We start from the raw sequence: 56891 nt of genomic DNA, 5'->3' as shown, positions 1-56891 counted from the left end.
GACGCCCGGCTCTCGCGCTACTCCTACCTGGTCTCCCTGCTGCCCGCGAAGATCGTGCGCGACCTGGACCTGCGGTTCGCGGTCCGGCGGCGCACCGTCTCCTCGTACGCCCCGGTCGAACGCGGCGGCCGCCCCGGCGGGCTGCTGGTCGGCGGCGACGAGGCCCGGACCCGGGAATCCTTCGCGCGGCTGACCGGCTCGGACCGCGAGTACGACAGCTGGCGGGCCTTCTACGGGCTGACCGGGCGCGTCGCCGAAAGGGTGTTCCCGACCCTGACCGAGCCGCTGCCCTCGCGGGCCGGGCTGCGCGCCCGGATCGACGACGATGCCGCCTGGCGGATGCTGTTCGAGGAACCCCTCGGGCAGGCGGTCGAGAAGTACTTCGCCGACGACCTGGTGCGGGGCGTGGTGCTCACGGACGGGCTGATCGGCACCTTCGCGGACGCGCACGACCCCTCGCTGGCGCAGAACCGCTGCTTCCTCTACCACGTGATCGGCGGCGGCACCGGCGACTGGAACGTCCCCGTCGGCGGGATGGGCGCCCTCACGGACGCGCTGGCCGCCGCCGCGCGGCAGGCCGGGGCGCGCATCGCCACCGGGCACGAGGTGCTCCGGATCGACACCGACGGCAGGGCGCCGGCCGAGGTGACCTTCCGTACGGCGACCGGCGAGGGACGGGTCGTCGCACGGACCGTGCTGGTCAACGCCTCACCCCGGGCCCTGGCGGAACTCCTCGGGGAGGACGGGCCGGTCCCCGCCGAACGGCCCGAGGGGTCGCAGCTCAAGGTGAACATGCTGCTGCGCAGGCTGCCCCGGCTGCGGGACACCACCGTGGACCCGCGCGAGGCCTTCGGCGGCACCTTCCACATCGCAGAGGGCTACGCCGAGCTGGCGCGGGCCTACGCGGAGGCGGCGGCCGGGGAGCTGCCCTCCGTACCGCCCTCGGAGATCTACTGCCATTCGCTGACGGACCCCTCGATCCTCGGGCCGGAGCTGGTGGAGCAGGGCTACCAGACGCTCACCCTCTTCGGCCTGCACACCCCGGCCCGGCTCTTCGAGAAGGGGCACGGCGGCAACACGGTGGCGCGCGAGGTGCTGCTGACCGCGACCCTCGCCCAGCTCGACGCGCACCTCGCGGAGCCGATCACCGACTGCCTGGCCTTCGACGCCGACGGCCGGCCGTGCATCGAGGCCAAGACCCCGCTGGACCTGGAGCGTGAACTGCGCCTGCCCGGCGGTCACATCTTCCACCGGGACCTGTCCTGGCCGTACGCGGACGAGGAGCCCGGGGCCCGCGGCCGGTGGGGCGTGGAGACCTCGTACGCCAATGTCCTGCTGTGCGGTGCGGGCGCCGTGCGCGGGGGCGGCGTCAGCGGGGTCCCCGGTCACAACGCGGCCATGGCCGTGCTGGGGCACTGACCCCGCGCTGACCCCGCCTGCCGCCGCCGGTCAGGCGGTGAGGGGTTCGATGACGACGAGCGGGATCTCCCGGTCGGTCTGGGCCTGGTACTCGTCGTACGAGGGCCAGTGCCTCAGCATCAGCGGCCAGTACCGGGCGCGTTCCTCGGGCGTGGCCGTACGGGCCGTGCCCTGCATCGTCTTCGGCCCGACCTGGATGCGGACCTCGGGGTGGGCGGTCAGATTGCGGTACCACAGCGGGTGCTCGGGGGCACCGCCCTTGGACGCGACGACGAAGTAACGGCCCTCTTCCTCACCGTAGATGAGCGGCGTGCGCACGGGTTTGCCCGAGACCCGGCCGATGGTCGTCAGCAGCAGGGTCTGGGTGCCCCGCCAGTGATGGCCTTCCGCTCCGTTGGTGCGGGTGTACTGCCGGACGTGGTCCAGCTGCCAGCCGCCCTTGGGGTCGGTCGGGTGGTCCCAGTCGATCTCGGTCATCGGACCTTCCTGCCTTCGTGTCGAGCGGTCAACGCATCACCAACGAGGGCCAACACCACCGGGCACGGCTTTATGCCGCCGCGAGCGGTCCGGTGCGCTCCCGGGTCAGTCCGCCGACATGGTCCAGCCGACCGCCTCGATACGGGCCGCGTCGGCGGGGCGGTCCTCCGCGAAGAGCAGGCACGCCGGCTCCGACACGCGCAGGACGTCCACGTACACGCCGCGCCCCACGTACCGGCCGGTCGCCGTGTGCCGGAAACGGAGCCGGACCTCGCGGCCCGCCCAGGCGGTGAGCGGGGCGTCCAGGCGGTGCCAGATGCGGCCGGACCAGCCGCCCGCGCAGCCCTGGGGCCACTGTTCGGGGGAGCCGCCCGTGGTCCGCTGCGTGCTGAACGGCAGGGGCTGCCAGGTCTGCCCGTCGGCGGAGGCCTCCAGGTGGAAGGCGCCTTCGCCGGGCACGGTGTCCCACCACACGGTGCAGCGCAGCCGGGCGGCGGCCGTGGCCGGGGTGAGCGGCGGCAGGGTGAGGGTGCCGCAGCCGCCGGTCTCCATGCCGGAGAACCAGGCCGGGCCTCCGTGCCTCGTGCGGACCGGGACGGCCCGGGCGAAGCGGTTGCCGACGGCGACGCGCGGGGCGCTGCCGGCCCGCCAGGTGCGCACGGGGTGGACGGAGTTGCCGAGCAGGATGAGGAAGGAGTCGGTGGACGGGTCCAGGACCAGGGAGGTGCCGGTGAATCCGGTGTGGCCGGCGGAGTGCGGGGTGGCCATGGCGCCCATGTACCAGTGCTGGTAGAGCTCGAAGCCCAGGCCGTGGTCGTCCCCGGGGAAGGCGGTGTTGTAGTCGGTGAAGAGCAGCTCGACGGAGGCGGGGCGCAGGATGCGCTTGCCGGCGTAGATGCCTCCGTCGAGGAGGGTGCGGGCCAGGATGGCCAGGTCCCAGGCCGTGCCGAAGATGCCGGCGTGGCCGGCGACGCCGCCGAGGGCGTACGCGTTCTCGTCGTGGACCTCGCCCCAGACCAGCCCGCGGTCCAGGCCGGACCAGGGCGGCCGCTGCACCTCGGTGGCGGCGGTGACCCGGCGCCAGGCGAGCGGCGGGTTGTAGCGAGTGCGGTGCATCCCGAGCGGAGCGGTGATCTCGTCGTGGAGCAGGGCATCCAGAGGGTGACTGGTGATCCTTTCCACGAGCAGTTGGAGCGCGATGAGGTTGAGGTCGGAGTAGCGGTACACGGTCCCGGGCGTGTCCTGCGGGCGCACGGACCACAGAAGCCTCAACCGTCCCTCGCGGGTGGGCTGCTGGTAGAAGGGAGCCCAGGAGCGCAGGCCCGAGGTGTGGGTGAGCAGCTGCCGGACCGTGATCAGCTCCTTCCCGCCGCCGGTGAACTCCGGCAGGTACCGCTCCACCGGGGCCTCCAGTTCCAGCTGCCCGCGCTCCATCAGCTGCACGGCGAGCAGCGAGGTGAACAGTTTGGTGAGGGAGGCCAGGTCGAAGACGGTGTCCTCGGCCATCGCGATCCGCTCGGCCGCCGGGAACTCGCGCACCCGGTCGGTGCGGCCGTCGTAGTCCGCGTACCGTACGGCCTCTCCCACGGCGCGGTGCAGGCACACGGTACGGCCCCGCCCGGCCAGCACCACGGCCCCGGCGTAGTAAGGGTGTTCGGGGGAGGGGCCGAGGAAGCGGCGGGCCTCGTCGACGACGGCGTCCAGGTGCTTCTCCAGCAGCCCGGCCTGCCGGGCGGACCCGTACCGCAGCCGCAGCCCTTGCAGGGCGCGCCGCTCAGCCGGGTTCCCGGCGGCTCCGGCGCCCCCCGGTACGGCGGCCTGCAACAGCAGCACCCCGCCCAGCGCCACCACCCCGGCCCCGAGCCCGCGCCGGCTCACCCCGCCGCTGCTCACCCGGCCGCTGCCGCCCCGACCCGCGCGCCCGCTGCCGCCGAGGCTCCGGCCCCCGCCGCCGCGGCCGCGGCCCATGCGCCCGCTGCCGCCCGGCTCGTCGGCGCCGCCCGCCCCGGGCCGGGGCGCGGCCTCCTGCGCGGCCGGGGCCGGGGCCGGGGTGGAGGGGGGCCTGCGTCGCCCCGGTCGCGCCTTCGGCGCCTGCGCGTCGCCGTCCCCCGTGTGCTCCTCCATCGCCGGCCTCCTGTCCGCCGTATCGGCCTCTCGAAGTATCTGCCCGTCCGGGCGGCGCCCTCCGCACCGACGGGCCCGCAAAGAATCTGACGCTGCATCAGAAAATCTCTTCCCTCGGCCGCCGCCCTGCGGCATGCTGCCGCCCATGGAGACGGAGCTGAGCAAGAAACTCGGAGTCGAGCACGCCATCTTCGGCTTCACGCCCTTCCCGGCGGTCGCGGCGGCCATCACCCGCGCCGGCGGATTCGGCGTGCTCGGTGCGGTCCGCTACACCGCCCCCGACGACCTGCGGCGCGACCTCGACTGGATGCAGGACAACACCGGCGGCAAGCCCTACGGCCTCGATGTGGTCATGCCGGCCAAGAAGGCCGTCGACGGCATCAGCGAAGCCGACATCGAGGCGATGATCCCGGCCGGTCACCGCGCCTTCGTCCGCGACACCCTCGCCAAGCACCACGTCCCCGAGCTCGCCGAGGGCGAGGCCTCCGGCTGGCGGATCACCGGCTGGATGGAGCAGGTCGCCCGCAACCAGCTCGACGTCGCCTTCGACTATCCCGTCAAACTCCTGGCGAACGCACTCGGTTCCCCTCCCGCCGACGTCATCGCCCGCGCCCACGACCACGGCGTCCTCGTCGCCGCCCTCGCCGGCAGCGCCAAGCACGCCCGCCGCCACGCCGAGGCCGGCATCGACATCGTCGTCGCCCAGGGCTACGAGGCCGGAGGCCACACCGGCGACATCGCCACCATGGTCCTGGTGCCCGAGATCGCCGAGGCCGTCGCCCCGCTCCCCGTCCTCGCCGCCGGCGGCATCGGCAGCGGCGAGCAGATCGCCGCCGGGCTCGCCCTCGGCGCCCAGGGCGTCTGGCTCGGCTCCCTCTGGCTCACCACCACCGAGGCCGACCTGCACTCCCGCGCCCTCACCGAGAAGCTGCTCGCGGCCGGCTCGGGCGACACCGTCCGCTCCCGCGCCCTCACCGGCAAGCCCGCGCGCCAGCTGCGCACCGAATGGACCGATGCCTGGGACGACCCGGCCGGTCCCGGCGCCCTCCCCATGCCGCTGCAGGGACTGCTGGTCGCCGAAGCCGTCTCACGGATCCAGAAGTACGAGGTCACGCCGCTGCTGGGCACGCCCGTCGGCCAGATCGTCGGACGGATGAACAGCGAACGCAGCGTCCAGGCCGTCTTCGACGACCTCACCCGCGGTTTCGAGCGCGCCATCGACCGCATCAACCGCATCGCCGGCCGAGCCTGAGGAGCGTGCAGATGAACGGCATGCAGACGAGCGAGCAGACGACGGGCCGCCCCAACGGATTCTGGGCCCAGGCCACCGCCGATCCCGAACGCACCGTCCTCGTCACCCCGGAGGGCGAGGAGTGGAGCGCCGGCCGCCTCCACGCGGCCGTCAACCAGCTCGTCCACGGCCTGCGCGCCGCGGGCCTGGAACGGGGCGACGCCTTCGCCGTGGTCCTGCCCAACGGCGTCGAGTTCTTCACCGCCTACCTGGCCGCCTCCCAGGCCGGCTTCTACCTCGTGCCGGTCAACCACCACCTCGTCGGCCCGGAGATCGCCTGGATCGTCTCCGATTCCGGCGCCAAGGTCCTGATCGCCCACGAGCGCTTCGCCGGGCCGGCCGTCGCGGCCGCCGACGAGGCGGGCCTGCCTGCGAGCCACCGGTACGCGGTCGGGACGGTGGCCGGCTTCCGCCCGTACGCCGAACTGCTCGACGGGCAGCCCTCCACGCCCCCGGAGCACCGGACCCTCGGCTGGGTCATGAACTACACCTCGGGCACCACCGGCCGCCCCCGCGGCATCCGCCGCCCGCTGCCCGGCAAGCTGCCGGAGGAGACGTACCTCGGCGGCTTCCTCGGGATCTTCGGCATCCGCCCCTTCGAGGGGAACGTGCACCTGGTCTGCTCGCCGCTGTACCACACCGCGGTCCTCCAATTCGCGGGCGCCGCCCTGCACATCGGGCACCCGCTCGTCGTGATGGACCGGTGGACCCCGCAGGAGATGCTGAGGCTCATCGACACCCGCGCCTGCACGCACACGCACATGGTCCCCACCCAGTTCCACCGGCTGCTCGCGCTGCCGCAGGAGACGAAGGACGCGTACGACGTCTCCTCCATGCGCCACGCGATCCACGGAGCCGCGCCCTGCCCCGATCACGTCAAGCGGGCGATGATCGACTGGTGGGGCACCTGCGTCGAGGAGTACTACGCGGCCAGCGAGGGCGGCGGCGCGTTCGCCACCGCGGAGGACTGGCTGAAGAAGCCCGGCACGGTCGGCAAGGCGTGGCCGATCAGCGAACTGGCCGTCTTCGACGACGACGGCAACCGGCTGCCGCCCGGCGAACTCGGCACTGTCTACCTCAAGATGAACACCGGCGGCTTCAGCTACTACAAGGACGAGGACAAGACGCGGAAGAACCGCATCGGTGACTTCTTCACCGTGGGGGACCTGGGTCTGCTGGACGAGGAGGGCTACCTCTTCCTCCGTGACCGCAAGATCGACATGATCATCTCGGGCGGGGTGAACATCTACCCCGCCGAGATCGAATCCGCTCTGCTCACCCACCCGGCGGTCGCCGACGCCGCCGCCTTCGGGATCCCGCACGCCGACTGGGGCGAGGAGGTCAAGGCCGTCATCGAACCGGCCGAGGGCTTCGAGGCGGGGGATGCGCTCGCAGCCGAGATCCTGCACCACTGCGAGCGGCAATTGGCGGGGTTCAAACGTCCGAAATCGGTCGACTTCATCGAGACGATGCCCCGGGATCCGAACGGGAAGCTGTACAAGCGGCGGCTGCGCGACCCGTACTGGGAGGGCCGCGAACGCGCGGTATGAGGGCCACGGCAGCGCGTCGGACGCCTCCCTGCGCCGCACCGGGGGGACGAATCTGGCACGTTGGCTGATATGAGTACGGCTACCCGCAGATTCTCCGTGACCGACTGGACCGTGGCGGTCCCCGTGCTGGCGCTGGTCGCCCTCGTCCTCAGCTGGGGACGCGAGCTGCCGGGGCCCGTGGTGGCGCTCGTCGCGCTGTGCCTCGCGGGGGCCGTCCTGGCGGCCGTCCACCATGCGGAGGTCGTCGCCCACCGGGTGGGCGAACCCTTCGGCTCCCTCGTGCTCGCCGTGGCCGTCACCGTCATCGAAGTGGCCCTCATCGTCACCCTGATGGCCGACGGCGGCGACAAGACGGCCTCGCTCGCCCGGGACACCGTCTTCGCCGCCGTCATGATCACCTGCAACGGCATCGTCGGCCTGTCCCTGCTCGTCGGCGCCCTGCGCAACCGGGTCGCCGTCTTCAACGCCGAAGGCTCCGGCGCGGCCCTGGCCACCGTCGCCACGCTGGCCGTCCTCAGCCTGGTGCTGCCGACCTTCACCACCACCAAGCCCGGGCCGGAGTTCTCGCCGGCGCAGCTGACCTTCGCCGCTCTCGCCTCGCTCGCCCTGTACGCCCTGTTCGTCGCCGTCCAGACGGTCCGGCACCGGGACTACTTCCTGCCGGTGGGCGGTGAGGCCTCCGCGGCCTCCGGTGAAGGCGGCCACGCCGATCCGCCCGGCTCCCGCGCCGCCCTGGTCAGCCTCGGCCTGCTGCTGGTCGCCCTGGTCGCCGTGGTCGGCGACGCCAAGGCCGTGTCCCCGACCATCGAGGCGGGCGTCACCCGCGCGGGTCTGCCGAACGCTGTCGTCGGTGTGATCATCGCCCTGCTCGTGCTGGCCCCGGAGACCCTGGCCGCCGTCCGGGCGGCCCGCCGGGACCGGGTGCAGACCAGTCTGAACCTGGCCTACGGCTCCTCCATCGCGAGCATCGGCCTGACCATCCCGGCCATCGCGCTGGCCTCCGTCTGGCTCTCCGGGCCGCTGCTGCTGGGCCTCGGGCCGACCCACATGGTGCTGCTCGCCCTGACCGTCGTCGTCAGCGCGCTCACCATCGTCCCGGGCCGGGCCACCCTCCTCCAGGGCGGCGTCCACATCGTGCTGCTGGCCGCGTACCTGTTCCTCGCCGTGAGCCCGTGAGCCCGTGAGCCCGTGAGCGCGTGGGCCGGTGCGCCCGCCCGCGAGTCGCCGTGGCGGTGCGGCGCCGGCGCGGTCCCGTACGAGGGGGCCGCGCCGGCTCCGGTTCAGCGGCGTTCGCGCGGCCACACCACCTTCAGCTGCGGTGAGGCGAGGATGTCCCGCTCGCAGAACCGCGAGGTCACCCACCGCTCCCCGGACAGCAGCCGGGTCTGGTCGGCGGAGTGGGGCGAGAGGGGGTTCGAGGACTGGCCGTACGTCAGCAAGGTGCGCGCGACCGGGCAGTGGCCGCCGTCCCAGCCGACCGCCTGGATGTGACTGGAGCCGTGCACGACCTCCGGGTAGCCCCCGGCGGCCGCGTCCCACGGCGCCTCGATCTTGTTCCAGACGCCCAGCGCCTCGGTGCCGCCCGACACCGGCAGCCGCTGCCCGCCACGCACCACGAGCTGGTGCTCGCCCAGCGGGGCGTCCAGGGCGATGCCCGCCGCCGTCAGCTCGGCGACCGCGTCGGCGAGGGCCCGTCCGATACCGGGCGCAGCCGGATTGAGCGTACGCGGCGTGCGGACGGGGTCGGCGGCCGAGAACGGCACCAGCCACAGGTCTTTGGCCGCCGTACCCGCCGTGAGCCTGCGCCAGAAGCGGTCGAAGAGGAGCGCGCCCCGGCTGCCGGTGTCGGCTGTGCGGTCCCAGGCGGCCAGCACCGCGCAGGCCGCGGTGACGTCCACCGTCCTGCCGTCGCTCGCCGTCGCCGTGCCGCCGGGCAGCGCGGCGCAGGCCCCGGCGGCGTCGGCCGCCGCCAGGTCACCGGCCGGTACGCGGTTGGCGAACTGCTGCTCCTGCAGGTCGGCGACGGTCAGGCGGCCCCGCGCGGCCATCGCCGCCACGTCCTCGACCGCTCCGCGCGTGCGCAGCGAGCGCGGTGTGCCGAGGGTGCCCCAGATCCGCTCGTAGCCGGTCAGCGGCCGGTCCGCGTTGGCCAGCCAGGCGCTGTCGTTGGAGTTCTCGGCGTACGGGGCGTCGCGCAGGGTCGGTGCCTTCCCGGGGCCGAACACCCCCGGCTGCACCGCGTCGGGGTCCGAGCCGAGCGCGCAGTCGCCGCGTGCTCCGTCGAGGACGGCGAGCCCCGACGCCGGGTACGTGGCCCGGCCGAGCGGGGTGGAGCAGCGGGCGGCGAGCTCGTCGGTGATCCGCGGGAGCACCTGGGACTGGGTGAACAGGGTGGCGCCCGCGGAGTCCGCGGCGATCGTGTTGACCCAGGGCAGGCCCTGCGTGCGCCTGAGGGCGTCCTGGATCCCGGCGACCGAACGGGCCTTGCCGAGGGCGAGGGCGGTGTCGAAGCCGCGCAGGTTCGCCGCGTTCGGGTCGTTCAGGGCGTAGGCGGTGGCGGTGGTCCAGGGCAGCGGCAGTCCGGGTCCGAGGCCGGTGATGACCGGGCCGTAGCGGGTCCACCACTGGGTGCGGGTGACGGGTTCGCCGCCCGCCACCTGGACGGTGACCTTCCGTTCGGTCATCCGTTCCGGCTTGCCGTCGACCAGATAGGTGGTCGGGTCGGCCGGGTCCAGGGTGAGCTGGTGCAGGTTGACGGGGGTGCCGGTGGCCACGGTGTGGCTCCAGGCGACCTTCTCGTTGAAGCCGATGTTCACCACGGCGGTGCCGAGCAGGGAGCCGCCCGAGACGTTCAGCTCGCCGGGTATGGTCTGCTGCGACTGCCAGAACCGGCGACCGCCCTGCCAGGGGTAGTGCGGATTCCCGAGGAGCAGGCCGCGGCCGCTCGCGGTGGTGGACCCGGCGAAGGCCACCGCGTTGGAGCCCCTGTCGTAGCGGCCGGTGTCGAAGAAGGCCCGGGCCGCCTCGGCGGCGGCCGCCGGGTCCGTTGCGGCGGCGTCGGGCGCTGCCGCCGCCGTCGTACGGGCGCCGACGCCGGGCGGCCGCGCGGCGGTCATCCCGTCGACGCCGCGGCCCTGGCCGCCGAGCACCGAGATGGCGAAGCCCCGGGAAGCCACGTCGAGGGGGGTGACCGGGCGGACCCAGGCGGCGCCCTTGCAGGCGGGGTCGGTGATCTCGTTCTGGGCGAGCCAGGCGTTGTACCCGGCGGCCCAGCCACGCATCAGTTCCCCGAGGTCCTTGCCGGGGCCGGCCGGGGCGGGTGTGGCGAGCAGCTTCTCGACGGTGCCGGACTGGCGGACGCCCCTGAAGTACAGGTCGCTGGAGAGGTTCCCGGCGGCGGAGGAGAGGGATCCGTCGGGCGCCGCGTCGGCACCGAACCAGCGCGAGCGCTCACCGGCGAGGGTGACGAACCCGTCGGCCAGGACGCACACCTGGTCGGCAGCCTGGGCCCAGCCGGTGCCGAAGCCGAGGTTCGCGTAGTCCTTGGCCACTATGTGGGGTATGCCGTACTCGGTGTAGCGGATCACGGCGGACAGGCCGCCGCGGGACGGCCCGCGGTTCCCCGTGTCGGCGGCGGCCGCGGCGGCCTGCGGTACGGCGGCCGCGGCGGCGAGCAGGGCGGCGCCGGTGAGGGCGGCGCGGCGGAGGAGCGGGCGGGTATGGAATGGCAACGTGCCTCCCAAGTGGCATGGCGCGCGGGCGGGTTGCTCCTGGAGCAGCTGGTGCGTGCGTGCCCCCACACTCATGCAGGCGCGTTGACGGTCTGTCAACATCCCGTTTGGTATCCGAGCCGCGGTCTCGACCCCGGCCCGAGCAGCCCCCGGCTGCACGGGCGCCGCGTGCTGCCGGGTGACGCCGTGCCGTACACCGGCCTGCGGCCGGTCCGGGCGGTCCGGGCGGTCCGGGTGGTCCGGGTGGTCCGCCCCCGGGTCAGTCCCGGTCGGGGAGGAGGTCGGTGTGGCGCAGGCGGCGGACCGTGAGGTGTTCGTGGACCAGACGGCCGACCAGTGCGCCGCCGTACACGACGAAGCCGACCCCGACCAGCCAGGACTGGACGACCAGCAGGGTGCCGAACGGGCCGTACGTGACCGCGTTCGAGGCGATCAGCGGGGAGAACACCAGCTGGGAGAAGACCCGCAGCCCGAGCAGGCCGATGCTGGTGGCCACCGCCCCGGGGAGCAGCGCCCGCCAGCGGACCCGGCCGCCGAGCAGCAGGCGCTGGGAGCCCCAGAAGAACAGGCAGGTGCCGATCAGGTCGCCCGTGGTGCCGAGGGCGGTGCCGGCGGCGTCGTCAGAGGGCGCGGGGATCTCGACGAGCAGCGCGAGGTAACAGACGAGCAGGGCCAGCCAGACGACGTGCCGCCACATGGTGTGCCAGCGGGCGGTCGGCAGGTCCCACACCTTCTCGTAGCCGGTCTGGACGGCCGAGCCGAAGGTGAGGCCGAAGACGGCGAGGGCGGCGAGACCGAAGGCGGTGGTCCGCTCCAGCGCCAGGTCGGCGGCGCCGAACAGCATCTCGACCCGGGCCCGCGAGGCGGCGCTCACGCCGAGGGCCTGGCCGAGCCAGCGGCCGAAGCCGGAGCCGCTGCCCGGCGCGGCGGCGGCCACGACCACCAGCAGCGGCACCAGGGTCAGGAACCCGAGCGCCGCGAATCCCATGGCCCGGTGCATCAGCTCCATCTCGCGCCCCCGGCTCCAGGCCAGCCCGGCCGGGGAGGCCTGGAGCCGGGCGTGGATCCGGCGCAGCATCGAGGTCACGGGACTGGCCTACCCGGCGGCACGCGGGGAACCGCGGCGCCACCCGGGAATTGGGCCCGAAAGGGTGGTTTCGCGGGCCCGCCCGGAAGGTGCCCGGCGGTCCGCTACTGTGCCGTCCGCAGGTCCACCAGCCGCTTGATCTTCCCCACCGAGCGCTCCAGCGTCTCCGGGTCGACGACTTCGACGGTGACGGAGACGCCGATGCCCTCCTTGACCGCACGCACCACTTCGGCGGCCGCGGCCCGTCTGCGCCCGGCATCCGCATCCCGGCGCGCCTCCACCCGTACGGTCAGGGCGTCCATCCGGCCCTCGCGGGTCAGCCGCAGCTGGAAATGGGGAGCCAGGCCGGGTGTCCGCAGCAGGATCTCCTCGATCTGCGTCGGGTAGAGGTTCACCCCGCGCACGATGATCATGTCGTCGCTGCGCCCCGTCACCTTCTCCATGCGCCGGAAGGCCGGCCGGGCGGTGCCGGGCAGCAGCCGGGTCAGGTCCCGGGTGCGGTAGCGGACGACCGGCATGGCCTCCTTGGTGAGCGAGGTGAACACCAGCTCCCCGGGCTCGCCCTCCGGCAGCACCTCGCCGGTGAGCGGATCGACCACCTCCGGGTAGAAGTGGTCCTCCCAGATGTGGAGGCCGTCCTTGGTCTCGACGCATTCCTGCGCCACGCCCGGGCCCATCACCTCGGACAGCCCGTAGATGTCCACGGCGTCGATGCCGAGCCGCTCCTCGATCTCCCGGCGCATCTCCTGCGTCCACGGCTCCGCACCGAATATCCCTGTCCGCAGGGAGGTGGCGCGCGGGTCGATGCCCTGGCGCTCCATCTCGTCCAGCAGGGTGAGCATGTACGAGGGCGTCACCATGATGACCTCCGGCCGGAAGTCCTGGATCAGCCTGACCTGGCGGTCCGTCATCCCGCCCGAGGCGGGGACGACCGTACAGCCGAGGCGCTCCGCCCCGTAGTGCGCGCCGAGGCCGCCGGTGAAGAGGCCGTACCCGTACGCCACGTGGACGATCTGGCCGGGTCTGCCGCCGGCCGCCCGGATGGAGCGGGCCACGACATCGGCCCAGGTGGCCAGGTCCCCGTCGGTGTACCCGACGACGGTGGGGCGGCCGGTGGTGCCGCTGGAGGCGTGGATGCGGCGCACCTCGGAGCGGGGGACGGCGAACATGCCGAAGGGGTACTGGTCGCGCAGGTCCGTCTTCGTCGTGAAGGGGAACAGGGCGAGATCGGCGAGGGACCGGCAGTCGTCGGGGTGCACCCCCGCCTCGTCGAAGGCCCGGCGGTGGAAGGGGACTCGCTCGTAGGCGCGGTGCAGCGTCTCGCGCAGCCGCTTCAGCTGGAGGGCGGCCAGCTCGTCGCGGCCCAGCCGCTCGCTGTCGTCGTGGAAACCTGCGTACGCCGCCATGCCGTCACCTCATCGTGAGTGAGCCCGCCAACCGACCGATCATTCGGTAGATTGCCGGACCGGGGCGCCGAAATCAATGACTCGAACGAGTGATCGCATGATGGGATGAGGCCCATGCCCCTCTTCACCAGCTACGACGGAACCCAACTCGCCTACCACGTCCGGGGGGAGGGAGAACCGCTCGTGTGCCTGCCCGGCGGGGCCATGCGCGCCTCCGCCTACCTGGGCGACCTCGGCGGCCTGGCCGCAGGGCGCCGGCTCGTCCTGCTCGACCTGCGCGGCACCGGCGGCTCCGCGGTACCCGCGGACGAAAGGACCTACCGCGTCGACCACCAGGTCGCCGACGTCGAGGCGCTCCGCCTCCACCTGGGCCTGGAGCGCATGGACCTGCTGGCCCACTCGGCCGGCGGCAACCTCGTCCAGCTGTACGCCGCCCGGCACCCCGAGCGGCTGCGCCGGGTCGTCCTCGTGACCCCGACCGCCTGGGCCGTGGACCTGTCGTCCACCCCGCAGCAGAAGCTGGCGGCGGCCCGGCTGCGGGCGGGCGCCGAGCCGTACGACACCGCCATCGCGTCCTACGAGCGGATCCTCGCGGGCGGTGACTCCGACGCCGACTGGGACCGGGCCGCTCCCGTCTTCTACGGGCGGTGGGACGAGAGGGCCCGGGCGAACCACGCGGCGGGCGAGCAGCAGCAGAACGAGAAGGCGGCCCTGGCCTTCGCGGCTCCCGGAGCCTTCGACCCGCCCGCCACCCGCCGGGCGCTGCGGCAGCTCACGGCCGAGGTGCTGGTGCTGGCCGGGGAGCTGGACGGCAACCCGCCCCCGGCCCTGGCCGCGCAGCTCGCGGAGGTCTTCCCGCGCGGTACGGCCGACGTGCAGCCCGGCGCGGCGCACTTCCCGTTCCTGGACGACCCGGAGTGGTTCGCGGCCCGCGTCGAACGGTTCCTGTCCGACGGCACCTGAGCGGCCGGCCGGCCGGGCGGCTCCCCACCGGGCGCCCCCGGCCGTCGTGCACGGGCGCGGCGCGCGGCCGCCCGCCCGCCGGCGTACGGTCGAAGCAGATGCCCCTCGCGAAGGGAGGCGGCGGCGATGTCCGTCATCGACCCCGCGGTGTCGGTGCGCCTGAGCGCGGCCGGTGCCCGGCGCCTCTACGCGCTGCTCGCCGAGACGGCCCACCTGCTGGAGCACCCCGGCCCCGTACAGCTGACCGACGAGCAGGTCGGCGCGCTGGGCGGCGGCGCGGACCGCGACGAGCTCGCGACCTGGGCCCGCGCCCTCGCGGCCGACCTGCGCTCCCAGCTCTAGGGTCCGCCTCGTGGTGGATCTCCGGCCCCGCTTGACGTCCGTCAGGTGCAGACCCGTCAGGTCCAGATGGGGGGTCTCGTTGCGGGCGCGCAGGGCCCGCACCAGCAGGTCATGCCGGGCCGAGGCGTGCACCAGCTCGTGGAGCGCGAGGAGGAGACGGCTACCCGTTCGGCGTGGCCCGGTCGGCCGTGTCCGCCTGCGTGGCCACCGACTTCGCCCAGCGGTAGTCGGCCTTGCCGCTCGGGGAGCGCTGGATCGCGGGCGTGACGACCAGCTGGCGCGGGATCTTGTAGCCCGCCAGCCGGCTGCGGCAGTGGGTCTGGATCTCGTCCAGCGTCGGCTCGGGCGCGCCGTCCCGGATCTGGACCACGGCCGCGACGTGATTGCCCCAGCGTGCGTCCGGCACCCCCGCGACCAGGGCGTCGTACACGTCCGGATGGGACTTCAGCGCCTGTTCGACCTCCTCCGGGTAGACCTTCTCGCCGCCCGTGTTGATGCACTGCGAGCCGCGCCCCAGCACGGTGACGATGCCCTGTTCGTCGACCGTCGCCATGTCGCCGAGCAGCACCCACCGCTCGTCGCCCTTCCGGAAGAAGGTCTCGGCGGTCTTCACCGGGTCGTTGTAGTAGCCGAGCGGGACGTGGCCGCGCTGGGCCAGACGCCCGGGTACGCCCACCGGCACGGCCTCGTGGGTCACCGGGTCCACCACCTGCGTCCGGTCGTTGACCATGAGGCGGAAGCCCTTCTCCGGGCCCGCGTCGTCGGTCGCCCGCCCGTTGGACCCGGACTCCGAGGATCCGAAGTTGTTCAGCAGCACCACGTGCGGCACGAGCCGCTGGAACTCCTCCCGCACCGTCTCCGACATGATCGCTCCGGACGAGGAGACGCTGAACAGCGAGGACAGGTCGGTGCCCTTCAGTGGCCCGTTCAGGGCGTCGATGAGCGGCCGCAGCATCGCGTCGCCCACGAGCGACACGCTCGACACCTTCTCCTTCTCGATCGTACGGAGCACTTCCTCGGGCGCGTACTTGCGGTGGATCACCACCCGCTGCCCGTAGTTGAAGGCGATGAACGAGGTCAGCGTCGAGGTGCCGTGCATCAGCGGGGGAGCGGGGAAGAAGGTGAGGCCGGCGCCGCGCGCGACGACCCGCTCGGCCAGCTCCTCGGGCCGTTTCACCGGCTCGCCCGAGGGCTCGCCGCCGAACAGCCCAGCGAAGAACAGGTCTTCGGCCCGCCACATGACGCCCTTGGGCATGCCGGTCGTGCCGCCGGTGTAGATGATGAAGAGGTCGTCGGGGGAGCGGGGCGGGAAGCCGCGTTCCGGTGAGCCCGCCGCTTCGGCGGCCGCGTAGGCGACCGGCGCGATCGCGGGCTCCGGTGCGCCCCCGGGTGCCGTGCCGACCCGGAGCAGGTGCCGCAGCCGCGGCGTCTGGGGCAGGGCGGCCGCCACCCGCTCGGTGAACTCCCCCTCGAAGACGAGGGCGGCGAGGTCGGCGTCGTTGTAGAGGTAGACCAGCTCCTCCTCCACGTAGCGGTAGTTGACGTTCACCGGTACGAGGCGCGCCTTCAGGCAGGCCAGGACGGTCTGCAGGTATTCGACCCCGTTGTAGAGGTGCAGGCCCAGGTGCTCGCCGGCCTTCAGCCCGCTGTCCAGCAGGTGGTGCGCGATGCGGTTCGCCGCCGCGTCCAGCTGCGCGTAGGTCAGACGGCGCTCGGCGCCGGTGCCGGGGTGGTCCACGTACACCAGGGCCTCGCGGTCCGGGACCACGTCGACGACCGACTCGAACAGGTCGGCAAGGTTGTACTCCACCGTTCCTCCTCACCCCCGAAAGTTCCCCGTGGCGCGGCCGCCACCGGGCCGCTCGGCGGCCATTAGAGCGCCGCCCACCCGAACTGGGAAGGGCGCCGCCCAAGAAATCTGACTGGGTGTCAGAAAACCCTTGAAGTGCACACGGCCCTCCTGCAACCTGTTCTAGGTCTTGAGACGGGAGGACGGCAATGGGTGGGACGGAACACCTGACCGTGGAGCGCCGCGGCGCCACGCTGGTGCTCACCATGAACAGGCCCGAGGCGAAGAACGCGCTCTCGCTGCCGCTGCTGGTGGGGCTCTACGACGGCTGGCTGGAGGCGGACGCCGACGACACCGTCCGCTCGGTCGTCCTGACCGGCGCGGGCGGGGACTTCTGCGCCGGGATGGACCTCAAGGCGCTGGCCGGGAAGGGCATGGCGGGCGAGCAGTACCGGGACCGCCTGAAGGCCGACCCCGACCTGCACTGGAAGGCCATGCTCCGCCACCACCGCCCGCGCAAGCCGGTGATCGCGGCGGTGGAGGGCCACTGCGTGGCCGGCGGCACCGAGATCCTCCAGGGCACGGACATCCGGGTCGCGGGCGCCGGCGCCACCTTCGGGCTGTTCGAGGTCAGGCGCGGCCTCTTCCCGATCGGCGGCTCCACGGTGCGGCTGCCGCGCCAGATCCCCCGCACCCATGCGCTGGAGATGCTGCTGACCGGCCGGCCGTACTCCGCCGAGGAGGCGGCCCGCATCGGCCTGGTCGGCCAGGTCGTCCCCGAGGGGACGGCGCTGGCCAAGGCGCTGGAGATCGCCGAGCAGGTCAACGCCTGCGGGCCGCTGGCCGTCGAAGCGGTCAAGGCCTCCGTCTACGAGACCGCCGAGATGACCGAGACGGACGGACTGGCCGCCGAACTCGCCCGCGGCTGGCCGGTCTTCGACACAGCCGACGCCAAGGAAGGCGCCCGCGCCTTCGCCGAGAAACGCCCGGCCGTCTACCGCCGGGCCTGACCACGCCCCCGTAACCGCAGCATCACCCCGGAGCACCACCCGGCAGCACCACCCCGGAGTCCGCCCGGAGAATCGGAGAGCCCTCATGACAGCAGCCGCGTCCCCGCCCGAGGTGCTGCGCGCGCCACTCGTCGTCGAGTTTCCCTTCACCCGGTCCCTCGGGCCCGTGCAGAGCGCCTTCCTGACCGGGCTGCGCGAGCGCGTCGTACTCGGCGTGCGTACCACCGACGGCACCGTGATGGTCCCGCCCGTCGAATACGACCCCCGTACCGCCGAGGAGATCCGCGAGCTCGTCGAGGTGGCCCCCACCGGCACCGTCACCACCTGGGCGTGGAACGGCCGGCCCCGCCCCCACCAGCCCCTGGACACCCCCTTCGCCTGGGCCCTCGTCCGCCTGGACGGCGCCGACACCGCGATCCTGCACGCCCTCGACGCACCCGGCCCCGAAGCCGTGCGCACCGGCATGCGGGTACGGGTGCGCTGGGCCGAGGAGCGCGCCGGGGCGATCACCGACATCGCCTGCTTCGAACCGTACGAAGGCCCCGCCGAGCACGAACCCGCCCCGCACGACGGCGACTTCGCCAACGCCGTCACCGGGATCACCGCACCGGCGCGTCTCGACTACACGTACAGCCCCGGCCGCGCCCAGACCGCCTACATCAACGCCCTCGCCGAGCAGAAGACCGTCGGCGAGCGCTGCCCCTCCTGCCACAAGGTGTACGTGCCGCCGCGCGGCGCCTGCCCCACCTGCGGGGTCGCCACCACCGACCGCGTCGAGGTGGGACCCGCCGGCACCGTCACCACCTTCTGCATCGTCAACATCAAGGCCAAGAACCTCGACATCGAAGTCCCCTACGTCTACGCCCACATCGCCCTCGACGGCGCCGGCCTCGCCCTGCACGGCCGGATCGGCGGCATCCCCTACGACCAGGTCCGCATGGGCCTGCGCGTGGAACCCGTGTGGACCGAGGGCGGCCGCTACCCCGACCACTACCGCCCCACCGGCGAGCCGGACGCCGACTACGACGCGTACAAGGAGCTCATCTGATGCCCCGACCGACGGCCCGATACGCCCGCGAGGTCGCCGTCGTCGCCTTCGCGCAGAGCGACCACCTGCGGCGCACCGACGAGCTCAGCGAAGTCGAGATGGTGATGCCGGTCCTGCACCAGGTGCTGGAGCAGACCGGCCTGAAGGCCGGAGAGATCGGCTTCACCTGCTCCGGCTCCAGCGACTACCTCGCCGGCCGGGCGTTCTCCTTCACCATGACCCTGGACGGGGTGGGCGCCTGGCCGCCGATCTCCGAATCGCACGTCGAGATGGACGGCGCCTGGGCCCTGTACGAGGCCTGGGTCAAGATCCAGACCGGCGAGGCCGACACCGCGCTCGTGTACGCGTACGGGAAGACCTCACCCGGATCCGTGCGCGACGTCCTGACCCGCCAGCTCGACCCGTACTACCTGGCGCCGCTGTGGCCCGACGCCGTCGCCCTCGCCGCCCTCCAGGCGCAGGCGCTGATCGACGCGGGGGAGAGCGACGAGGACGCCCTCGCCGCCATCGGGGCCCGCAGCCGGGCCGCCGCCGCGCAGAACCCGCACGCCCAGCTCCGCGGCGCCGTCCCGCAGGGCGACTACCAGGTACGGCCGCTGCGCACCGGCGACTGCCCGCCCGTCGGCGACGGCGCGGCCGCGGTCGTCCTCGCCGCGGGGGACACGGCGCGGCGGCTGTGCGCGCGGCCCGCCTGGATCACCGGGATCGACCACCGGATCGAAGCGCACGGCCTGGGCCTGCGCGACCTCACCGACTCCCCGTCGACCCGGATCGCCGCCGGACACGCGGGCGTCTTCGACGCCCCGGTCGACACGGCCGAACTGCACGCCCCCTTCTCCTCCCAGGAGGTCGTGCTCCGCAAGGCGCTCGGACTCGGCGAGGCCGTCACCGTCAACCCCTCCGGCGGGGCCCTGGCCGCCAACCCGGTCATGGCCGCCGGCCTGATCCGGATCGGCGAGGCCGCCGCCCGGATCCACCGCGGCGCGTCCGACCGGGCCGTCGCCCACGCCACCTCCGGCCCCTGCCTCCAGCAGAACCTGGTCGCCGTCCTGGAAGGGGACCCCGTATGAGCACGTCGGGCAAGGAGCCGGTGGCCGTCGTCGGCATCGGCCAGACCAAGCACGTCGCCGCCCGCCACGACGTCTCCATCGCCGGCCTGGTCCGGGAGGCGGCCGCCCGCGCGCTCGCCGACGCCGAGCTGACCTGGGCGGACATCGACGCGGTCGTCATCGGCAAGGCCCCCGACTTCTTCGAGGGCGTGATGATGCCGGAGCTGTACCTGGCCGACGCCCTCGGCGCGGTCGGCAAGCCCATGCTGCGCGTCCACACCGCCGGATCGGTGGGCGGCTCCACCGCACTGGTCGCCTCGAACCTGGTCGCGGCCCGCGTCCACCGCACGGTGCTCACCCTCGCCTTCGAGAAGCAGTCGGAATCCAACGCCATGTGGGGCCTGTCGCTGCCCGTCCCCTTCCAGCAGCCCCTGCTGGCCGGCGCGGGCGGCTTCTTCGCCCCGCACGTACGGGCGTACATGCGGCGCACCGGCGCACCCGACACGGTCGGCTCGCTGGTCGCGTACAAGGACCGCCGCAACGCGCTGAAGAACCCGTACGCCCACCTGCACGAGCACGACATCACCCTGGAGAAGGTCCAGGCCTCGCCGATGCTGTGGGACCCGATCCGGTACTCCGAGACCTGCCCCTCCTCCGACGGGGCCTGCGCCATGGTGCTCACCGACCGGGCGGGCGCGGCCCGCTCGCCGCGGCCGCCGGCCTGGGTGCACGGCGGGGCCATGCGCAGCGAACCCACGCTGTTCGCGGGCAAGGACTTCGTCTCGCCTCAGGCCGGCAAGGACTGCGCCGCCGACGTCTACCGGCAGGCCGGGGTCACCGACCCGCGGCGGGAGATCGACGCGGTGGAGATGTACGTGCCGTTCTCCTGGTACGAGCCCATGTGGCTGGAGAACCTGGGCTTCGCCCAGGAGGGCGAGGGCTGGAAGCTCACCGAGGCCGGGGTCACCGAGCTGGACGGCGACCTCCCGGTGAACCCCTCGGGCGGAGTCCTGTCCACCAACCCGATCGGCGCCTCCGGCATGATCCGCTTCGCGGAGGCGGCGCTCCAGGTCCGCGGCCAGGCGGGCGAACACCAGGTCCCCGGAGCCCGGCGGGCGCTGGGGCACGCGTACGGGGGCGGCGCACAGTTCTTCGCGATGTGGCTGGTGGGGGCGCAAGCGCCCGTCTCCTGAGGACGGTTGCGGCGCGTGCGCCTCCCGGGGGGCGGGTGCCCGACCGGCCACGCGTGACGCACCGTGGTCTGTGCGACACCCGCCGCGATGGTTAACCTGGCCCCCGGACGACGTACCGGGAGGAGCACGCACGTGGCCGAGAGCATGACTTCGCAGCCCCTGGCCGGCTGGGGCAAGCCGGACCTCGATCTCAGCGGGGCGGACTGGCAGTCCAGCAGCCGGGGGGCGGGCGACGTCCAGATCGCCTTCGTCGAGGGGTTCATCGCGATGCGCAACAGCGAGCGCCCCGAGAGCCCCTCGCTGATCTTCGCGCCGGATGAGTGGCGCAGGTTCGTCCTGGACGCGCGGGGCGGCGAATTCGACCTGACGTAGCCCCGCGCCGCAGGCGGCGTACCACCGGGCGCGGCCGCCGCTCCGGTGGCGCCGCCCCGGGCCCGGCCGGGGGCGGAAAACCGGTCTCGATCTTTCCCGGCAGACGGCCTCGCGCCCCCGCACGCGGGCGTACGCTGATCCCCGAACCGGTCTGGGGGGTACCAGCCATGACGGATCGCCGGACCCGCACACGGCGCACGATGTTCGAACGCGAGGCAGAGCTCGCCACGGTGGACGAGGCCTTGGACCAGCTCACCGGCACCGGAACCGGCCCCGGCCCCGCCTCCGGCAGGGGCGGTGCGCTGCTCGCCTTCTCCGGCCCGGCCGGCCTCGGCAAGACCACCCTCCTCGCCGAAGTGCGCCGCCGCGCCCGCGCCCGCTCCTGCACCCTCCTCGCCGCCCGCGGCGGCGAACAGGAGCAGAGCCAGCCCTTCCACGTCGCCCGCCAGCTCATCCAGCCCCAGCTGGCCGGCCGCTCCGAGGAGGAACTGCGCGCCGCCCTCGGCAGCTGGTACGCCATCATCGGCCCCGCCCTCGGCCTCTGCGCCCCCGACCAGGGCGCCCCGCCCGATCCCCAGGGCCTGCGGGACGGCCTCGACTGGGTGCTGACCCACCTCGCCGTGCAGCGCGCCCCCGTCGTCCTCGTCCTCGACGACGCGCACTGGGCCGACCCCGAATCCCTCTCCTGGCTCGCCGCCTTCGCCCCGCGCGCCGAGCACCTCCCGCTGCTCCTCGCCGTCGCGTACCGCCCCGACGAACTGCCCCCGCACGCCGATTCCTTCCGCCGGCTGCCCGGCCGGGCCGGACAGCGCCCGTTCGCCCTGGCCCCGCTCACGGCGGACGCCGTCTCCACCCTGGTCCGCGAAGCGCTCGGCGACCACGCCGACGACGCGTTCTGCCGGGAGGCCTGGACCGTCACCACCGGCAACCCCTTCGAGGCCGTCGAACTCACCGCCAAGGTCCGCGACGAGGGCCTGGCCCCCGTCGAGGCCAGCGCACCACTGCTGCGCGACCTCGCCGCCGCCCAGCGGGGCAGCGGCCTCGTCGCCCGCCTGCACAGCCTCGGCCCCTCCACGGTGCGCTTCGCCTGGGCCTGCGCCGTGCTCGGCACCGCCATCCCCCAGGAGCTCGCCGCCCGCGTCGCCGGGCTCGGCTCCGAGGAGGCCGCCGACGCGACCGGCCGGCTCCGCGGCGCCCGCATCCTGTCCGGGCCGGCCGAAGACCCCGACGCGGGACTGGAGTTCGTCCACCCGCTGATCGCCACCGCCCTCTACCGGGCCATCCCGGACGCGCTCCGGGTCGCCCTCCACGGGCAGGCCGCCGTCGCCGTCGTCGACGCCGGGCTCGGCCCCTCCGCCGCCGCCCGCCACCTGCTGGAGACCCACCCGGAGAACGACCCCTGGGTGGTGCGCATCCTGCGCGAGGCCGCCGCCGAGAACCTGCGGGCCGGCGCTCCGGACGCCGCCCGCCGCCAGCTCGCCCGCGCCCTGCGCGAGCCCCCGGACTTCGACCAGCGGGCCGCCGTCCTGTACGAACTCGGCTGCGCCTCCCTGCTCACCGAACCCGCGAACACCGTCAACCACCTGCGCGCCGCGCTCGCCGAACCCTCCGACGACCCCGCGCTGCGCCAGGGCATCGTCATCCGGCTCGCCCAGGTCCTCGCCCACAGCGACCGCCTCGCCGACGCCTCGCAAGCCCTCGCCCGGGAGATCCCCCACACCCCGGACGTACGGGCCCGGCTGCGCCTGCAGTCCGAACAGTTCATGTGGGACGCCTTCAACGCCGCCGAGACCGGCTCCCCGGCCCGCTCACGGCGCCTGGCCCGGCTCGCCGACCGGCTGACCGGACGCGACCTCACCGAGCGGTACGTGATCGGCCTGCGCGCCTGGGACGCCTGCCTGCGCGGAGAGCCCGTGGACGTCGTCCTGCACCACGCCGACCGGGCCCTGGACGGCGGGTTCGGCTGGGCGCACGAGGACCGTGGCTTCGAGGTGCCCGTGCTCGCCGCCATGGTCCACATGTACGCCGACCGGCCCTGGCGGGCGGAGGAGCTGTTCGACGCGGGCACCGCCGAGTTCGAGCGGCAGGGCTGGCGCGGGGCGCACCTCTCCTTCGCGTACAGCCTGCGCGCGTACATCCGCTACCGGCGCGGGCGGCTCGTGGAGGCGGAGGAACTGGCCCGGGCAGGGCTGGGGCTCGCCGAACGCGTGGGCCGGCGCACCCCCGTCCACTGGTACGCCATCGCGATCCTCATCACGACCCTGCTCGCGCGGGGCCGGGTCGAGGAGGCCTGGGCGCTGGCCAGGGAGCACGACTACGGAAAGCCCTTCCCGGCTGCCGTGGTCTTCCCCGACTCCCAGACCGTCTACGCCGAACTGCTCCTGGCCCGCGGGGAGCGCAAGGCCGCCGCCGTCGAGCTGGAGGAGGTGGACCGGCGGCTGACCCCGCGCGGCATCCAGAACCCGGCCTGGTGCCCCTGGCAGCTGCACCTGGCCCGCGCCGTGGCCGCGGACGCCCCGGACCGCGCGCGGGCCCTGGCCGGCGACGCCGTCCGGCGGGCCCGGGCCTTCGGCGCGGCCTCCGCCATCGGGCAGGCCCTCGGGGTGGCGGCGGAGGTCGCGGAGCCGCCGGACCGGGAGACCCTGCTGCGTGAGGCAGTGGCCCAGCTGTCCGCATCCCCCGCCGGATACGAACTGGCCCGCGCACTCGCCGCCTTGGGGGCGGAGCTGCGCGACCGGGACCTGCTGACCCGGGCGGTGGCGGCGGCGCGGGAGTGCGGCGCGGACGGACTCGCGGCCGAAGCGGCCGCCGCCCTGCCGGGGCACGGCGCCCCGCCCCGGCGGGATCCGGGCACACTGCAACCGAATCACCACACGGGGGACGCCACCGCATGAACACGCCGCCATCGCAGGCCGCAGCGGCGCCGACGGGCGGGTCATCCGTCCGGATCGGTGCTCTCGTTCCGCTCACCCGGCCCGGCTGGGCCGAGGCGGGCCGGCACCTGCTCGCCGGACTCGACTTGGCCGTCCGCGAGGTCAACGACACCGGCGGGATCGCCGGAAGACCACTGGAGCTGGTGGTCCGGGACACCGCGGCCGATCCGCAGAGGGCCGCCGCGGCCGTGGACGAACTGGCCCGCCTGGGCGTGGCCGCCGTGGCAGGGGAGTACCACAGCGTCGTCGCCCGCGCCGCGGCCGCCCGGGCCGACGCCCTCGGCCTGCCGTTCCTCTGCTCGTCCGCGGTGCTCGACGTACTCACCGAACGGCCGACGGAACGGGTCGCCCGCCTCGCCCCGCCGCAGTCCCGCGGCTGGCAGGTCTACGCCGACTTCCTCCTCGGCGCGGGCCACACCCGTATCGCCGTGGCAGCCGAACCGAGCGTCTACTGGGCGTCCGGGACCCGCATCCTGCGCAACCGCCTCGCTCCGCGCGGCGGCACCGTCATGGCACTCGATGCGCGCGCGCTCACCCCCGCGGCCGTGTGCGACGCACTCGTCGACCACCGTGCGACAGCCCTCCTGCTCCTGGTCGGCCACCCGGACCCGGCGGTACCGCTCGTCCAGGCCGTCCGCCGCGACCCGCGCCTGACCGGGCTCACGATCGGCGCTCCGGCCGGACAACCGGAGTTCTCCGCATGGGCGGAGCTGCTGGGCGACGACGGCGCCGGGATCCCCTTCCTGCGCTACCTCCCCGAGCGCCTCACCCCACTCGGTGCCCGCGTCGAGACGGCCCTGCGCCAGCAGCTGGCCGAAGCGCCCTCCTTCGTCGCCTTCGAGGGCTACGACACGGTCGCCGTCCTCGCGGAGGTGCTGCGCTCTCACGGCCCGGACCGGGCGGGCACGGCCGCATCCTGGGCGGGCGTCGCCGTCGAAGGCACCCGCGGGCGCATCCGGTTCTCCCGCACGCCGGGCATCAGCGTGTGGCAGTGGACCTGGCCGCCGGTCCAGGTCGTCGACCGCGATCCGAGGGACCCCGACCGCTTCCGGATCCTCCGCTCCGGCTGAGGCGCACCGGTTCCGCTGCTGCTCTCCGCGGGTTCGGTGGGCACGCCCGTGCGGGCGGCGAGGCGGCGGACGAGTGCGCGCGCCGCGGCCTCCCGGCCGGAATCCGCAGGCCGGGGCTGCCGAGTCCGCCCCCACGCTCCAGAGGGAGGCACGGTCCGGCAGAGCGCGTGCTGCCGATTCCGCCGACGTCACGGCCCGTGATCCGGGTGCGGGGAGTCCTGGTCGAGCAGGTTCCACCGGTCCGGCTGCGCCGAAGGCGCGGGACCGGCATCGAAGACCTCGGCCCCTCGGTCCCCGCCCGACCGGCACCGAGCTCAAGGCCCGCGCCGGAGGGGCCGGCGGACTGGTTCGCCGAGGGGGCGCGCGGGGTGGCGGGACTGTTCCGGGAGCCCTCGGGCCGGACGTGCCGGTCCGGCTGCGGATGCGGGCGATCGAGCCCGCCCGACACCGCTGGGACGCCCAGTCCCTCGCCGGGGCGCCGGCCCCGCCGGGACGGGGCGAGCGGGGCCGCTTCCGGCTCGTCGACGGTCCGTGGTCCCGGACGGTCGTCCTCGTCGGCGACGCGGTGCGGCTGGAGCCGGGGTCCACCGCGCCGGTTGGTTTCCCGGCCATGGCCCTGCGGGTCACCGGCGACGCCACCCGGCTCCAGCACCACGTCCCGCCGGTCCCGCCCGTCAGAGGAGCGGTCCGCCCGAGGTGCCGGCGCGGCACCCCGGGCGGCCCGGACGGGGCCCCGCCGGGGCGGGGGCCCCGCGGCCGGAAAACCCGCCCGGCCACGTACCATGGCGGCATGTCCTTCCTCCGCCGCAACCGCGCCGCCACACCCGCCGGCCCGGACTTCGACGTCCTGGCCATGGACCCGGGGGACTGGCCGGGCAATCTCGGGGCCGGGCTGCTCCCCGCTCCCGACGGCAGCTGCCAGGGCGTCTTCCTCCGCTACGACCTCTTCGGCGGACGCGGCCCCGCAATGATCATCGGCAACCTCCCCGAGGGCTCTCCGGCCCGGGACCTCGCCGAGGGCCAGGTCCCCTTCGAGGTGGCCCAGCTCCTCGACGCCCTGGAGAACGAGGAGGACGTCGAGGTCACCGGCGTCGAGGACTGCCCCGTGATGCAGGGCGACAACCTCCTCATCGTCCGGAAGATCAAGCTGTCCGAGGGCCGGATCAGCTGCGTGCAGTTCGACCGCAGCGACAACGTGCTGGTCACCATCGCCAGCTGGGACCGGCCCATCACCGATGACCTGTACGCCCTCCTGAAGCCGCTCCCCGCCGAGCTCTTCCAGCAGGGCTAGCGGGCCCACAGCCCGCGCCCCGCCCCCCCCCGCACCGCCTACACGTCCGCGATGTCGTTCGCCGCCACATAGCCGAACGTCATCGCGGGGCCGATCGTCGAACCCGCCCCCGCATAGCTGTGGCCCATCACCGCCGCGCTCGCGTTGCCCGCCGCCCACAGACCGCGGATCACCGAGCCGTCGGGCCGCAGCGCCCGCGCCCGCGCGTCCGTGACGATGCCGCCCTTGGTCCCCAGATCACCCGGCACGATCTTGAAGGCGTGGAACGGCGGAGCCCAGATCGGGGCCAGGCACGAATTCGGCTGGACCCCCGGGTCGGTGTAGTAGTGGTCGTACGCCGTGTCCCCCCGGTGGAAATCGGGGTCGGTGCCCGCCCACGCCTGCGCATTGAAACGGTTGAGCGTCGCCCGCAGGGCCCCGGCCGGCACGCCGATCTGGCCCGCCAGCGCGTCCCAGGTCCACGCCTTCTTCGCCGCGCCGGCCTCGTACCACGCGTCCGGGAAGACCAGGGTGGGCAGGACGTCCTTGAACAGGTACTTGTTGCGGTAGTTCTGATCCACGATCAGCCAGGCCGGGATGTGCGAACCGGCCGCACCCCGGTCCTTCTCGTACATCACGTGCACCACGTCGCTGTACGGCGCCGCCTCGTTCACGAACCGCGCCCCCGCCGCGTTCACGATCAGCCCGCCCGGCAGGGTCCGTTCGGCGAGGCAGAAGTACGGCTCGCCCGGCAGCGGGATCGACGGGCCCCACCACGCGTCCTCCATGAGGGCCAGAGCCGCCCCCGCCCGCTGCCCTGCCCGGATGCCGTCCCCGGTGTTCTCCTTCGCGCCCACCGACCACTGCGTGCCGATGGGCTGCTGCTGGTACTGCGCCCGCATCTGCGCGTTGTGCTCGAAACCGCCCGAGCCGATGACCACGCCGCGCCGGGCCCGTACGACGCCCCGTACGCCCTCCTTCTCCACCACCACCCCGGTGACCGCCCCGCCCTCCTGGACCAGGTCCACCAGCGGGCTGTTCAACCACACGGGAACGCCCGCCTGCAGCAACCCGGCCCGCAGGCCGGCCGCCAGTGCCTGCCCCATCGTCAGCGGCTTCTGCCCGCACAGCGCGGCCTTCGTACCGCGCGCCAGGCATTCCGTGGACACCGCCAGCCCCTTGGCGTTCACCGCCGCCAGGTTCAGCCACTTGTAGTCCTGGCTGAAGACCACCATCCCGGCCGGGACCGGCATGTACGCCGGGTTCAGCCGGGCGAGTTCACCGCCCAGCAGGTTGCCGTCGAACTGGTCGGGCTCGATGGACCGGCCGTTCGCCAGCCCGCCCGGCAGGTTCGGGTAGTAGTCGCTGTACCCGTCCATGTAGCGGAAGCGCAGCGGACTTCTTGCCATCACGAAGTCCAGCATCCGCGGCCCGTTCGCGAGGAACGCCGCCTGCCGGTCGGCCGGTACGTCGGGGCCGACGACCGCCGCGAGGTACGCCGCCGCCTTCTGCGGGGTGTCGGGCACGCCCGCGTTCAGGATCACCGAGTTGTTCGGCAGCCAGATCCCGGCCCCCGACCGCGCCGCCGAACCGCCGAAGGTCGGCGCCTTCTCGACCACCAGCACGCTCAGCCCCCGCCCGGCTGCCGTGAGCGCCGCGGTCATCCCCGCCGCCCCCGACCCGACCACGACCACGTCGTACTCGCCGAGGGGGGCGGCGCCGGAGGCCCGCGCGGCGGCGGAGGGCAGGACCGTCGCCGCCAGCACCCCGGCCCCCGTCCCGGCGAGGACCGTCCGACGGGAGGGCAGGACGGGCGGCGGCGGGCCGGCGGACGGCTCGGAGACGCACGGCTCGGAGGCGGACGCCGCGGCACCGGACGGCGCGGCAGCGGGCGGCAGGGCGGAAGCAGGGCTCGCGCTCATGGGCAGGCTCCAGCGGGGTGGGGACGAAGGGGCGGCGGCTCCAGCGCAACTGATGCCGGGTCAGAAAAGGTGTTCGGGGGATCATGTGATGTCAAGGCATGCGCAGCCATGGCGAGACGGCCCGGAACGCACGAAATCCCGTGGTACGCACAGCACGTGCGTACACCACGGGATTTCCGTACGGGAGGAGCAGCTGCGGTCCGCCGGGATCAGCGGGTCCCGACCACCGCCCGTACCGCCCTGCGGGCCATGCCGCAGTCGTCGTGCAGGCGGCGCAGCAGCAGCCGCTGCTCCTCACCGGAGGACAGGGCGCCCGCCGGCAGCGGCTGGGTCGGGGCGGCCGCCAGCATGGAGCGCTGGACCGCCGTCTCGGACATCCGGATCTCCCTGGTCAGCACCAGCATCAGGTTGACCAGGAAGGCGTCCCGGGCAGCCGGGCCGGCCGCCTGGGCCAGCCGGCTGATCTGGCTGCGCGCGGCCGGGGCGTCGCCCAGCACCGTCCACAGGGTGGCGAGGTCGTAGCCCGGCAGGTACCAGCCCGCGTGCTCCCAGTCGAGCAGCACCGGCCCGGCGGGGGACAGCAGCAGGTTCGACAGCAGGGCGTCGCCGTGGTTGAACTGCCGTTGCACGCCCGCCAGTTTCAGCCCGCGCAACAGGCTCTGCAGATCACCCAGGTCCCGGTCGGTGAGCAGCCCCAGCTCGTGGTACCGCGCGATCCGCTGCGGGTAGTTCAGCGGATCCCCGAACAGATCGGTCGGCGGACGCCACTGGTTCACCCGGCACACCGCTCCCAGGGCGGCCCGTACGTCGGCCCGCGGCGGGGCCTCCACGGGGTGCCGCTGCAATGCCGCGACCCGGCCCGCCATCCGCTCGACCACCAGCGTGCAGTTCTCGGGATCGGCGGCGATCAGCCGCGGCACCCGGACCGGCGGGCGGTGCCGGACGAACGCCCGGTACGTCGCTATTTCGTGCCGGTACCGCTCGCGCCACTCCGGCGAGTGGTCCAGTAAAACCTTCGCGACGGCGGTCGTCCGCCCGGTCGTCCCCACGAGGAGGACCGACCGGCCGCTGCGCCGCAACACCTGCACCGGCGCGAACTCCGGACAGATCCGCTGCACCGAGGCGAGCGCGGTGCGCAGCTGCGCCCCTTGCGGCCCCGACAGGTCGATTCTCCCGCTGAGCGGCTGCGAGCCGGTCCCCGGCATCCGCCGCGCCCGTACGGAGCCCTGCGCCGGTGCCGCGGGGCGGCCGGGTTCGAGGTAGGGGCCGCCGCCTGCCTGGAGCGTGCGGTGCGGCCGGACCGGGGCGGACACGGAGGACGTTGATGCGTACATGAGTTACGGATCCCTTCGTGCGCCGACGAGTTCGAACGCCGCCCCGCCCGTCCGTACTTCACCCTGGGGAGTTCCGCCGGTGACCGGGTCGGGGAGGCGCATTCCTACCTGACACCCGGCCGTGGGTGGCGGACCATCTTGCGTGCCCTGGCGAAGCCTGGCGAATAGTCGCTGGGCATCTGACGGCGGGCTACTGTCAAGTCAGCCGAGAACCTGGGGGCTTGACGTGAGCAGAGGACCAAACACCCGCCTGAGCGACCTGTTCGGCCTGGCCGGCTGGTCGAAGGGCGAGCTGGCGAGGATGGTCAACCGGCAGGCGGCCGCCATGGGCCACCACCAGCTGGCCACCGACACCTCGCGGGTGCGGCGCTGGATCGACATGGGGGAGACCCCGCGCGAACCGGTTCCCACCGTGCTGGCAGCCCTGTTCACCGAGCGGCTCGGTCGTGTCGTGACCATCGAGGACCTCGGGTTCGTACGGCAGCGGCGCACCACCAAACGGCAGCCGGACGGGGCGAAGGAGAACCCCGACGGAATGCCCTGGGCGCCCGAACGCACAGCCGCGGTCCTCACCGAATTCACGGGAATGGACCTCATGCTCAACCGTCGCGGTCTGATGGGCGCGGGAGTCGCGCTCACTGCCGGCTCCGCCCTCAGCAAAGCCATGCACGACTGGCTGCACACCGACCCCCGCACCGCACAGGACCCAGGCTTCGGCGAGGCCTTCCAGGCCGACCCGGCGAGCTACGACCGCTACGAGGCCGCCCCCATCGGCTCCGAGGAGATCGAGGCCCTGGAGCGGTCCGTCGAGGTCTTCCGTGCCTGGGACGCCTCCAGAGGCGGAGGACTGCAGCGCAAGGCCGTGGTCGGCCAGCTCAACGAGGTCGGCGGGATGCTCGCGTACCGCCATCCCGACCACCTGCAGCGGCGGCTGTGGGGGGTGGCGGCCAACCTGGCGGTGCTGGCGGGCTGGATGTCCCACGACGTGGGCCTCGAACCCACCGCGCAGAAGTACTTCGTGATCGCCGCGCACGCGGCGCGCGAGGGCGGGGACCGGCCGCGCGCCGGCGAGGCGCTGTCCCGCGCCGCTCGCCAGATGGTGCACCTCGGCAAGCCGAACGAGGCCCTGGACCTGATGAAACTGGCGCAGTCCGGCTCGGGAGAGCAGACGCTTCCCCGCACCCGCGCCATGCTGCACACCATCGAGGCCTGGGCGCAGGCCGCGATGGGCAAGGGGCAGGCCATGCGCCGCACCCTGGGCGAGGCCGAGGAGCTGTTCGTGTCGGACAAGGGCGCTGTACCGCCGCCCTCGTGGATGCAGCACTTCGACGAGGCCGACCTGCACGGCATGCAGGCGCTGGCCTTCCGTACGCTCGCCGACCACGACCCGTCCGCCGCCCCGATCGCGCAGCGGCACGCCAGGGAGGCGCTGCGGCTGCGTTCCGGCGGCCACCAGCGCTCGCAGATCTTCGACTACATCTCCATGGCCTCGGCCTGCTTCCTCGCCGACGACCCGGAGCAGGCCGACCGCTACGCCCGCCTCGCCCTGGTGTCGATGAACGAGACCTCCTCGCACCGGACGTGGGACCGACTGCGCGAGATGTACCGGCTCACCGGCCAGTACGCCGGGTACGCGCGCATCGAGGACCTGCGCGCGGAGATCAAGCTGGCCCTTCCCAACGGCCCGGCGCAGCGCAGCGTCTAGAAGAGTAAGGCCGCGCCGGTCGGCGCGGCCTCGTGAGGCGGATCGCGGTGCGGGTGGCGGGCCAGGCCGGGCCGCCAGGGCGGATCAGCCGCCGATCCGGGCCACCAGGACGCAGGCGTCGTCCTCGCGCTCGCTCTCGCCGAACTCCTCGACGACCATCCGTACGCAGTCCTGCGCCGAGCCCGCCGCCCCGAACCGCGGCGCGAGGGCGAGGAGCCGCTCGGTGCCGTCCGCCCGGCTGAACTCGATGCTGCGCGGGGTCAGCCCGTCCGTGTGCAGGACGACCACGTCGCCCGCCTCCAGCTGCTCTTCGGCCTGCCCGTACGCCGCTCCGGAGGTCGCTCCCAGCAGGACGCCCTCGGGCGGCTGCAGGGCCCGGCCGGAGCCGGCGCGGAACAGCAGCGGCGCGGGGTGGCCGGCCTGCGCCCAGGACAGGACGCGGCGGGTGGGGTCGTAGCGGCAGCAGACGGCCGAGCCGAGGGCCGGCTGGACCGAGGTTTCGAGGAGCTGGTTGAGCCAGCCCATCAGCGGGCCCGGTTCGATGCCGGCCATGGCCATGCCCCGCAGGGCGCCGAGCATCATCGCCATCCCGGAGGTGGCGGTCACGCCGTGGCCGGTCAGATCGCCGACGGTCAACAGCGAGCGCCCGTCGGGGAGTTCGAGGGCGTCGTACCAGTCGCCGCCGATCAGGGCGCTGGTCGCGGAGGGGAGGTAGTGGGCCGCGACGTCGAGCGAGCCCGCGGTGTGGTGCGGGAACCGCAGGGAGCCGCGCCACGGGGGGAGCACGGCTTCCTGCAGCTCGACCGCGAGCCGGCGCTCGGTCTGGGCGATCTCCCGCCGGCGCTGGAGCGAGTCACGGGTTTCGCGGACGGCGCGCTGGCTGCGGCGCAGTTCGCTGACGTCGCGCAGCACGGCCCACATGGAGGCCGTGCACCCGTCGGAGTCGAGTACCGGTTCTCCGCGCATGTGCAGGGTCCGGACCCGGCCGTCGGCCCGGACGATGCGGAACTCGCCGTCTATGGGCTTGCCGTCGACCAGACAGGCCGTCACCATCGCGGTCAATAACGGCTGGTCCTCGGAGAAGAGGGTGGAGCCGAGCTCGTCGAGGGGAAGCGGGCCCGCCTCGGGGGACCGGCCGAAGATCTGGAACAGCTCGTCGGACCAGGTGACCTCGTCGGTCAGCAGGTTCCACTCGGCGCTGCCCACGCGGGTCTCGTGGCCCTCGCCGCCCGTTTCGGCGGGCGGCTCGCGCAGGAGCTCGACCTGCTCGTCGGGTGCGGGCGGCAGGCCCTCCTTGAGCTGGCCGAGGTGGGCACCGAGGTCGTCCAGGTGGTGGACGGCGAGGTCGCACAGTGCGCGCTGCCAGCGGCCCTGGGCGTCGTCGTCGTCGACGACGGTGTCGCGGCGCACCGCGTCCACCTCGCCGCGCAGCCGCCGGGTCTGCGAGATCAGTGCGTCCACCGACCCGGGCTCGGGCGGCTGCGCGGGACGGTCCGCGAACAGGTGGGACGGCATGAGAACTCCGATACAGGCGCGGCACGGCCAAGTCTGAAAGAAGGACCGGTTACGACTGTTGCACAGCCCGCCACGGCCTGTAAGGCGTTTGGCAACATCCGTAACGTCCTTGCTCCAGACATATGCCAAGGGCCTCCCGGTCCTCCCTCACCTGTGCGAATGTTTCCGGTCGCCCTCCCGGGCCGCTAGACCGTGATCGGCACGGCGTGGATCTCGCTGGCCGGGTGCCCGGTGCGCTCGTGGATGCGCATGACCGCGTCGGCCGAGGGTGCCTCGGACAGGCAGTAGACCGTCCCCGACTCCGGGTCGGCCCAGGCCTTTTCGAAGTGCACCTTCTCGTCCCCTTCTATGGCCAGGTCCGCGTTGTGGGCGGCCAGCAGCTGGGCCTCGGTGATGCCCTTCATGCCGTGGTGGACATCCATGTACTTCGTCACCGCCGCACACCTCCTTCTTCCGGTCTCCGCGCGGACGGGTGTCTCTTCCATGGTCCGCCCATGGCCGGAAATGCGCTGCCCCGCAGGAGGCGGATCGAGCGAACGGCCGAAGAACGGAGCCAGGCCGCGCCCCGCCCCCCGAACACCGTCCCCCGCCGGAGTACCCCCCGAACGAAGGAACCCGTGACGGCGCGGCTGACGCCCGGCCTGCCCGGCAGGCGTCCGACGGCTTCCGCCCGCCCCCACCGGTCGCTACGCTACGTGCCGGTAACGAGCCGGGGCCTGCGGGGCGGGCGCACGCAGGGTGGGGACACGAGACATGACCGGGCAGAGCCGCCGCACCTTCCTCACCCACCTCGTCGCCGCGCCCACGCTCGCCCTCCTCACCCGGGCCGGCGCCGATCTGCTCGCCCCGCAGAGCGCCCACGCCGTGGTCCCGAGCCTGCCCGCACCGGCGGACCTGGTCGATCTGGGCGACCTGTTCATCCTGGCCGGCGCGCCCACCTCCGCCCTGCTCGCGCTCGCCGTGGAGGCGGACGGCACCGTCCGCTTCCGGCTGCCGCGCGAGGAGGTGGGCCAGGGCCTGACCACCGCCGTGGCCATGCTCGTCGCGGAGGAGCTCGACGCGCCGCTGGCCGCCGTTCGCGTGGAACTCGACGACGCCCGGCCCGAGCTGCTGTTCAACCAGCTCACCGGCAGCTCCAACTCCATCCGCTCGCTCTACCGGCCCGTCCGCCAGACCGCCGCCACCGCCCGGGCCCGCCTCGTCGCCGCCGCGGCCCGCCGTTGGAACCTGCCCGCCTCCTCCCTCACCACGGCGAACGGCGCCGTACGGGCCCCCGACGGCCGCACCGCCTCCTACGGCAGCCTCTCCGCCGCCGCGGCCGACCCGGCCCTCGTGGTGCCCGGCGCGGTGCCCAAGAAGGCGGCGCAGCACACGCTCGTCGGCAGGCCCACCGGCCGGATCGACGCCCGCGCCATGGTCACCGGGGCCCAGCAGTACACCCTCGACCTCGACGTGCCCGGCGCCAAGCCCTGCGTGGTGCGCCGCCCGCCCTCCTTCGGCGCCCCCGTCCAGGGCGTGGCCAATCTCGCCGCCGTCCGGGCCATGCCCGGCGTCCTGCACGTCGTCACCATCCCCACCGGCGTCGCCGTCGTCGCCGAGACCTTCGGCCAGGCCCTCGACGCCAAGGCCGCACTCCAGGTCAGCTGGGGCCCCGGCCCCGCCGACCAGCTCTCGGACGCGCAGATCCGCACGAAGCTGCGCGCCGCCACCCCGCCCCTCCTGGTCCCCCCGCTGCTCACCCCTTACGTGGACGCCGAGTTCGACTTCGCCTTCGTCAGCCACGCACCGATGGAGACCAACTCCGCCGTGGCCGACGTACGGGAGGACCGCGCCGAGATCTGGTCCGGGCTCAAGTCCCCGATCGCGGCCCGCGAGACCATAGCCGCCGACCTCGGCCTGCCGCTCGACAAGGTCACCGTCCACGTGGTCCAGGCCGGCGGTTCCTTCGGGCGCCGGCTCTTCTTCGACGCCGCCCTGGAGGCCGCCCGCGTCTCCCGGGCCTGCCGTCGGCCCGTCCGGCTGATGTGGACCCGCGTCGACGACACCCGGCACGGCCGGATGCGCCCCGCCACCCACCACAAGATCCGCGCCACCCACGCACTCGGCGAGGTGCTGACCTTCGAGCACCGGGTGGCCGCGGCCGAGACCGACTTCCGGCACGGGCTCGGCGAGATCATCACCGCCACCGCTGCGAGCCTCCCGCTCGGCATCGGCAACGCGACGCTCGCCCAGACCCTCTTCCTGACCACCGTGAAGTCCCCGTACCACTTCGGACTGACCACCCAGGCGCTCACCGAGGTGCCCACCGGCATCCCGACCGGCTCCTGGCGCTCGGTGTACTCCGCCAACACCCGGGGCGCGGAGGAGATCATCGTCGACGAACTCGCAGCACGCACCGGCCGGGACCCCTACCGCTTCCGGCGCACCTTCCTGAAGACCGACGCCCAGCGCGCCGTGCTGGACAAGGCGGCGACCGAGGGGGAGTGGGGGCGGCCCATGCCCGCGGGCTGCGCCCAGGGCATCGCCTTCCACGAGGAGTACAAGTCCCGTACCGCCTGTCTCGTCGAGATCGACACCCGTGACCCGGACCACGTCCGGGTCACCAAGGCGGTCATCGCGGTCGACGTCGGCCTGCCGGTCAACCCGCGCGGCCTGGAGGCGCAGATGATCGGCGGTCTCACCGACGCGATCTCCACCACCCTGAAGGCCGGCCTGCACCTGGACAAGGGGCTGCCCCTGGAGGGCAGTTACAGCCAGTTCCACTGGGCCCGCCAGCGCGACACCCCGCGCGACGTACGCCTCTTCGTGCTGCCCGCCACCGGTGAGGAGCCGGGCGGTGCGGGCGAGCTCGGCGTACCGGCCGCGGTCGGCGCGATCGCCAACGCCTGGGCCCGGGCCACCGGGAACAAGCCGCGCAGCTTCCCGCTCGACTTCGACGTCGACTTCACCCCCTACCCGCGATAGCCCGGATCCAGGAGTACGCAGTGCCCTCGCACACCTTCACCGTCAACGGGCAGAGCGTCACCGTGGACGCGCCCGACGATCTGCCCCTGCTGTGGGTGCTCCGCGACATCCTGGGGATCCGCGGCCCCAAGTACGGCTGCGGCGTCGACGTCTGCAAGGCCTGTACCAGCCATCTCGACGGTGCGGACGTCCGCCCGTGCGTCGTGCCCGTCTCGGCCTGCGCCGGCCGCAGCGTCACCACCATCGAGGGGCTGGCCGACGGCGACGACCTGCACCCCGTACAGGAGGCCTGGCTCGAACAGGACGTCTCCCAATGCGGTTTCTGCCAGCCCGGACAGATCATGGCGGCCGTCGCCCTGCTCAAGCGGACCCATACGCCCACGGACGAGGACATCGACTCCATCGCCAACATCTGCCGCTGCGGCACCTACTTCCGCATCCGGGAGGCCATCCGCAGCGCCGCCGCCCGGATGTGACGCGGGCCGACGGGACGCGAGCGAGGAGGGGCCCCGGCGACTCCCCCGTCGACCCGGGGCCCGACCGCTCATGGCCAAACCTATGCGCCCGATGGCCGGTTCGCAGGATCCGGCCTGCCCAGTGACCGCGCGAGACGGGTATCACAGCGCACAGTGAGCGGGGGTGGTTGAATGCGGCGGCGCCACGGACGAAGGGACCATCACATTCCGCACCCTCCCACCCGACCCACCCGCCCGCACAGCACGGACCGGTCGACGGCCCGGCCCGAGGACGTCCTCACGGTGCACCGGCTCGCCCGCTCCGGCGGCTCGGCGGCGCTCGTGCACTGGCTCGCCGCCCGCCTCGGCGGCTGGACCGGTGTGGTGGACGCCGCCGCACCCGCCGGTCCGGAACTCGCCGTCCGGGGCGTCGTCGAACTGACCGGCCGCGGCGTCCGGTCGGCCGTCCTGCACGGCGAGGGCCGGGCGGCCCTGCTGTTCGCGCTGGACGAGCGGCGCGCCCTGGCCGCCGTACTGGACCTGCCCCACCCCCCGGAAGCCTCCGTGCTGCTCGCGGACGCCGCCGTGCCGCTCGCGCTCGTCCTGCGCGCCGAGGAGGCCGAGCGGCGCGAGGAGCGGGCCGGGATCGCCGAGACCCGGGCCCGCGAGGCCGTCCTGCACCTGCTGATGAACGGCCGGCTCTCCACCGCGCGGCAGATCGCCGAGGCGCTGTCCCCCTCGCTGCCCGAGCCGATGCGGATGTACGTCGTCGAGTGCAGGCCGGGGGAGCGGGCCGCGGTCACCCGGATCTGCGAGGAGCTGACGGGCGGCCGCGCCTGGATCGTGCGCTGCCCGGTGTACGTACGCCACCTCATCGTCCTCGTCCCGAGCGGCCTCGCGGCGACCTCGGCCGGCCACGACCCCCTGGCCGGGGCGCTGGTGGAGGCGGCCCGCGGCTGCACGGTCGGGGTCAGCGCGGAACTGGGCCTGCGGGAGGCGCCGTCCGCCTACACCCAGGCCTTCCACGCCCTGGCCGTGGCGCGCGGCCGCACCGAACGGCACGCCCGCTTCGGTCCGGGCCCCGAGCTGGAACTCGCCGCGCACGAGGCCGCCGCCGGCTGGGCGCGGTCCCTGCTCGCGCCCCTGCACGCCTACGAGCCCCGCCGCCCCCAGGACCCGGGTGCGCAGGAACTGCGCGCCACCGCGCACGCCTGGCTGGGCTTCGGTTCGTACGCCGTCCGGCTCCTGAAGATCCACCGCAACACCCTGGCCACCCGCCTGCGCCTGGTGGAGGCCGTACTCGGCCTCGACCTCGCGCGGCTCGGCGACCAGGCGGCGCTGTCCCTCGCGGTGCGCCTCACCCCGGGCGGTGAAGGCCATCCGGGCGGTGGCGACCCGCGCGGTGCGGGCCCGGGTGGCGGGGGCCCCGTCGGTGCCGGCCCGGGCGGCGGGGGCCCCGGCGGAGTGGACGCCGTCCTGCGCCATCCCGACCTGGCCGGCTGGGCCCGGGCCCATCTGGCGCCGCTCGCCGGGGCCGGTGCGCCGCCGGGTGCGCGGGAGACCGTACGGGTATGGCTGCGGCACGACGCCCGGCTGGCCCCGACCGCCGCGGCCCTCGGCATCTCGGTGCCCGGCGCGCGCAAGCGGCTGACCCGCGTGGAGGCGCTGCTGGAGCGGTCGCTGCTGCGGTCACCCAGCGCGCGCCACGACCTGTGGCTGGCCCACCGGGCCGAGGAGCTGGCCTGACGGTGCAGGGACGGGCCCGCTCTTCACGCCGGGCGTCGTGGTGACCGGCGTCCCGGACCCGCCGCGACCGCCCCGGCCGGGCCCGCCGGGGGCCGGTCCGCGGCCTGCTGGACCACCGCCGCGTGCGCCAGCGCCAGCTCCACCACCTGCGCCGGATCGGACAGCGAGCGGCCGGTGAGCTGCTCCAGGCGGCGCAGCCGGTTGGAAACGGTGTTGCGGTGGCAGTACAGCCGCCGGGCGGCGTCCGTCGTCGAGCCCCCGCAGCCCAGCCAGGTGCCCAGGGTGTCCAGCAGTACCCGGCCGTCCGCCGCGGGCAGCGCCAGCACCGGTCCCAGCACCACCGTCCGCAGCCGGCCCGCCAGTTCGGCCTGGGAGGCGACCAGCGCCGCGGGCAGGCCCTCGTCGAGCAGGGCCGTGCGCGGACTGCCGGAGACGGGGGCCGTGCGCAGTGCCAGCGCGGCCAGCCAGCGCGCCCGGGCCAGTTCGCCGGGGGACTCGACCACCGGGCTCACCCCGGCCCGGGCCCCGAGCGGGGCGAGCACGTCCCGTACGGAGTCCAGCGGATGGTGGCCGAGCTCCACCAGGCCCGTCTCCCCCTCGGCCCGGATCCGCCACAGCACCCGCGGGCCGGGCGCGGCCGGATCGTGTCCCCTACGGCCACCGGTGCCGCCGCCGGGGCCCAGGACGACCACCGCGTACCGGCCGCGCTCCGCCAGCCCCAGCTGGGCCGCGGCCTCCGAGGCCGCGGGGCCGTCCGCCCCCGTGGCACCGTCCAGCAGGACGTCCAGGAGGGCGGCGCGGCGTTCCCGGTCACGCTCGCCGCGCGCGGCCTCCGTACGCCGGTAGGCCTCGGCCACCGCGTCCGTCATCTGGTCCAGTACGTCCCACAGCGCGGCAGCGGCGGGCAGCAGCCGGGGCAGCGCCTCGGGGTCGTGCACCGCGACGGCCTCGGTCAGGGTCTGCCACAGCAGCCGCCCCCCGCGCCGGTAGGTGCGGAGCAGGGAGTCCAGCGGGAGGCCCTGTTCGGCGCGCAGCGTGCCGGTGGCCCGGGCGTCGGCGAGCTCGACCGGCAGGCCCCGGTAGCTGCGCAGCAGGCCGTCGACGGACTGCCGGAGGTTGTGGTGGATCCGCTCGCGCAGCTCGGCCCGGCCGAGCAGGGCGGCGTACGCGGGGTCCTCGGCCAGCGTCCGGTCGGCCAGCCGGTCCGCCGTGACGGCGATCCGGCGGGACAGGTCCTCGCCCAGCTCCTCGATGATCCGCTCCATGACGGGCAGGGTGACACGAGTGAGGGGGCGGTGGGGAGGGCCGGGACGGAGCGGGACCCGCCGGTTCGGCTAGCGTGGGGCTGAGCACTGCACATGCAGTGCTCCGGCAGGACGAGAAGAACCACCCGCCCCACCCACCCCAGGGAACCGCATGCGCCAGAACCCCCAGCGCCGCGCCGCACTGCTCGACGCCGCCATCGAAGTGCTGGCCCGCGAGGGCTCGCGGGGTCTGACCCTGCGGGCGGTGGACGCGGAGGCGGGCGTACCGACGGGGACCGCGTCGAACTACTTCGCCAACCGGGCGCAGCTGCTGGTGCAGATCCTGCACCGCACCCGGGAGCGGCTGACCCCCGACCCGGCCGATCTGGCGGGACCGCTGGACACGAAGGTGCTGCTGGGACAGCTCGTCGCGCGGATGCGGCGCGAGCGCAGCGTGCACATCGCGATGCTGGAACTGCGGCTGGAGGCCACCCGCCGCCCCGAACTCCAGGCCGAGCTCTCCGGCTTCCAGGGCGAGGAGCTGGAGGCGAACGTCTCCTGGCACCTGGAGGCGGGACTGCCCGGCGACCGGCGGGGCGTGGTGCTGCTGTACCTCGCGATGCTGGGCCTGATCGTGGACGATCTGACCGCCCCGGCCCTGCTGGAGCCCTACCCGGTGGAGGGGCTGATCGAGACGATGGTCGAGCGCCTCCTCCCGGATCGCCCCGCGCCATGACTATCGTGCCGGTGGCACACAACCGGCACGATACGCGGGAGGGGCCGTGGAGCATGCGGACACCGGGAGCGGTACGGGGCCCGGGAGCGGCGGCGGTATCCGCTGGCTGGCGGACTGGGACGGCTGGTACGTCGGCCTGACCTTCGCCCGCGGCATCGGTCCCGAGGAACTCGCCGTCCGGCTCGGGGCGGTCCCGGGCATCCGTCCGGGCCCGCTCGGCGCGGGCGACGCCTGGACCATGGTCAACGAGACGACGGACGGGGACGGCGTGGCCCGGGTCGGCAGCTGGGGCGGCTGGTCCTTCGCCGTCGAACACGGCGTGCCGGCCGGCGCGGAGCGCCTCGCGGAGGTCTCCCGCTGCGGCGCCGAGGCCGTCCACCTCGACCCGCAGCCCGACCATCCGCCCAAGCAGTTCGCGTACGCCCGCGACGGCGAGCTGGTGTGCTGCTTCGGCCTCGGCGAGGAGGGCTGGCGCGGCGGCCACCGGCCCGACTTCCTGCTCCCGGAGCTGGTCGCCGCCGGGATCCTCGCCCCGGACGGCAGCTACCCGGAGGCGAAGGCGGAGGCGGAGGCGGAGGCGGAGCCGGACGACGCCGACCGCGACCGCCGGACCCTCGCCGTCCTCGAACACCGCTTCGGCCTGTCCCTGCCCCGCCACCTGATCGAGGACACCCCGCTCCCGGCATTCGTGACCTGCACCTGAGGCGGGGCCGTGGCGCAGCCGCGCAGGGGAGTCAGCCGGCGAAGTCCCGGATGACCCGGCGGGCCAGCGCTGCGCGCGCGGGGGCCAGTTCGGCGGCCACCCCCGCCGCAAGGTCCTCGTCGTAGACGACCTGCGCCGGGTGCGGTCCGCCCGTGGCCGCGCAGTGGCGGCGCAGATGGGTCGGCGGATGCGTGGTGTCCACGCTGTGCCCGCGCCGCTGCGCCACCCGGCGCAGCCGCTCGTACTCGTGGTCCGGTACGGCCGCCATGTGCGCGGCGAGCCGCTCCCACAGCCCGTGCTCCGCGCGGTCGCGGGCCTCGCGCCCGGCCCGGCCGCCGCTCATCTGGGCCGCCACCGACTCGCGCCGCAGCTCCGGGCCGACCGAGCTGCTGACCAGCAGCCGGTCCATCAGGCCGACGGCCGCTCCGGTCGATCCGGCCCGCGCGGCGCTCACGTCGGCCAGGTACTCGCCCCGCTGCGACTCCCGCAGCGTCAGGTGGTCCAGCAGCACGAGCAGCCCGAACACCGCCCACCGGGGAACGAAGGTCGTGGCGTTGACGAAGCGGTCCAGCAGGCGGTGCGGCCGGACCGGCGCGAGCGCGTGGAACCAGGTGTCCAGCGCCCGCAGCGCCCCGGCCGTCACGAACCCGCGCCGGACGTCCCCGTGGGCGAAGTGCCCCAGCTCGTGCCCCAGCAGGGCGACCCGCTCCTGCGGCGAGAGGATCTCCCACAGGCCCAGCCCCAGGTACATCACCCGCCGCTGCCGCAGGCCGTACGTGGTGACGGCGGCATTGGCCGCCGGCGCCACCACCACCGCCTGAACCCCGGCCGTGCCGACGACGCCGGCCACTTCGTCGATCAGCCCGAACAGCCGCGGTGCGTCGGCCCGGTGCAGCACCGGTGCGTCCTTGGGCAGCCTCCCCACCCGCGGCCGCAGCACCACCGCCACCAGCAGCAGGACCGCGCCCACCGCCGGCTGCACCCCGGTGCTCCAGCCCAGCACGACCAGCAGCAGCCCCGTCACGACGAGCGCCAGGGTCACCGCGTGCACCAGCAGGGCCAGCGCGAAGGCCAGCACCGAGGACACGTCCCGCCGGGCGGAGCCGCTCTCGCCCCCGCCGTTCTCCATCTCGGCCGCCAGCTGCTGCCCGTACGCCTGGCAGAGCCGCTGTTGCACGGCCGCGATCCGGCCCGGGGCGGGATCGGGGGCGCCCGGGTCCACGTTCCAGTCGCATGCCGCGCACCAGGCGACGTACCGCTCGGACACGGTCATTGCGGCCCCGCATTCGGGGCACTGCCGCCCGGTCGCCGGCGTTCTGCCGGTGCTGTCCATGGATGTCCCTCCCCGGCCGCGGAGAGGAAGATCCGCGGCCGGGAAAGGATGGGGGGCGGCGGCCGAGGACGGGGACCGTGGGCTCACCATTCTTGATCAAAAGCCGAAGGGTTCCGGCCAAGGTGCCGCGCGGTTCCGTGCATGTTCCCGCGGAAAATGCCAGAAGGCCCTTCCGTAGTGTGGAAGTTGAGTAAGTTCCTCCTGTCGCGCCGAACGACCGTGCACCTCGCACGTCTGACCGGGAGGGGAGCCCGCGTGCCCGGGATCGACGAATGTCTGCTCGAAGCCATGGCCCTGCCCGGGGCGCGGGGTGCCGCGCTGGTCGACTGGAGCAGCGGGCTGGCTCTCGGCACCGCCGGGGACTCGCCCGTCGGGGACCACGAGACGACCGCCGCCGAAACCGCGGAGCTGGCCCGGGCGGCCGCCGAGTACGAGTCCTTCGCCCCGCCGGCCGCCGACACCGCGGACGAGCCCCCCGGACAGCCGGTCGAGGACCTCATCCTCACCACCCGCAGCGGCTACCACGTGCTGCGCTTCGTCGAGACGAGCTTCGACAGCAGCGTCTTCCTCCACCTGTGGCTCGACCGCACCGACGGCAACCTCGCCCTCGCCCGGCACAGACTCCGCGTCCTGGCCGAGGGGCTGGTGCTCAGATGACCACGGCCCACCCCGGCGGTCCGGCCGCTGTTGCCGTCTCCCCGCTGCTCACCCGGCTCGCCGCCGAACGGGCCACCGGCGCCCTGCTCCGCGACCGCGGCACCCTCTTCCTGGAGGACGGCCGCGTCGTGCACGCCGAGAGCCCTGCCACGCCCGGGCTCGACGTCCTGCTCACCGCGGGCGGCGGCCTGGCCCCCGAGCGCTGGCGCGAGGCGGTCGACCGGGCCGGCGCCAGGCGCCAGGTCGCCCGCTTCCTCGTGGACAGCGGGGGCCTCGCCGGAGGGGAGCTGGAGATCTGCCACCTCGCCGCCATCTTCGACGCCGCTTTCTTCGCGCTGTCCCCGGGCAGCGGCCCCTCGCGCTTCCGCCGCGGCGCCACCCACTGGATCGGCTCGGTCCGCTCCGTCCCGGCCGCCGCCGTCGAACGCGAGACCCGGCGCCGGCGCGAGCTCCTCGACGCCGTCTGGCCCTACCCGCTGCTGGACACCGCGCCCGTGGTGCCCCGAGCCGCCGCCCCGGGGCAGACCGTCACCGCCCGCCAGCGGCTCCTGCTGGCCCGGGCCGACGGCGTACGGACCCCCGCGGACCTGGCGTGGGTGCTGGGCCGACCGGCGTTCCACACGCTGCTCGACGTACGGCGCCTCGCGGCGGCCGGACTCGTCGAGACCCCGCACGCGCCGGCCCCGAGGCCGGCTCCCGCACCACCCCTGCCCGACTGGATGACCCAGACCCAATCCCCGGACGTGGCGCTGCTCCGCCGGTTACGTGACGCACTGGAGGCAAGCCTGTGAGGCTCCCGCTGCGACCGGCTCTGCGCTCCGAGCGCGCCGACCGCTCCGAGCGGAGGCAGCCCGAAAGGAGAAAGGCCGACATGAGCACGGCGATGGTGCCCGGGGCCGAAGCCGAGATACTGGCCGAGCTCCGCCGGCTGCGGGCCCGGGTTCCCCAGCTCACCGGCGCCCTCGCCGGCAGCGCCGACGGCCTGGTGCTGGCCCAGGACAGCGCGGCAACCGAGGCCGAGGCCGTCGCCGCCCTCACCGCGGCCGCCCTCGGAGTGGCCCAGCGGCTCAGCGACAGCACGGGCCAGGGCGGATTCCGCGAGCTGCTGGTCCGCGGCGAACACGGCTACGTCGCCACGTACGCCGCCGGGGACGCGGCCGTCCTCACCCTCATAGCGGAGCCGCGCGTCAACGTCGGCCGCCTCCACCTGGAGGCCCGCCGCTCCAGCCTGCGCATAGCGGAACTCATCGACCACACCCTCGGGCGCCGGGGCCCCACCGCTCCGACGGCCTGAGGCCCCGCCCCCGTATCCCGGTGCGTACCGGCACCGGGACTCCCCAAGAGAGACACAAGACACAAGAGAGAGGAACCCCCATGGACAACGTGGAACTCGCGCTCAAGGAAGCCACCACCATCGAAGGCGCGATCGGCGCGGCCCTCGTGGACTACGGAAGCGGAATGGCCCTGGGCACCGTCGGCGGCGGCAAGGACCTCGATCTCGCGGTGGCGGCCGCGGGCAACACCGACGTGGTGCGCGCCAAGGTGCGCACGATGGAGATGCTGGGCCTGAAGGACGAGATCGAGGACATCCTGATCACCCTCGGCGGCCAGTACCACCTGATCCGGCTCCTGAAGGGGCGCGAGAGCAAGGGCTTCTTCCTCTACCTCGCGCTCGACCGCGGCCGGGCGAACCTGGCGATGGCCCGGCACCAGCTCAGGAAGATCGAAGCCGCACTCGAAGTCTGAGCCGGCATTCGAGCGGTTCCCGGCGCCGAGGTGGCGGGCGGCTGAATTCTTTGCCGTCCGCCCCGGTCCGGCGGGGGCTTATGTCCAGGATGGGGCGACTTTATCAGCCCGTTACCGAGTAGGATGCTGTCATCAACTGATCATCGAAATAGCTTAAAACGCTGGAGAACCCGCCACCCATGCCCCCGCGCCTGAGCATCGTCGTCCCCGTCTACAACGTCGAGCTCTATCTCGACGAGTGCCTGGAGTCCATAGCCGCCCAGACGTTCGCCGACTTCGAGTGCATCCTCGTCGACGACGGCTCCACGGACACCAGCGCCGTCATCGCCAAAGCCTTCGCGGCGCGGGACAAGCGTTTCCGGGTCGTCATGCAGGAGAACGCCGGCCTCGGCGCCGCCCGTAACGTCGGAGCCCGGCACGCCTCCGAGGGCACTGAGTACCTGGCGTTCGTCGACAGCGACGACACCATGCCGCCGTACGCCTACGAGCGTCTGATCGCCGCCCTCGACGAGACCGGCTCGGACTTCGCCGGCGGCAACGTCAAGCGCTTCCGCTCCGTCGGCATGCAGCAGTCCTGGGGACACCGGGCCGCCTTCGCCCGGACCCAGCTGAAGACCCACATCTCCAAGTTCCCGGCGCTGGTCACCGACCGCACCGCGTGGAACAAGGTCTACCGGCGCAGCTTCTGGGACGAGCACGGCTTCCAGTACCCGGAGGGCATCCTCTACGAAGACGCCCCCGTCAGCATCCCCGCGCACTACTTCGCCTCCAGCGTCGACATCCTCAGCGACTGCGTCTACCACTGGCGCGTCCGCGAGACCGGTGAGCGCTCCATCACCCAGCGCTCCACCGACCCGGTCTCCCTCATCGACCGCGTGACCTCGGTCCGGCTGGTCCGCGAGGCCCTCAAGGCCAAGGAGGGCGCCAAGTACGTCAAGTACCTGCGCGACTACGACTACAACGTGCTGAGCGAGGAGCTCCCGCTCATATACAAGTACGTCGGGGAGGGCGGCGCCGACTTCCGCGCCGCGTTCGTCAAGGAGGTCGGCGGGCTCATCCGGGAGATCGGCACCGGCCCCTGGAGCGACCTGACCGTCGCCGACCGCCTCAAGGCCTTCCTGGCCCGCGAAGGCCGCGTCGAGGACTTCATCGCCCTCCAGCACCACCAGCGCGACTACGCCTACAGCGTCCCCGTCAAGGGACTGGCCCGCCCGCAGGCCGACTACCCCTTCCTGCACGGCCGCCCGCCGGTCCCCGCCAAGATCCTCACCCTCGGCCCGCGCGAGCGCCGCGTCGTCAGCCGCCTGGAGCAGGCCGTGTGGAGCGACGGCAAGCTGCTGCTGCGCGGCTACGCCCTGCCCGGCCACCTCGGCGCGGAGAGCCGCCTGGGCTCCCGCAAGATGCTCGTCTTCCGCGAGGGCGGCAAGCGCCGCCGCACCGTGGTGAGCACGCGTACGGTCGCCTCCCCGATGGCCACCGTGAACGCCCCGCACCTCGCCGTCCGCCACGCCGACTGGGCCGGTTTCACCGCGGTCGTCGACCCCGCCGTCTTCCAGTCGGGCGGCAAGTGGAACGACGGCACCTGGACCACCTCCGTCGCCGTCACCGGCGCGGGCGGCCTGCACCGCGCCCGCCTCAAGGGCGGCGAGTCCGACTCGGGCCAGAACCCGCCCGCCCACTGGGTCGCCCCCGACGTCCGCATCGTCCCGAACGCCAGTGGCGCCTTCACCCTCCAGGTCGAGGTCGTCCGCGCCCGCGCCCTCGACGTCCGCCCGGCCGGGGACGACGCCATCGAGCTCGTCGGCGAGCTGGCCGCCGGGATCGCCGCCGGCGCGAGCCTGCGCGCGGAGCACGTCTCCACCGGCACCACCTTGACCTTCCCGCTGGAGACCGGCGCGCCCGTCGCCGGCCGGACGCCCTTCACCGCGCGGGTTGCGCTGGCCGACCTGGCCGCCGTACCCGACGCCGAGTGCGAGCCCGGCGGATGGGCGCCCGAGCCGTGGAGCCTGTCCGTCACCGCTGCCGACGGCACGGACCACCGGCTGGCGCACGACGAGCGCGGCGGCTTCGCCGGCCTGGTGGTGCCGCTGCCCGGCGAGACCGCCGGCCGCGCCCTGTTCGCCAAGCGCGGCAACACCGGACACCTGACCCTCTCGGTGCAGCCGTCGCCGCCGCTGGTCGACACGGTCGACACGCAGGACGGACGGGTGACCCTGACCGGCCGGTTCGTCGCCCCCACCGACGAGCCGTACGAGCTGGTCCTGCACGACGCGCACGGCATGGAGTTCAGCTACCCCGTCACCCGCGACGGCGACCGCTTCGAGGCCTCCTTCGAGCCCGTGCTCCCCGAGGCCTACGCCGGCCGCACCACGCTGCCCAAGGGCCGCTGGTGGCCCACGCTGCGGCCGGTCGCCCAGGGCGGCACCACCGCGGGCCTGCTCGGGGTCGACCGCGGCGCCCCCGTCCAGTTCGCGCCCACCGCACTGCACACGGGACCGCACGCCTTCACCACGGAGGGCCGCCGGATGCGCGTCGAGGCGCGCTTCTACGACCGGATGGTGCTGGTCGCCGACCCGATGCTCAGCCCGCACGACCGCTCCCGCTACACCCAGCGCCGCACCCGCTTCGAGACCTACCCGAAGCAGCGCACCCTGCCGGTCAAGGACATGGTCGTCTACGACACCTTCCAGGGGAACGGCGCGGGCGACTCGCCCCGGGCCATCCACGAGGAGCTGGTGCGCCGCGGCGAGAAGCTGGACCACGTCTGGCTGGTCCGCGACGGCCGCGCCGAGGTGCCCCCGACCGCCCGCGCCGTGCAGCACGACAGCGTGGAGGCCTGGGACGCCCTCGCCCGCGCCCGCTACTACGTCGTGAACGACAGCGTGCCGCTGCGCTTCCAGCGCAGGGCCGGCCAGGTCGTCGTCCAGACCTGGCACGGCACGCCGATCAAGGAGATCGGCCACGACTTCATCCACGACTACTACACCAGCCCCGAGGTCCTGGAGGCGCTGGAGCACGACAGCGCCCAGTGGTCGCTGCTCGCCTCCCCGAGCTCCTACGCCACGCCCCTGCTCAAGCGCGCCCTCGGCTACCAGGGCGAGGTCATCGAGGCCGGCAGCCCGCGCACGGACGCGCTCGTACGGCCCGACGCCGAGCGGATCGCCGAGGTCAGGCGGCGCCTCGGCCTGCCCGAGGGCAAGAAGGTCGTCCTCTACATGCCGACCTGGCGGGAGAACCGCGAGGCGTGGACGGGCGGCTACAAGCTCGACCTGCAGATCGACCTCGACGCCGCACGGCGCGAACTGGGCAAGGACCACGTCCTGCTCGTCCGCGGCCACCACCACGTCACCGAGCAGGTCCGCGACTCCGTCCGCGACGGATTCGTGATCGACGTGTCCCGTTGGCCCGACGCCGCGGACCTGCTGCTCGTCGCCGACGTCCTGATCTCGGACTACTCGTCCGCGATCTTCGACTTCGCGCTGACCGACCGGCCGATCCTGCTCTTCACCTACGACCTGGAGCACTACCGGACCACGCTGCGCGGCTTCAACTTCGACCTGGCGGAGAAGGCCCCCGGACCGCTGCTGGCGGACTCGGAGAGCCTGATCGAGGCCGTCCGCAACGCGGATGCCGTCGGGGCGGAGTACAAGGAGGCCCGGGCGGCCTTCCGCGCCGAGTTCTGCGACCTCGACGACGGCCACGCCAGTGAGCGGGTCGTCGACCGGATGCTGGAGATGGGTGCCGGGCCTGCGGTGTAGGCCGTAGGAGTGCATTCGGGCGGACATGCGGACCGGCCCCGGGCCCACCGATGAATTTCGGGCCCGGGGCCGGTCTGTATGGGTGCGAGAACGGTGACCCGCCGTCCCGCCCGCCCAGCACACGCCCGGAGGCAGTCATGAGCAGCAACGGTTTCACCACGTGCCTGTGGTTCGACGGCAACGCGGAGGCCGCCGCCGAGTACTACCTGTCGGTCTTCAAGGACGGCAAGCCCGGCCGGACCGCCCGCTATCCCGAGGACGCACCGGGCCGGGCCGGCTCGGTGATGGTCGTCGAGTTCGAGATCAACGGCCAGAAGTTCGTCGGCCTCAACGGCGGCCCCCAGTTCACCTTCAGCGAGGCGGTCTCCTTCCAGATCCACTGCGAGGACGAGACCGAGGCCGACTACTACTACGACGCACTGACCAAGGACGGCGGCGAGGAATCCGCCTGCGGCTGGGTCAAGGACAAGTTCGGCCTGAGCTGGCAGGTCATCCCGCCGGGAGCCATCGAGCTGATCAGCGACCCCGACCCGGAGCGGGCGGCCCGCGTCTTCCGGGCCATGATGCCGATGAAGAAGCTGGACGTCGCGGAACTCCGCCGCGCGGCGGACGCCGCCTGACACCAGGCCTTCCGGCCCTCCCCGGCTCCGGGCTTCCCGGATTCCGGCTCCCGGCCTACTGGCCGGCGATGCGGGCCAGGAGGGCCGGGAGGGCGGTGCCGATGGGCTCGCGGATCAGCTCGTCGGCGAGCGGGTCGTACGGCGTCTCCTCCGCGTTCACGATGATCAGCCGGGCCCCGGCCTCGGCGGCCATCCCGGCCAGCGAGGCCGCCGGCTGCACCTGCAGCGTCGTCCCGACGGCAATGAAGACGTGCGCGTTCTCGGCGACGGCCACGGCCTGGGCCAGCACTTCCGGGTCGAGCCGCTCACCGAACATCACCGTCGCCGACTTGAGGATCCCGCCGCAGGCCAGACAGGCGGGGTCCGGCTCCCCGGCGGTGACCCGGGCCAGCGCCTCGTCCATCCCCGAGCGGGCGTGACAGGCCGTACAGACCACCGAACGGGCGGATCCGTGCAGCTCGAACACCTTGCGCGCGGGCATCCCGGCGAGCTGGTGCAGCCCGTCCACGTTCTGTGTGATCACCCGCACGGGCGTGCCCCCGCGCTCCAGCTCGGCCACGGCCCGGTGCGCCGCATTCGGCTGCGCATCGAGGGCTCCGACCTCGATGCGCATCTGCCAGGACCGGCGCCGGATCTCCGGATCGGCCATGTAGTACGCGTACGTCACGAGCTTCTCGGCATCCGGGGCGCGCCGCCACAGACCCTGCGGCCCCCGGTAGTCCGGAATGCCGGAATCGGTGGACATCCCGGCCCCACTGAACACGGCGACAAGCGGCTTCCCCATGGACCGACCCTACGTACGGCCGCTCCCCGCGCGCGACCGCATTATCGCGACCGTCACCGTGCCACGCCCTGTTCGGCGCCGAGGCGACCGCCGAGCCACTCCAGCGCAGGGGGGATCTCCCTGTTCCAGGTGTTGAAGTTGTGCCCGCCGTGGTCGAGCGTGATCGAGGAGACGTGCGCGGGGTCCTTGACCTTCTTGATGAACTGCTGGGTCGCCTTGTAGTTCGGCTCGCCCTGGAGCGAGGTCGTGACCAGGAACGAGGTCGGGCCCTGCGGCCGGTTGTCCAGGTGCCACAGCAGGTCGGAGCGCTTCTCCTCGTCCTTGTTCCCCTGGAAGAGGTCGCCGGACTGCCCGTCGGTCTCCGGCTTGTAGTCCGCCGACAGGCCCACGCCGGCCGCGTACGTCTCCGGGTGCTGCAGGGCCATCTTCAGCGCGCAGTAGCCGCCGGTCGAATCGCCGATGATGCCCCAACCGCGGGGCGAGCCGCCGACGCGGTAGGTGCCGGCTATCGCCTTGGTGACGTCCGCCCCGAAGAAGGCCTCGCTCTGCGGACCCCCGGGCACGTCGATGCACTGCGTGTTCGCCCCGGAGATGGCGGGCCGCATCATCACGAGGATCATCGGCTGCATCTTCTTCTCCCGGGCCAGGGTCCACGCCGACCTCGGGTACCGCAGCTTCTTCAACAGGTTCTCGGCCATGCCGGGGTACCCGGTCAGGACGACGGCCGCGGGGAACCTGCGCTGCTCGTTGCCCTTGTGGAAGTACTCCGGCGGCAGGTAGACGTACGCGTCGGCCGCGGCCCGGGAACGCTCGCCGTGCACGGTGATCTTCTCGACGACCCCTGCGGTGCGCGGACTGCCGCCACCGGGCACGTCGGGGGTCTGCCGTCCGAGGACCCGCACGGCCGCCCCGCCCGGCGCCGCCACCTCCTGGCGCTTCGTACCGGCCAGGTCGGCCCAGGAGTCGTAGAGGAGGAAGCTGCGGTTGGCCGTGAGCGCCACCGAAGAGAAGAACAGGACCTGGACGAGGGCGAGCAGTCCGACCCGCCCCAGCACCGCCCCCCAGCCGCGCCGCGCCAGCCGCGGCCACAGCCATACCGTGGACGCGAACGCCAGGGCCGTGCAGAGCACCACGCACACCAGGAACATTCCACTCGTCAAACCCATGGCCGGGTGATTCCCCCTGCAGTCTCGGCTGGACGTACGGTCCAGGGCGCCGCCGGTCGGTGCGCACCAGGCTAGAGAGCCACACGGGCAGAACCGTTCCACCGATCACGTCGAAGGGTCGTTTCTGCGGTGAATCCCGCCCTCCACCGGAGTGAGATACGCGGTCCACCCCTGCCCGTCCCCGCCCCCGGTGGTTACACATCCCGCATGAAAATCACCCCGTACGGTCTGGGTGCCCTGCTCCTGGCCCCCTTGGCGCTGCTCGCCCCCGGCCCCGCCTCCGCACCCGCCCACGCCGACCCCGCCCCGGTCGCCGGCCACCACCGCCAGTGGCACGGCGCGGCCGAGATCAGTACCTTCCTCAGCTCCTTCTACGGGGCGCACGGCCCCTCCCCGCGCGACCGCGACCAGCGGGTCTCGCAGCAGCTCAAGGAGAAGCAGGCGCACATCCCGTACGCCGACGTCCTGCTGTGCGCCCAGAACGAGCCGGAGCACATCGAGATCGGACCCGTCACCGTGGCCCAGGCGGCCGGCATTGGCTGGGCCACCGTCACCACCCACTGGCAAGATGACCTCACCGACACGTTCACCGCGTACGTACGCCTCGACTCCCACCCGATCGTGCTGGACGACGTGATCTGCGCGGGCTGACGTCCCGGAAGGGGATCCCGGGCAACGAGCGCCGGGCCGAAGCCCGCACGCGGCGGAGGCCCGGCAGCTGCACGCCCCGGCGCCCTGGCACGACCCCCGGGCCCCTCTGGTACAACACGGGACATGACGGGATTCGAGATCACCGGCGCGAGCGCCGCCGACATGGAACTGTTCCGCGTCTGGGCCGAGGAGGAGGGCTGGAACCCGGGGGACTCCGACCGGTTCGCCTTCGCGGTGGCCGATCCGGCGGGCTTCCTCGTCGGCCGGATCGACGGGGAACCGGTGGGCTCCCTCTCGGCCGTGCGCTACGGGACCGGCTTCGGGTTCATCGGGTTCTACATCGTCCGGCCCGCCCTGCGCGGCCGGGGCTACGGGATCCGGCTGTGGCGGGCCGGGATGGACCGGCTGGAGGGGCGGCTGGTCGGCCTGGACGGGGTCGTCGACCAGCAGGCCAACTACCGCACCTCCGGCTTCCGCCGGGCCTGGAACAACGTCCGTCACGAAGGGGCGCCCGGGGCGGCTGCGGGTGGCGCCGAGGAGGCGGCGCTCCTGGGCGGGGCCGAGCTGGTGGACGCCGCCCGGCTGCCCTTCGAACTGCTCGCCGCCTACGACCGCCGGTTCTTCCCGGAAGCCCGGGACGCCTTCCTGTCCGCCTGGACCGGTCTGCCGGGCCGGACCGGCGTCGCCGCCGTCCGCGACGGCCGGATCGAGGGCTTCGGGGTGATCCGGCCGTGCAGCGGCGCCGCCAGGATCGGACCGCTGTACGCGGCGACGCCGGGCATCGCCGCCGCCCTGCTGCACCGGCTCGCACGGCACGCGCCCGACGGGGTGGTCGCGGTGGACGTGCCCGACGCCAATCCGGGAGCCACGGCCCTGATGGCCGGGCTCGGGCTGGTCCCCGTCTTCGAGGCCGCCCGCATGTACACGGGTCCCGCCCCGGACCTCGATCTGGCCGGGCTGTACGGGGTGACCAGCCTGGAACTGGGCTGAGGGGCCGGCTGAGGGATCCGGTGGCCGGGCGGCGGTCGCACGGCGCCGCCCGGCGGTCCGGTGGCAGGCCGTCAGAAGTTGAACAGCACGCTGCTCGCGTGCCGCATGCCGCACGGGTTGCCGTACGTGTACGCGTAGTTGAGCCGGTGGCCCTGCCAGACCCCGTCGGCCGTCACCGTCACCGGGTTCCATTCCTTCGTACAGTCCACGTTCCCCTGCGGAGCGGCGAGCGCGTCCAGCTCGGAGGCGTTCGCCCGCAGTTCGGCGCACGCGGCCTTCGGCGACGGGTGGGTTCCGCCCGGCTTCGGCGCACACACCAGCGTCACCGCGCGCAGTACGGTGCCGGTCGAGGCGTCCTCCCCGTGGGCGACGCCGAGGACGAGGGCGGAGGGCGCGTACAGGCTCTCCGTACCGGACGGCGCGGCGTCGGCAGCTCCGGGCCAGGCCAGTGCCGTGAACGCGGTGAGCGCCATGGCGGCGGAACCGAGGCCGAGACCCTTTGCGATGGACCGCATTTCGAACTCCTTGGTTGGGTTGTGTCGGATAGCGGACAGGAGTCTTGCCCACCACGGTCGCGAACGCTCGTTCGCACCCCTATTTCTCGTCACCGATCGTAAGCGCATGCGTGCAGACAGCAGCGGTGCCGGGCCGCTGACCAGTACCGCAGCGCCCCGCCGAAACGGCCGAACACACGCGCTGAAACCTTTGGGGAACCCCGGTTCTACAGGGCCGATGCGGCGCGCGGGAGGTAGAGGTCGAGCAGCCGCGTGCGAGTTTGCTGGAGCCGCAGGGCGAGGACGCGCCCGACCCAGTGGCCGATGGCCGAGCCGAAGGCGGGATCGGCGTCCATGAGCATCCGCACGCTGCCCGCGTCGAACTCGTAGGCGCGCACCGGGGTCATCGCCTCGGCGCTCAGCTGCCACACGTACGGCGGGAACAGCCACGACCAGCCCACCAGCTCACCCGGGCCGAGGTTCTCGACGGGGGCGGGCCGGCGGCGGCCCGGTACGGGGACCTGGAGGGTCACCGTGCCGGAGCGCACGATCCAGAAGGACTCCGCCGGGCCTCCCTCTTCGAAGATCCGTGCGTTCTCGGCGAAGTTGACCTCGCGGGCCTGGGACATCAGCCGTCCGCGGTGCTCGGCGGAGAGGACGGCGGCGATGCGGATGGGGGAAGGTGTGCTCACGACGGCCTCCGATCAGGGCCCCCCGCTACCCCCAGTGTCGCCGAAGCCCGCGTGATCGCAGCCGTGGTCCGGCGGACCGGTGGCGCGCCCGCGCCGACCGGCCCGCCAGGACGCCCGGCGGGCCGTGGCCGGCCCGGCCCGCCGGCCGCCCGCTACTCCTCGGCATTGGCCTCCAGGCAGGCCAGCTCCATCGCGTCGAGCACCGCCTCGTGGCTGCGCCGGCTGAGCTCGGCGACGTTCTCGATCTGCGCCGTCGCCCAGGAGGCCAGGGTCATGACGAGCACCCGCAGTCCGTCGGTGCCGTGCTCGGCCAGGATCTCGTCCGCGACGACCATCGCGTTCTCGGGCACCTGCTCCGGTGGCTCCAGCCCGGCGAGCCCGCGCAGCATCGTGAGCGTGCGGCGGGAGATCTCCGGGGTGATCCTCGCCAGCCGCACGTCCTCTTCTTCGTCCATCCGCCCCACCCCTTCGAGTGCCGTCCCCCTCAGGGCACGGTAGAGCGGCGCGGCCCCCCGCGCGGGCGCTTTCGCCAGGATCATCCGGGCGGTGGCGGCCCGGGACCCGCCCGCCGGGCCCGGCGGCGGTCCCGCGGCAATCCTGCACCCGATGTGCCAAGTGCGGTGAAACGGGCGGTGATTCGGCCTAGGGTGCGGCCGTACGCACGCTCGGGGACGGCGGTACGCCCGTCGCCGGCCACACCGCACAGCGACACCGAACTGGGGGGTTCATGCGCAGAACCAGAGGCCTGGCGGCCGCCCTCGCCCTGTCCCTCGCCGGAACCGGAGCGGGCGTCGGCCTCGGCCTGGCCCCGCAGGCGGCGGCCGTCACCCCGCCCGTGGCCTTCACCGCGGACCCACTGCCCACCTGGCAGCCGGACGGCGTCGTCTGGGCCCTCGCCGAGGCGGGCGGGACCGTGTTCGCCGGCGGTACCTTCTCCGCCGTACGTCCCCCCGAGGGGGCCGCAGGCACCGAGCGGCCGGCGGTGAACTTCGCGGCGCTCGACGCGGCGACCGGCGCCCCGACCTCCTGCACGCTGTCCTTCACCGTCGGCGCGGGAACCGCCACCGTACGCGCCCTGGCCCTCTCGCCGGACAAGAAGACGCTCTACGCGGGCGGCTACTTCGGCGCCGTCAACGGCACCCCCGTCTCCAGCCTCGCCGCCGTGGACGTCGCCACCTGCACCGTCAAGCCCTCGTTCCGCCCCGCCTTCGCGGCCACCGTCCGGGCCCTCGCCGTCACCGGTGACACCGTCTACGCGGGCGGCGACTTCCTGACGGTGGCCGGCCAACCGCGCGAGCGCTTCGCCGCCGTGGACGCGGACGACGGCTCCCTGCGGCCCTTCAGGGCCGACGCGGACGAGCCGGGCCGTGCCGTCGAGGTCACCCCGGACGGCAGCCGTGTCGTCCTGGGCGGCGACTTCTTCACCGTCAACGGGACGGACACGCATGCGCTGGCCGTCGTCGACGCCACCAGCGGCGCACTCACCAAGGCCTATCCGGGCTTCATCGAGACCAACTCCGTCGTCAAGGACATCGCTGCCGACGCGACCGGCTTCTACACCGCCAACGAGGGCACGGGCGGCGGCGTCTTCGACGGCCGGATCGCGCTCGACCTCGCCGGCTTCAACCAGCGCTGGCGCGACACCTGCCTCGGCGCCACCCAGGCGGTCCTCCCGTACCAGAACGTCCTCTACAGCGCCTCGCACGCGCACGACTGCTCCAGCGTCGGCGAGTTCCCCGACGGACAGCGCCACCACCTGCTCGCCCAGCCCACCGGCGGCACCGGAAAACTGGGCTGGGCCCCCGACACCAACGACGGCATCGGCGAGGGCATCGGCCCGCGGGTGATGACGGTGGGCTCCCGCGGCGGGGTCCCGTACCTCTGGGTCGGCGGCGAGTTCACCACCGTCAACGGCGCGGCGCAGCAGAGCCTGACCCGGTTCTCCTCCACCGGCGACACGGGCGCTCCCACCGTCCCGGTGGCGAGCGCCGTCAGCTTCAAGCCCGGCGAGGTACAGGTGCGCTGGCGTACCAGCCTCGACCTGGACGACAGTGCGCTGACGTACCGCATCTACCGGGGCGGCGCGGCCGCCCCGATCGCCACCGTCACGGCGGACTCCCTGTTCTTCCGCCGCCCGCAGGCCTCCTGGACCGACACCACCGTCACGGCGGGCCAGACCTACACCTACCGGGTGACGGCGAGCGACGCGGCCGGGAACACCAGCGCCCTGTCGGGGACCGCGAGCGTGACGGTGCCGGCCTCGGTCGACGCCTACCCGAACCAGGTGCGCACGGACGGCGCGCAGCTGTTCTGGCGCTACGACGAGCCGGCGCTGCCCTTCGCCGCCGACTCCTCGAACGGCGGCAACCAGAACGGCGTGCACCTGAACGCCCCGGCCCTGCGCCAGAGCCCCGGCGCGGTGTCGGGAGCGAGCACGGCGATCGGCTTCAACGGCAGCGACACGCAGGTCTACGGGGACAAGCGGCAGACGGTGGGCAGCAGCTACACCCTGGAGACCTGGTTCAGGACGAACACGACCCGCGGCGGCAAGCTGTTCGGCTTCGGCAGCAACCAGACCCGCGGCAGCAATCAGTACGACAAGCACATCTACATGACGAATGACGGGCGGCTCGTCTACGGGGTCTACACCGGCGCCACCCGCACGATCACCACCAGCGGCAGCTACAACGACGACAAGTGGCACCACGTCGTCGCCACCCAGGGGCCCGGCGGCATGGTCCTCTACGTGGACGGCGCCCAGAAGGGCACCCTGGGCGTCACCACGCACGAGAACTTCTCCGGATACTGGCACGCCGGCGGCGACAGCCTCGGCGGCTGGCCCGACCGCCCCACCAGTGAGTACTGGGCGGGCCGGCTGGACGAGACCGCCGTCTACCCGAGCGTCCTGAGCGCGGCGCAGGTGCAGAACCACTACGCCCTGGCGTCCGCCCCGGCCGACTCCGTCGTCCGCGTGACGGCGGCCGAGGACACCTACGCCAACGCCGGCGCCCCCGAGGCCAACTACGGCACGTCGAGCTCGCTCGCCGTCCGGGGCAGCTCCTTCTACGCCTCCTACCTGCGCTTCGACCTGCCCGCCGCGCCCGCCGGCACGGTCCTGAAATCGGCCGTGCTCAGCGTGAAGACCAGCACCATGAGCGGAGCCGGTACGGCGGACACGGTCTCCGTGGTCCCGGTCACCGGCGCCTGGACCGAGGGCGGGACGACGTACACCAACCGCCCGGCGGTGGGCGCCCCCGCGCTCGGCGGCTTCGCGGGCGTCCCCGACGGCTCCGCGGTGCACACCGCGGCACTGAACACGGCCACCGTCGCGGGCGCCCTGGGCACCGCCTACGGCCTGGCCCTGACCAGCACCGGCACGGACGCCCTGTGGCTGTGGTCCTCCGAGGCCCAGGCGAACGAGGGGACGCCGCAGCTGACCCTGACCTTCGGCGCCCCGTAACGAGCAGGCTGCCCACCGGGAGGGGGCGCGGACCGGCCGGCCTCGTCGGTGGCTCCGTAGTGGGCGCTCATGCCCATCAGGCCGAGGCCCTC

Annotated in this window: 46 protein-coding genes (1 of these 46 running past the window's edge); 29 read left to right on the top strand and 17 right to left on the bottom strand. The window is 73.7% G+C overall.

Going from position 1 to position 56891, the window contains the following annotated elements; genetic code table 11:
* Positions 1–1419, top strand: partial view of an NAD(P)/FAD-dependent oxidoreductase gene (locus ABZ128_RS28435; RefSeq protein WP_356851861.1) — the 3' portion only. It extends 273 nt beyond the left edge of the window; the window shows 1419 of its 1692 coding nt (coding positions 274–1692); its start codon lies beyond the left edge, outside the window; the stop codon is at positions 1417–1419.
* A gap of 30 nt (positions 1420–1449) precedes the next feature.
* On the opposite strand, the gene ABZ128_RS28430 is transcribed toward ABZ128_RS28435, so the two are convergent.
* On the bottom strand, positions 1450–1896 hold the full coding sequence (locus ABZ128_RS28430) for a nitroreductase family deazaflavin-dependent oxidoreductase (RefSeq protein WP_356851860.1): 447 nt from the start codon (positions 1894–1896) through the stop codon (positions 1450–1452).
* Positions 1897–2001: 105 nt separating this feature from the next.
* Positions 2002–4020 carry a serine hydrolase gene (locus ABZ128_RS28425; protein WP_356851858.1) on the bottom strand — a complete coding sequence of 673 codons (2019 nt, stop codon included), beginning with the start codon at positions 4018–4020 and terminating at the stop codon, positions 2002–2004.
* Between the two features lie 145 nt (positions 4021–4165).
* Here ABZ128_RS28425 and ABZ128_RS28420 point away from each other — a divergent pair, with 145 nt between their 5' ends.
* The 3 genes from ABZ128_RS28420 (at position 4166) to ABZ128_RS28410 (ending at position 8037) form a co-directional block, all read left to right on the top strand.
* Entirely contained in the window at positions 4166–5272 is a 1107-nt protein-coding gene (locus ABZ128_RS28420) for a nitronate monooxygenase family protein (RefSeq protein WP_356851856.1), read from the top strand.
* Between the two features lie 11 nt (positions 5273–5283).
* A complete protein-coding gene (locus tag ABZ128_RS28415) occupies positions 5284–6861 on the top strand; it encodes an acyl-CoA synthetase (protein ID WP_356851855.1) in 1578 nt (525 codons plus the stop codon).
* A 69-nt stretch (positions 6862–6930) separates the two neighbouring features.
* Complete coding sequence (locus ABZ128_RS28410; RefSeq protein ID WP_356851853.1) at positions 6931–8037, top strand: ionic transporter y4hA; 1107 nt, start codon at positions 6931–6933, stop codon at positions 8035–8037.
* A gap of 104 nt (positions 8038–8141) precedes the next feature.
* Here ABZ128_RS28410 and ABZ128_RS28405 read toward each other — a convergent pair whose 3' ends face one another.
* The 3 genes from ABZ128_RS28405 to paaK form a co-directional block, all read right to left on the bottom strand.
* Positions 8142–10592, bottom strand: coding sequence for a penicillin acylase family protein (locus tag ABZ128_RS28405; RefSeq protein ID WP_356851852.1), 2451 nt, complete (start codon positions 10590–10592; stop codon positions 8142–8144).
* 259 nt (positions 10593–10851) lie between these two features.
* Complete coding sequence (locus ABZ128_RS28400) at positions 10852–11670, bottom strand: YhjD/YihY/BrkB family envelope integrity protein (RefSeq protein WP_356851880.1); 819 nt, start codon at positions 11668–11670, stop codon at positions 10852–10854.
* 113 nt (positions 11671–11783) lie between these two features.
* Entirely contained in the window at positions 11784–13085 is a 1302-nt protein-coding gene (gene paaK, locus ABZ128_RS28395; protein ID WP_356851851.1) for a phenylacetate--CoA ligase PaaK, read from the bottom strand.
* A 114-nt stretch (positions 13086–13199) separates the two neighbouring features.
* Here paaK and ABZ128_RS28390 point away from each other — a divergent pair, with 114 nt between their 5' ends.
* Together ABZ128_RS28390 and ABZ128_RS28385 are read left to right on the top strand one after the other, a co-directional pair.
* The gene (locus tag ABZ128_RS28390; protein WP_356851879.1) at positions 13200–14048 is read left to right on the top strand and encodes an alpha/beta hydrolase; all 849 of its coding nucleotides are present in this window, start codon (positions 13200–13202) and stop codon (positions 14046–14048) included.
* A gap of 126 nt (positions 14049–14174) precedes the next feature.
* Positions 14175–14390: a hypothetical protein gene (locus ABZ128_RS28385; RefSeq protein ID WP_356851849.1), complete on the top strand. Its 216-nt coding sequence runs from the start codon at positions 14175–14177 to the stop codon at positions 14388–14390.
* A 160-nt stretch (positions 14391–14550) separates the two neighbouring features.
* Here the strand turns inward: ABZ128_RS28385 and ABZ128_RS28380 are convergent, their stop codons facing one another.
* Positions 14551–16200: an acyl-CoA synthetase gene (locus ABZ128_RS28380; RefSeq protein WP_356851848.1), complete on the bottom strand. Its 1650-nt coding sequence runs from the start codon at positions 16198–16200 to the stop codon at positions 14551–14553.
* A 188-nt stretch (positions 16201–16388) separates the two neighbouring features.
* Between ABZ128_RS28380 and ABZ128_RS28375 the strand changes: the two genes are divergently transcribed.
* The 8 genes from ABZ128_RS28375 (at position 16389) to ABZ128_RS28340 (ending at position 26145) form a co-directional block, all read left to right on the top strand.
* Positions 16389–17189 (top strand): crotonase/enoyl-CoA hydratase family protein, encoded by an 801-nt coding sequence (locus ABZ128_RS28375; RefSeq protein WP_356851846.1) that lies wholly within the window; start codon positions 16389–16391, stop codon positions 17187–17189.
* Between the two features lie 85 nt (positions 17190–17274).
* Positions 17275–18237 (top strand): OB-fold domain-containing protein, encoded by a 963-nt coding sequence (locus ABZ128_RS28370; protein ID WP_356851844.1) that lies wholly within the window; start codon positions 17275–17277, stop codon positions 18235–18237.
* A complete protein-coding gene (locus ABZ128_RS28365) occupies positions 18237–19307 on the top strand; it encodes a thiolase domain-containing protein (protein WP_356851842.1) in 1071 nt (356 codons plus the stop codon). The genes ABZ128_RS28370 and ABZ128_RS28365 overlap by 1 nt, the downstream gene beginning before the upstream one ends.
* Positions 19304–20479 (top strand): thiolase domain-containing protein, encoded by a 1176-nt coding sequence (locus ABZ128_RS28360; RefSeq protein WP_356851841.1) that lies wholly within the window; start codon positions 19304–19306, stop codon positions 20477–20479. Before ABZ128_RS28365 ends, ABZ128_RS28360 begins: the two co-directional genes overlap by 4 nt.
* 132 nt (positions 20480–20611) lie before the next feature.
* Positions 20612–20851 (top strand): DUF397 domain-containing protein, encoded by a 240-nt coding sequence (locus ABZ128_RS28355; protein WP_356851840.1) that lies wholly within the window; start codon positions 20612–20614, stop codon positions 20849–20851.
* A gap of 200 nt (positions 20852–21051) precedes the next feature.
* Positions 21052–23745 (top strand): AAA family ATPase, encoded by a 2694-nt coding sequence (locus ABZ128_RS28350; RefSeq protein ID WP_356851838.1) that lies wholly within the window; start codon positions 21052–21054, stop codon positions 23743–23745.
* Complete coding sequence (locus tag ABZ128_RS28345; protein ID WP_356851837.1) at positions 23742–24854, top strand: ABC transporter substrate-binding protein; 1113 nt, start codon at positions 23742–23744, stop codon at positions 24852–24854. The genes ABZ128_RS28350 and ABZ128_RS28345 overlap by 4 nt, the downstream gene beginning before the upstream one ends.
* A gap of 790 nt (positions 24855–25644) precedes the next feature.
* Positions 25645–26145, top strand: a complete 501-nt coding sequence (locus ABZ128_RS28340; protein WP_356851877.1) for a hypothetical protein — start codon at positions 25645–25647, stop codon at positions 26143–26145.
* A 38-nt stretch (positions 26146–26183) separates the two neighbouring features.
* Here the strand turns inward: ABZ128_RS28340 and kstD are convergent, their stop codons facing one another.
* Positions 26184–28046, bottom strand: a complete 1863-nt coding sequence (gene kstD / locus ABZ128_RS28335; protein WP_356851835.1) for a 3-oxosteroid 1-dehydrogenase — start codon at positions 28044–28046, stop codon at positions 26184–26186.
* Positions 28047–28255: 209 nt separating this feature from the next.
* A complete protein-coding gene (locus ABZ128_RS28330; protein ID WP_356851834.1) occupies positions 28256–29380 on the bottom strand; it encodes an aminoglycoside phosphotransferase family protein in 1125 nt (374 codons plus the stop codon).
* Positions 29381–29606: 226 nt separating this feature from the next.
* Between ABZ128_RS28330 and ABZ128_RS28325 the strand changes: the two genes are divergently transcribed.
* Positions 29607–31085 (top strand): hypothetical protein, encoded by a 1479-nt coding sequence (locus ABZ128_RS28325; protein WP_356851833.1) that lies wholly within the window; start codon positions 29607–29609, stop codon positions 31083–31085.
* Positions 31086–31169: 84 nt separating this feature from the next.
* Here the strand turns inward: ABZ128_RS28325 and ABZ128_RS28320 are convergent, their stop codons facing one another.
* Both ABZ128_RS28320 and ABZ128_RS28315 read right to left on the bottom strand, forming a co-directional pair.
* The gene (locus tag ABZ128_RS28320) at positions 31170–32600 is read right to left on the bottom strand and encodes a SpoIIE family protein phosphatase (protein WP_356851831.1); all 1431 of its coding nucleotides are present in this window, start codon (positions 32598–32600) and stop codon (positions 31170–31172) included.
* 185 nt (positions 32601–32785) lie between these two features.
* Entirely contained in the window at positions 32786–33034 is a 249-nt protein-coding gene (locus ABZ128_RS28315; RefSeq protein WP_356851830.1) for an SCO4226 family nickel-binding protein, read from the bottom strand.
* A 319-nt stretch (positions 33035–33353) separates the two neighbouring features.
* Here ABZ128_RS28315 and ABZ128_RS28310 point away from each other — a divergent pair, with 319 nt between their 5' ends.
* From ABZ128_RS28310 to ABZ128_RS28300, 3 genes are all read left to right on the top strand, one after another.
* A complete protein-coding gene (locus ABZ128_RS28310) occupies positions 33354–35564 on the top strand; it encodes a molybdopterin cofactor-binding domain-containing protein (RefSeq protein WP_356851829.1) in 2211 nt (736 codons plus the stop codon).
* A 20-nt stretch (positions 35565–35584) separates the two neighbouring features.
* Positions 35585–36040: a (2Fe-2S)-binding protein gene (locus ABZ128_RS28305; RefSeq protein ID WP_356851827.1), complete on the top strand. Its 456-nt coding sequence runs from the start codon at positions 35585–35587 to the stop codon at positions 36038–36040.
* Between the two features lie 282 nt (positions 36041–36322).
* Positions 36323–37765 (top strand): helix-turn-helix domain-containing protein, encoded by a 1443-nt coding sequence (locus tag ABZ128_RS28300; RefSeq protein ID WP_356851825.1) that lies wholly within the window; start codon positions 36323–36325, stop codon positions 37763–37765.
* 23 nt (positions 37766–37788) lie between these two features.
* On the opposite strand, the gene ABZ128_RS28295 is transcribed toward ABZ128_RS28300, so the two are convergent.
* Positions 37789–39030: a helix-turn-helix domain-containing protein gene (locus ABZ128_RS28295; RefSeq protein WP_356851823.1), complete on the bottom strand. Its 1242-nt coding sequence runs from the start codon at positions 39028–39030 to the stop codon at positions 37789–37791.
* Between the two features lie 151 nt (positions 39031–39181).
* Here ABZ128_RS28295 and ABZ128_RS28290 point away from each other — a divergent pair, with 151 nt between their 5' ends.
* Together ABZ128_RS28290 and ABZ128_RS28285 are read left to right on the top strand one after the other, a co-directional pair.
* Positions 39182–39745, top strand: coding sequence for a TetR family transcriptional regulator (locus ABZ128_RS28290; protein ID WP_356851822.1), 564 nt, complete (start codon positions 39182–39184; stop codon positions 39743–39745).
* A gap of 46 nt (positions 39746–39791) precedes the next feature.
* Entirely contained in the window at positions 39792–40448 is a 657-nt protein-coding gene (locus ABZ128_RS28285; RefSeq protein WP_356851821.1) for a DUF6461 domain-containing protein, read from the top strand.
* Between the two features lie 31 nt (positions 40449–40479).
* On the opposite strand, the gene ABZ128_RS28280 is transcribed toward ABZ128_RS28285, so the two are convergent.
* Positions 40480–41721: a M48 family metallopeptidase gene (locus tag ABZ128_RS28280; protein ID WP_356851820.1), complete on the bottom strand. Its 1242-nt coding sequence runs from the start codon at positions 41719–41721 to the stop codon at positions 40480–40482.
* Between the two features lie 315 nt (positions 41722–42036).
* On the opposite strand from ABZ128_RS28280, the gene ABZ128_RS28275 reads away from it, so the two are divergent.
* From ABZ128_RS28275 to ABZ128_RS28250, 6 genes are all read left to right on the top strand, one after another.
* The gene (locus tag ABZ128_RS28275) at positions 42037–42438 is read left to right on the top strand and encodes a hypothetical protein (RefSeq protein WP_356851818.1); all 402 of its coding nucleotides are present in this window, start codon (positions 42037–42039) and stop codon (positions 42436–42438) included.
* Positions 42435–43229 (top strand): transcriptional regulator, encoded by a 795-nt coding sequence (locus ABZ128_RS28270; protein WP_356851816.1) that lies wholly within the window; start codon positions 42435–42437, stop codon positions 43227–43229. Before ABZ128_RS28275 ends, ABZ128_RS28270 begins: the two co-directional genes overlap by 4 nt.
* Before the next feature lie 92 nt (positions 43230–43321).
* Entirely contained in the window at positions 43322–43732 is a 411-nt protein-coding gene (locus ABZ128_RS28265) for a roadblock/LC7 domain-containing protein (protein WP_356851875.1), read from the top strand.
* Between the two features lie 80 nt (positions 43733–43812).
* Positions 43813–44184, top strand: coding sequence for a hypothetical protein (locus tag ABZ128_RS28260; RefSeq protein ID WP_356851815.1), 372 nt, complete (start codon positions 43813–43815; stop codon positions 44182–44184).
* A gap of 179 nt (positions 44185–44363) precedes the next feature.
* Positions 44364–47942 carry a bifunctional glycosyltransferase family 2 protein/CDP-glycerol:glycerophosphate glycerophosphotransferase gene (locus ABZ128_RS28255; protein WP_356851813.1) on the top strand — a complete coding sequence of 1193 codons (3579 nt, stop codon included), beginning with the start codon at positions 44364–44366 and terminating at the stop codon, positions 47940–47942.
* Positions 47943–48079: 137 nt separating this feature from the next.
* Positions 48080–48562 carry a VOC family protein gene (locus ABZ128_RS28250; RefSeq protein ID WP_356851811.1) on the top strand — a complete coding sequence of 161 codons (483 nt, stop codon included), beginning with the start codon at positions 48080–48082 and terminating at the stop codon, positions 48560–48562.
* Positions 48563–48617: 55 nt separating this feature from the next.
* On the opposite strand, the gene ABZ128_RS28245 is transcribed toward ABZ128_RS28250, so the two are convergent.
* Both ABZ128_RS28245 and ABZ128_RS28240 read right to left on the bottom strand, forming a co-directional pair.
* On the bottom strand, positions 48618–49346 hold the full coding sequence (locus ABZ128_RS28245; protein ID WP_356851810.1) for a Sir2 family NAD-dependent protein deacetylase: 729 nt from the start codon (positions 49344–49346) through the stop codon (positions 48618–48620).
* Between the two features lie 53 nt (positions 49347–49399).
* Positions 49400–50512: an alpha/beta hydrolase-fold protein gene (locus ABZ128_RS28240; protein ID WP_356851809.1), complete on the bottom strand. Its 1113-nt coding sequence runs from the start codon at positions 50510–50512 to the stop codon at positions 49400–49402.
* A 207-nt stretch (positions 50513–50719) separates the two neighbouring features.
* Between ABZ128_RS28240 and ABZ128_RS28235 the strand changes: the two genes are divergently transcribed.
* On the top strand, positions 50720–51163 hold the full coding sequence (locus tag ABZ128_RS28235; RefSeq protein WP_356851807.1) for a hypothetical protein: 444 nt from the start codon (positions 50720–50722) through the stop codon (positions 51161–51163).
* A gap of 123 nt (positions 51164–51286) precedes the next feature.
* Positions 51287–52153, top strand: a complete 867-nt coding sequence (locus tag ABZ128_RS28230) for a GNAT family N-acetyltransferase (protein ID WP_356851805.1) — start codon at positions 51287–51289, stop codon at positions 52151–52153.
* A 71-nt stretch (positions 52154–52224) separates the two neighbouring features.
* On the opposite strand, the gene ABZ128_RS28225 is transcribed toward ABZ128_RS28230, so the two are convergent.
* From ABZ128_RS28225 to ABZ128_RS28215, 3 genes are all read right to left on the bottom strand, one after another.
* Positions 52225–52668 carry a subtilase-type protease inhibitor gene (locus ABZ128_RS28225; protein WP_356851803.1) on the bottom strand — a complete coding sequence of 148 codons (444 nt, stop codon included), beginning with the start codon at positions 52666–52668 and terminating at the stop codon, positions 52225–52227.
* 206 nt (positions 52669–52874) lie between these two features.
* A complete protein-coding gene (locus tag ABZ128_RS28220; RefSeq protein WP_356851802.1) occupies positions 52875–53339 on the bottom strand; it encodes a cyclic nucleotide-binding domain-containing protein in 465 nt (154 codons plus the stop codon).
* 152 nt (positions 53340–53491) lie between these two features.
* The gene (locus ABZ128_RS28215) at positions 53492–53794 is read right to left on the bottom strand and encodes a hypothetical protein (RefSeq protein ID WP_356851800.1); all 303 of its coding nucleotides are present in this window, start codon (positions 53792–53794) and stop codon (positions 53492–53494) included.
* 272 nt (positions 53795–54066) lie between these two features.
* Here ABZ128_RS28215 and ABZ128_RS28210 point away from each other — a divergent pair, with 272 nt between their 5' ends.
* Entirely contained in the window at positions 54067–56799 is a 2733-nt protein-coding gene (locus ABZ128_RS28210; protein ID WP_356851799.1) for a DNRLRE domain-containing protein, read from the top strand.
* The last annotated feature ends 92 nt before the right edge of the window (positions 56800–56891 follow it).

It is taken from the genome of Streptomyces sp. NPDC006326 (assembly GCF_040612915.1).
Taxonomy (GTDB): Bacteria; Actinomycetota; Actinomycetes; order Streptomycetales; family Streptomycetaceae; genus Streptomyces.
The sequence above is the reverse complement of the archived record's forward strand: the minus strand, read 5'-3'. Positions and strand labels throughout refer to the sequence as shown.

What these genes read in the sequence shown, in the direction of transcription:
- ABZ128_RS28250 (WP_356851811.1), top strand. Translation starts at nt 48,080, where the DNA reads ATGAGCAGCAACGGTTTCACCACGTGCCTGTGGTTCGACGGCAACGCG.
- kstD (WP_356851835.1), bottom strand. Translation starts at nt 28,046, where the DNA reads ATGAGCGCGAGCCCTGCTTCCGCCCTGCCGCCCGCTGCCGCGCCGTCC.
- ABZ128_RS28215 (WP_356851800.1), bottom strand. Translation starts at nt 53,794, where the DNA reads ATGGACGAAGAAGAGGACGTGCGGCTGGCGAGGATCACCCCGGAGATC.
- ABZ128_RS28390 (WP_356851879.1), top strand. Translation starts at nt 13,200, where the DNA reads ATGCCCCTCTTCACCAGCTACGACGGAACCCAACTCGCCTACCACGTC.
- ABZ128_RS28410 (WP_356851853.1), top strand. Translation starts at nt 6,931, where the DNA reads ATGAGTACGGCTACCCGCAGATTCTCCGTGACCGACTGGACCGTGGCG.
- ABZ128_RS28340 (WP_356851877.1), top strand. Translation starts at nt 25,645, where the DNA reads ATGTCCTTCCTCCGCCGCAACCGCGCCGCCACACCCGCCGGCCCGGAC.
- ABZ128_RS28320 (WP_356851831.1), bottom strand. Translation starts at nt 32,600, where the DNA reads ATGCCGTCCCACCTGTTCGCGGACCGTCCCGCGCAGCCGCCCGAGCCC.
- ABZ128_RS28330 (WP_356851834.1), bottom strand. Translation starts at nt 29,380, where the DNA reads ATGTACGCATCAACGTCCTCCGTGTCCGCCCCGGTCCGGCCGCACCGC.
- ABZ128_RS28240 (WP_356851809.1), bottom strand. Translation starts at nt 50,512, where the DNA reads ATGGGTTTGACGAGTGGAATGTTCCTGGTGTGCGTGGTGCTCTGCACG.
- ABZ128_RS28415 (WP_356851855.1), top strand. Translation starts at nt 5,284, where the DNA reads ATGAACGGCATGCAGACGAGCGAGCAGACGACGGGCCGCCCCAACGGA.
- ABZ128_RS28295 (WP_356851823.1), bottom strand. Translation starts at nt 39,030, where the DNA reads ATGGAGCGGATCATCGAGGAGCTGGGCGAGGACCTGTCCCGCCGGATC.
- ABZ128_RS28345 (WP_356851837.1), top strand. Translation starts at nt 23,742, where the DNA reads ATGAACACGCCGCCATCGCAGGCCGCAGCGGCGCCGACGGGCGGGTCA.
- paaK (WP_356851851.1), bottom strand. Translation starts at nt 13,085, where the DNA reads ATGGCGGCGTACGCAGGTTTCCACGACGACAGCGAGCGGCTGGGCCGC.
- ABZ128_RS28280 (WP_356851820.1), bottom strand. Translation starts at nt 41,721, where the DNA reads ATGACCGTGTCCGAGCGGTACGTCGCCTGGTGCGCGGCATGCGACTGG.
- ABZ128_RS28210 (WP_356851799.1), top strand. Translation starts at nt 54,067, where the DNA reads ATGCGCAGAACCAGAGGCCTGGCGGCCGCCCTCGCCCTGTCCCTCGCC.
- ABZ128_RS28245 (WP_356851810.1), bottom strand. Translation starts at nt 49,346, where the DNA reads ATGGGGAAGCCGCTTGTCGCCGTGTTCAGTGGGGCCGGGATGTCCACC.
- ABZ128_RS28230 (WP_356851805.1), top strand. Translation starts at nt 51,287, where the DNA reads ATGACGGGATTCGAGATCACCGGCGCGAGCGCCGCCGACATGGAACTG.
- ABZ128_RS28365 (WP_356851842.1), top strand. Translation starts at nt 18,237, where the DNA reads ATGCCCCGACCGACGGCCCGATACGCCCGCGAGGTCGCCGTCGTCGCC.
- ABZ128_RS28290 (WP_356851822.1), top strand. Translation starts at nt 39,182, where the DNA reads ATGCGCCAGAACCCCCAGCGCCGCGCCGCACTGCTCGACGCCGCCATC.
- ABZ128_RS28425 (WP_356851858.1), bottom strand. Translation starts at nt 4,020, where the DNA reads ATGGAGGAGCACACGGGGGACGGCGACGCGCAGGCGCCGAAGGCGCGA.
- ABZ128_RS28255 (WP_356851813.1), top strand. Translation starts at nt 44,364, where the DNA reads ATGCCCCCGCGCCTGAGCATCGTCGTCCCCGTCTACAACGTCGAGCTC.
- ABZ128_RS28235 (WP_356851807.1), top strand. Translation starts at nt 50,720, where the DNA reads ATGAAAATCACCCCGTACGGTCTGGGTGCCCTGCTCCTGGCCCCCTTG.
- ABZ128_RS28430 (WP_356851860.1), bottom strand. Translation starts at nt 1,896, where the DNA reads ATGACCGAGATCGACTGGGACCACCCGACCGACCCCAAGGGCGGCTGG.
- ABZ128_RS28360 (WP_356851841.1), top strand. Translation starts at nt 19,304, where the DNA reads ATGAGCACGTCGGGCAAGGAGCCGGTGGCCGTCGTCGGCATCGGCCAG.
- ABZ128_RS28265 (WP_356851875.1), top strand. Translation starts at nt 43,322, where the DNA reads ATGGTGCCCGGGGCCGAAGCCGAGATACTGGCCGAGCTCCGCCGGCTG.
- ABZ128_RS28385 (WP_356851849.1), top strand. Translation starts at nt 14,175, where the DNA reads ATGTCCGTCATCGACCCCGCGGTGTCGGTGCGCCTGAGCGCGGCCGGT.
- ABZ128_RS28370 (WP_356851844.1), top strand. Translation starts at nt 17,275, where the DNA reads ATGACAGCAGCCGCGTCCCCGCCCGAGGTGCTGCGCGCGCCACTCGTC.
- ABZ128_RS28260 (WP_356851815.1), top strand. Translation starts at nt 43,813, where the DNA reads ATGGACAACGTGGAACTCGCGCTCAAGGAAGCCACCACCATCGAAGGC.
- ABZ128_RS28310 (WP_356851829.1), top strand. Translation starts at nt 33,354, where the DNA reads ATGACCGGGCAGAGCCGCCGCACCTTCCTCACCCACCTCGTCGCCGCG.
- ABZ128_RS28420 (WP_356851856.1), top strand. Translation starts at nt 4,166, where the DNA reads ATGGAGACGGAGCTGAGCAAGAAACTCGGAGTCGAGCACGCCATCTTC.
- ABZ128_RS28350 (WP_356851838.1), top strand. Translation starts at nt 21,052, where the DNA reads ATGTTCGAACGCGAGGCAGAGCTCGCCACGGTGGACGAGGCCTTGGAC.
- ABZ128_RS28270 (WP_356851816.1), top strand. Translation starts at nt 42,435, where the DNA reads ATGACCACGGCCCACCCCGGCGGTCCGGCCGCTGTTGCCGTCTCCCCG.
- ABZ128_RS28400 (WP_356851880.1), bottom strand. Translation starts at nt 11,670, where the DNA reads ATGCTGCGCCGGATCCACGCCCGGCTCCAGGCCTCCCCGGCCGGGCTG.
- ABZ128_RS28375 (WP_356851846.1), top strand. Translation starts at nt 16,389, where the DNA reads ATGGGTGGGACGGAACACCTGACCGTGGAGCGCCGCGGCGCCACGCTG.
- ABZ128_RS28225 (WP_356851803.1), bottom strand. Translation starts at nt 52,668, where the DNA reads ATGCGGTCCATCGCAAAGGGTCTCGGCCTCGGTTCCGCCGCCATGGCG.